Raw genomic sequence first — 57220 nt, forward strand, 5'->3', positions numbered from 1 at the left:
CAGCTGCTTCGCGAGTGCGAACCCGGTGCGGCGGAACCGGAGCGCGGCGTCTTCGGACGGGAACTTCGAGTCGGGCGGGTAGTTCTGGTCCAGGATGCGCTGGTAGTCGTGGTCCCAACGAGCGATGTCCAGCAGCAGAGCGGGCGGAAGATCGAGTACATCCCGGACTTCCTCCGGGAGGTAGTTGGCGGCGACTGCTTCCGCCGCCGGGCCGAAGGAAACCCAGAGCGGACCAGCGCCCCATTCCGCTGCGAGCCGGACATGGACAGGACGGCTGTTCGAAGGAGGCCACTGGGAGCCATCGACACGGGCCAGCGGTTCGGCATGCGCGGAGATCAGGTAACCGCTCGTGGCAGTGCTGATGGCAACCGGGATTTTCCGATCGGCGAACTGAACGATGCGGACCGACCGGTTGTGCCCGACTACGGTTGCGGCGTCGTCTGCGCTGGTGGCTGCCTGCATGACGAGCTTGTTGATCAGATCATCGGCGACTCCGCATCGCTGGAAGTCTGCTCCATGTCGTGTCCTAATCAACCCTGCGCCTGATTCAGTCATCGTCCTGTTTTCTGTCTGCCGGCCCGGCCTGGATAACTTCCCCATAGTAGGTGACCCGCACATCTGGGCCGAGTTCTGTGGCCAACTGCTTTGCTAGCTGCCTACCATGTTCTGTCCAGCGTTCTTCATCCTCCTTGCTGGGAAATTCGGTGGATGCGGGGTCGGCTGGATCCCAGAGTTGCTGGAACTCTTCATCCCATTCGTCGATCTTTTTGAGGAGGGCCTCTGATACTCCGTAATCAATTGACATTCGAGAGTATGGCATATCGGTCGGCGTCGGGTTGTTGGTCCGTGTCACCCAGCACGGGTAAGCTCGCCATTCTGCTGAGATGTTAACGTTCAGCAACCGCGTGGCGTGGTGGTCGGGCATGGCTACCATCCCCGGTAGGCTGGATTGTCTGCTTCTGCGGGTCTCCATGCGTTTTCGAATGGATTCTTACTGCTTTTCATGTTTGCGCCCACGATGAACCCGTTGCTTCCAATGGTTAGGGCTACGAAGTGGCGTTGTCCGCCGTACTCTATTTCAAAAATCGGTCTACCTGGCGGTTTTCCTTGGCTGTATCCGGTGTATTTGCCCTCCGTTGCGACCTCGTGGACGAACTTGCCGATTTCTTCGCGCGGAATTCCTCTATCTGTGAACTCTTTCTCGTGCTCGTATACGTGCTCCAGTCCTGCGCCTCCCTTTCCGCCCTTGCCTTCCTCCAGCCAGACTATGCGGCCGTTGGGATCTTTGCCGATCTCCACCACCTTGTCCGGGCTGATCTTGTGGCCTTGGGCAAGGGCCTCTTCGATCAGCCGTTGGCGGTCCTCGGGGTTGTCCACCGGGCCGATGTCGTCGTCCGGTGGGTCGTTGGGTGGGTCGTTGGGGTTTCTCGGGGTGTTCGGGTCGTTGGGGGTGTTCGGGGGTTTTTCCGGGGGTTGGGGGAGGGGTTTGCCGTGGGTTATGTCGGCGAGGATCTTCCGGAGTTGGCCGAGGAGGTCGGCCAGTTTGCGGAGGAGTGGGACGAGGTCGCCCAGGGCTCGCAGCAGCTTCTGGATGACTCCCATGATCCGGACGGCCCAGCGGGCCACGCGGGCCGAGGCTTGGACCGCTACCGCGGCGATGCCCACTCCGGTGGCCGCTTCGATGGCCCAGGACACCAGCCTGCCCACGCAGTCGGCGATCAGATCGCGGACCACCTCGCGGATGGTGCCCACGAGCATGCCGGCGATCTCGGTTCCTTCCGCGAGCGCTCCGGCGGCTTGCGACTGCGCCCGGATGAGTTCGGCGGTCGCCGTCAGCCGGGCGCGGTAGGCGTCGGCCGCCGCGCCGGTCCAGCCCGCGGTGTCCCGGACGACATCGGCCTGCAGCGCGTCGGCGGTGGTCCGCAGGGATTCGCCGACGTTGCGCCAGGTTTGGGCGTGGGCCGCGATCGCGTCGGCGTTTCCCGCCAGCCAGTCGAGCATGTCGGTGAGCGGCTGGACGAACTCGATCAGCCAGCCGACGAGCCAGGACACTCCCGTGCCGATGGGGTCGAGGACGGCCGAAAGCACTTCCAGCCCGGTGCCGAGCACGGCGTAGCCGATCTCGGCCCACGAGCCCGATTCGATCGCCGTGCTGACGTCGGCGATGGCCTCCACGATGCCGATGCCGGTGTACCAGCTGGAGGAGTCCTGCGGTTGCGCGATCAGCGGGTTGTCGCCCACCGCTTCACCCGCCGAGTTCGTCGGCGAGGCGCTGCAGCGCGGCGGCGATCTCGGCGTCGGTCGCCTCGTGGTCCGCGATGGCGTCGCGCAGGGCAGTCGAGAGCGCGGAAACCGCATCGTGTGCCGCAGATGTGGTGGACAGCACGGTCTCGGCGGTGCTGTCCAGGACCGGCGGCAGGAACTGGCAGATCACGCCGTAGGCATCCGTGTCGAGTTGCACGCCGCGGCCGGCGTCGGCGGCTTGGCCGATCGCCGACGCGTGGTGGTCGAGGCGGTCGGCGTGTGCGCGCAGCTGTTCGGCCGGCATCTGGAAGCCCTCAGCCATCGATTCCCCTCAGAAGATTCCTAGTTCAGGAACGTTTCGTCGCTGAAGTCGCCGTCGTCGTGGGCGCCGTGGGCCTGCGACGGGCCGGACTGCACGGGCGGGCCGGGCGGCGGGGGCGCAGGCGGACTGGCCGCCGGCGGTGTAGGAGCGGGTGGCGCGGCAGGAGCTGGACGAGGAGGCAGGGGAGAAACCGGGGGCGCCGATGGGAATCGCTGCCGGTAGTTCTCGGTCACCGCGTTGGCGATCTTCACGTCGCGGTCGCCGAGCGTCGACCTGGTGGCCTCCGTCACCTGGTCGGCGATGCGGGACTGGGCTCGGCGCAGGACCGCCATGAACTCGGCGCTCAGCTCCGCTCCCGAGGCCCGTTGGTCGCTGAACCGCACGTCCGTCGGGACGCCCTCGGCGTCGACGGTCACGGTTACCGAGCGGCCGCGTTCGGTGACGCGGATGCGGCCGATCTCCTGCTGCATCGCCGCCGTGCGTCGTGCCTTCTCCTGCAGGCCCTGCGCCCAGTTCTGGAGCGCCTTCTCCGCCTGCGCCGGATCCACCCCGAAGTCCGGTGGCTGCAACCTCGTCCCCCTTGGCCCGAAATCCGAGTCAGGGGAGTTCTACTGCACCTCGGGAGCTCGGTGGTGCGGGCGAATCGGAGCTGGGCCGGACGGCTCAGCCCGGGCTCGGCCGAACAGGTGGCCGACCATGGGGATGCTCCCTCAGGTGGTACCGGTAGCCTGTCGCGACGTGCCTTCCGCGGTCGCGACAGCTCCGCCTCGCCCGTCTCACGTCGAGCCGGTGGAGATCGAGAAGCTCGCCGATTTCATCGGCGCGCGTGTACTTCGCGCCCCTGGTCACAGCGCTGCCGCAGCGCCGGTGACCGGGGCGACCCTGCGTGCTCAGCACGTTCGTCCCGGCGATCTGTTCGCCGCGCTGCCGGGCACTCGCGTGCACGGCGCCGACTTCGCCGGGCAAGCGCTGGATTCCGGCGCCGTCGCCGTGCTCACCGACCAGGCCGGGATCGAGCGGGTCACCCTCGCCGAGCACCCCGCCGTCCGCGAGGGCAAGGTCGCGCTGCTCGTGCACGACGATCCGCGCGGCGTGCTCGGCGCGGCCTCGGCGCTGATCTACGGCGACCCGTCGCAGAAGCTGAAGGTGCTCGGCGTGACCGGCACCTCCGGCAAGACCACCACTACCTACCTGCTGGAGTCCGCGCTGCAGGCCGCCGGGTTCGGCACCGGGCTGGTCGGCACCGTCGAGACCCGCATCGCGGGCGACCGGCTGGACAGCGCGTTCACCACCCCCGAGGCGCCGGACCTGCAGGCGCTGCTAGCCGTGATGGTCGAGCACCGGGTGACCTACGTGCCGATGGAGGTCTCCAGCCACGCGCTGGCCATGGGCCGCGTCTCCGGCACCCGGTTCGCCGTCGGTGCCTTCACCAACCTCTCCCAGGACCACCTGGACTTCCACCGCGACCTCGAGGACTACTTCCAGGCCAAGGCGCTGCTGTTCGACGGCCGCGCCGAGCACGAGGTCGTCTGCATCGACACCGACTGGGGCAAGCGGCTGGTCAAGCCGGACACCATCACGGTGTCCACCGCCACGGACGCCTCCTGGTCCGCCACCGATGTGCAGGCGTTCCCCACCGGGGAGCAGACCTTCACCGCGCACGGCCCCGACGGCCTGGAGCTGCACATCCGGCTGCGGCTGCCCGGCCCGTTCAACGTCGCCAACGCACTGCTCGCGATCGGCGTCCTGCACGCCGCCGGCGTGCCCATCTGGGCCATCGAGCGCGGCCTCGCGGAGGTCGACGTGCCCGGCCGCATGGAGCGTGTCGCGCTCGGGCAGGACTTCACCGCTGTGGTGGACTACTCGCACAAGCCCGGCGCGGTCGCCGCGGTGCTCGACGCGGCCCGCGCGCAGGTCGACGGCAAGGTGATCGTCGTGCTCGGCTGCGGAGGCGACCGGGACGTCGCGAAGCGGCCGTTGATGGGCGAGGCGGCCGCCCGCCGGTCCGAGCTGCTGATCGTCACCGACGACAACCCGCGCAGCGAGGACCCGGCGGACATCCGGGCGGCCATGCTGGCCGGTGCGCAGGAGGTGCCCGCCGACCAGCGCGGGGACGTGATCGAGATCGGCGACCGGCGCTTGGCCATCGCCACGGCGGTCGAGCGAGCCGAACCGGGCGACATCGTCGTCGTCGCGGGCAAGGGCCACGAGACAGGGCAGGAGGTGGCGGGCGTCGTGCACCCCTTTTCCGACCGGGAGGAACTCGCCGCAGCCCTGCGTCTATTTTTGGGCCAAGGGCCCCGGGCCCCAGGGGAGACCGATGTTCGTCGGGGGCAGGGCGACGAGGAGGCAAGTTGATCCGGCTCAGCCTCGCTGACATCGCGGAAGCGGTGGACGGCAGGCTTCATCGTGCGGAAGGCCCGGAGATCGTCAGCGCGGGTGTCGAGTTCGACTCCCGCAAGATCGAACCCGGCGGGCTGTTCGTGGCCGTGCCCGGGGAACGGGTCGACGGGCACGACTTCGCCGCGCAGGCGATCGCGGACGGTGCGGCGGGCGTGCTCGCCGCGCGGGAGGTCGACGCCCCGGCGGTGATCGTGCCGCCGGTGGACGACGACAGGCTCGGCGCGCTGGCGCTGGCCGGCGACGTGGACGGTTCCGGTGCCGCGGTGCTGGCCGGGCTGGCGAAGCTGGCCCGCCACGTGGTCGACCGGCTTCCGCAGCTCACCGTGGTGGGCGTGACCGGCTCGTCGGGCAAGACGTCCACCAAGGACCTGATCGCGCAGCTGCTGGAGCCGATGGGCTCGACGGTCGCGCCGCCCGGCTCGTTCAACAACGAGCTCGGCCACCCGTGGACCGTGCTGCGCGCCGACGAGAACACCCGGCACCTGGTGCTGGAGCTGTCCGCGCGCGGCGTCGGGCACATCGCGCACCTCTGCGAGGTGGCGCCGCCGCGCATCGGCGCGGTGCTCAACGTCGGCCACGCGCACCTCGGCGAGTTCGGCTCGCAGGAGGCGGTGGCGCAGGCCAAGGGCGAACTGGTCGAGGCGCTGCCCGCGGACGGCGTGGCGGTGCTCAACGCCGACGATCCGCTGGTCGCGGCGATGGCCGAGCGGACGAAGGCCCGCGTCGTGTTCGTCGGGGAGCACCCCGACGCGCACGTGCGCGCAGTGGACGTCGACGTCGACGAGCTGGCGCGACCGACGTTCACGCTGGTCACCGCGCAGGGCGAGGCCCGGGTGACGCTGCCGCTGTTCGGCGAGCACCACGTGGGCAACGCGCTGACCGCGGCCGCCGTGGCGCTGGAACTCGGCGCGACCGTCGAAGAGGTGGCCGAGCGGCTCGGCTCGGTGCGCCGGGTGTCCGCGCGGCGCATGGAGGTCAGCGAGGCGCCGGGCGGCATCACGGTCGTCAACGACGCCTACAACGCCAACCCGGAGTCGGTCCGGGCGGCGCTGAAGACGCTGGCCGCGATGACCCGCGGGCGTCCGGGCCGGGCGTGGGCGGTGCTGGGACCGATGGGCGAACTCGGCGAGTCGGATGCCGAAGCGCACGACGAGATCGGGCGGCTGGCCGTCCGGCTGAACATCGACCGGCTGGTGGTGGTCGGCGAGCAGGCCCGGGTGATGCACCAGGCGGCATCGCTGGAGGGGTCGTGGGGAGAGGAGTCGGTTCTGGTGCCGGACGTCGATGCGGCCGTCGCGCTGCTGCGCGCCGAGCTGCGTTCCGGTGATGTGGTGCTGACCAAGGCATCGAATTTTGCCGGGCTGTGGCGGGTCGCCGAGGCCCTGCTGGCCGAAGGGGATGCGGGGAGGCAGCAGCCGTGAAGCCGATCCTCGTGGCGGCCGCCGTGTCGCTCGTCGTTTCGATCCTGTTCACGCCCTACCTGATCCGGGTGTTCTCCAGGCAGGGCTTCGGCCAGGAGATCCGGGAAGAGGTGCAGAGCCAGCACGCCGCCAAGCGCGGCACCCCGACCATGGGTGGCGTGGCGATCCTGGTGGCCATGTGGGTCGGCTACCTGGTGAGCCACCTGATGGGCGGCGACCCGATGACCGCGTCCGGGCTGCTGGTGCTGGGCCTGACCACGGCGCTGGGCATCGTCGGGTTCCTGGACGACTTCATCAAGATCCGCAAGCAGCGCAACCTCGGGTTGAACAAGACCGCGAAGCTGGTCGGCCAGCTGATCGCCTCGGTGCTGTTCGCGATCCTGGCGATCCGGTTCGCGAACTCCAACGGCGTCACCCCGGCGTCGGTCGAACTGTCGTTCCTGCGCGACATCACGGTGATCTCGTTCGGCGCGATCGGGTTCGTGATCTTCGCCTACGTCGCGATCAGCGGCTGGTCGAACGCCGTCAACTTCACCGACGGCATGGACGGCCTGGCCGGCGGCACCGCGGCGATGGTGCTGGCCACCTACGTGCTGATCTCGTTCTGGCAGCTGCGCAACGACTGCTTCGCGCCGTCGGGACCGATGCCGGGCTGCTACACGGTGCGGGACCCGCTGGACATCGCGGTGGTCGCCGCGGCGGCGATGGCGGCCTGCGTCGGGTTCCTGTGGTGGAACGCCGCGCCCGCGAAGATCTTCATGGGCGACACCGGTTCGCTGGCGCTGGGTGGCCTGCTGGCCGGGCTGTCCATGGTCACCCGCACCGAGCTGCTGATGATCGTCATCGGCGGCGTGTTCGTGGTCGAGGCGCTGTCGGTGGTGCTGCAGATCGTGGTGTTCCGCAGCACCCGGCGACGGCTGTTCCGGATGGCGCCGTTCCACCACCACTTCGAGCTCGCCGGGTGGGCGGAAACCACGGTGATCATCCGGTTCTGGGTGCTGGCCGGGATCAGCTGCATGTTCGGCGTCGGCCTGTTCTACGCGGACTGGCTAGAGAAGGCCATGATCCTCAAGTGACGACGGGCGTCGGGGCCGTCGCACGGCCGACTGCGAAGACACGTTAGGGAGGCGAACCGGTGGCAGGGCGGTTCGAGGGGCGGAACGTGCTGGTGGCCGGTGCCGGGGTGTCCGGCCGCTCGGCCGCCGAGGCGCTGCTGGCGGCGGGGGCGGCGGTCACCGTCACCGACGCCTCCGCCGACCGGCTGGTCGCGCTGGCGTCGCTGCAGGCGCAGGGCGCGGAGCTGGTCGCCGGGCTGGTCGAGCCGCCCGAGGGCACCGACCTGGTCGTGACCAGCCCCGGCTGGCGGCCGGACGCGCCGCTGCTGGCGGCGGCCGTGGCGGCCGGCGTCGAGGTGATCGGCGAGGTCGAGCTGGCCTGGCGGCTGGACCAGGAGAAGGACGTGCCGGCCAGGTGGCTGGCGGTCACCGGCACCAACGGCAAGACGACGACGGTCAGCATGCTGGAGTCGATCCTGCGGGCGGCCGGCGTCGACGTGGTGGCCTGCGGGAACGTCGGGCTGCCGGTGGTCGACGCGGTCCGCGCCGGGCACGAGGTGCTCGCCGTGGAGCTGTCCAGCTTCCAGCTGCACTGGTCGGACTCCGTCGCGGCGTTCGCCGCCGTCGTCCTCAACCTCGCCGCCGACCACCTGGACTGGCACGGTTCGCTCGACGCCTACGGCGACGCCAAGGCGAAGGTGTACGCAGGCGACTCCGTCGCCGTCGCCAACGCCGACGACGAGTGGTCGACCCGGCTGTCCGCCGCTGCCGCGGAGGATGCCCGGCGGGTCTCCTTCACCCTGGGCGCCCCGGCGGTGGGGCAACTGGGCGTCGAGGGCGGTTCGCTGGTGGACCGGGCCTTCGGCGATGGCGTGGTGCTCGCGGAGCTCGCGGACGTGCATCCGGCGGGCCCGCACAACGTGGCGAACGCGCTGGCCGCGGCGGCGCTGGCGCGGGCCTGCGGCGTCGACCCGGCGGCGGTGGCCGACGGGCTGCGGGCGTTCCAGCCGGGCGCGCACCGGTCGGTGGTCGTCGCGACGGCCGCCGGCGTGTCCTATGTGGACGATTCCAAGGCGACGAACCCGCATGCGGCGGACGCGGCGCTGCGCGCACACCCCCAGGTGGTGTGGATCGCGGGCGGGCTGCTGAAGGGCGCCGAGGTCGACGAACTGGTCGCGGCCAACGCCGACCGGCTGACCGCCGCGGTGCTCATCGGCCGCGATCGGGGCCGGTTCGCCGCCGCACTGGCCCGACACGCGCCGGATGTGCCGGTCCGCGAGGTCGCCGCAGGGGACGATGCGGGCATGCTGGAAGCTGTTCGCGCGGCCGACGAGTTCGCGCGTCCGGGCTCGGTGGTCCTGCTCGCCCCGGCCGCCGCGTCGATGGACATGTTCACCGACTACGCCCACCGGGGCCGGGCTTTCGCCGACGCGGTGCGCGCGGTGCTGGCCGACGCCCCGGCGGCGCACGGCGGGTGATCCGCCGTGACCACGATGACCAAGCCCGCGGCCGCGCGCAGCCCGAAGAAGCGCGCCACCCGGAGCGTGCTGTCCCCGCTGACCGCTTGGCTGACCCGGCCGCTGGCGTCGTTCCACCTGCTGCTGGCCGTCTTCGGCCTGCTGACGATCTTCGGCCTGGTGATGGTGCTCTCGGCCTCCAGCGTCGACTCGTTCGACAAGGACGGCTCGTCCTACAGCGTGTTCAGCAAGCAGGTGTTGTACTGCCTCGCCGGCCTGCTGGTGTTCTACGCCGCGCTGCGGGTGCCGGTGCGGCTGATGCGCCGGTACAGCCTGATCCTGCTGACGATCTGCCTCGGGCTGCTGGTGGCCGTGCTGACGCCGCTGGGCTCCAAGCTGAACGGGGCGCAGAGCTGGTTCGTGATCGCCGGCGTGTCCTTCCAGCCGGTCGAGTTCGCCAAGATCTCCTTCGCGCTGTGGGGCGCGCACGTGCTCGTCACCAAGCGCGGCCTGATGACGCAGTACCGGCACCTGCTGGTGCCGGTGGTGCCGGCGGCGCTGCTGATGTTCGCGCTGGTCATGATGCAGCCCGACCTCGGTTCCACGATCACGCTGTTCATCGTGCTGCTGGCCCTGCTGTGGTTCGCCGGTGCGCCGCTGCGGCTGTTCCTGGTGATGCTGCTGGGCGCGGTGACGGCGGGCGTGGTGCTGGCGATGGTCGCCGACTACCGGATGGCGCGGCTGACCAGCTTCCTCGATCCGCTCGCCGACCCGTCCGGCAACGGCTACCAGGCCTCGCAGGCGCTGTTCGCGCTGGCCGACGGCGGGCTGTTCGGCCGCGGGCTGGGGCAGGGCTGGTCGAAGTGGCAGTACCTGCCCAACGTGCACAACGACTTCATCTTCGCGGTGATCGGTGAGGAGCTCGGGTTCGTCGGCTGCGCGATCGTGCTGGTGCTCTTCGGCACCACCGCGTATGTGGGCATGCGCATCGCGTTCCGCAACACCGACCCGTTCATCCGGCTGGTGTCGGCGACGTTGACGACGTGGCTGGTGGGACAGGCGATCATCAACGTCGGCTACGTGGTGGGCCTGCTGCCCACCACCGGGCTGCCGCTGCCGCTGATCTCCTCGGGCGGATCGTCTGTGGTCACGGCGATGCTGGTGTTCGGCCTGCTGGCGAACTTCGCCCGGCACGAACCCGAGGCCATCGCCGCGCTACGGTCTTTGGGACCGGGTCGGGTAGGCAAGCTGCTGCGGCTGCCCACCCCGGCGCCGTACCGGCCCCCGGCGAAGCGGCGGCAGGCACGACCGACCCCACGAAGCCGGCCCGGCGCGAAGAGCTCCGGGGCGGCGGCAACTCGCCGGGGAAGCGGGGACACGCGCGCGCGTGGTGCGCGCAGCGGACCCGGATCCCGGGCGCAGACACGAGGAGGACACCGTTGAGCGGGGAGCAGACGGTCCGCATCGACCAGGGTGCTGTGGCCGACCCGCGGGGCGCCGCCATGGGCAGGCGGCCGCTGTCGGTGGTGGTCGCCGGCGGCGGCACCGCCGGGCACATCGAGCCCGCGCTGGCGCTGGCCGACGCGGTGCGCCGGCTGCGGCCGGACGCCCGGGTGACCGCGCTGGGCACCGAGCGGGGCCTGGAGAACCGGCTGGTGCCGGCCCGCGGCTACCCGCTGGAGCTCATCCCGCCGGTGCCGATGCCGCGCAAGCCCAACGCCGACCTGCTGAAGCTGCCGCTGAAGGTGCGGGAATCGGTGAAGCAGACCCGCGAGGTGCTGGAGCGCGTCGGCGCGGACGTGGTGATCGGCTTCGGCGGCTACGTGTCGCTGCCCGCCTACCTGGCCGCGCGCGGCCGGGTGCCGATCGTGGTGCACGAGGCGAACGCGCGCGCGGGACTGGCGAACAAGGTCGGCGCGAAGTTCGCGGAACGCGTGCTGTCGGCGACCCCGGACAGCGGCCTGGCCGGGGCGCAGACCATCGGCATCCCGCTGCGCGAGTCGATCACGCAGCTGGACCGGTGGGCGTTGCGGATGCAGGCCCGCCAGCACTTCGGGCTGCACCCGCACGCCCCGACAATCCTGGTGTTCGGCGGCTCGCAGGGCGCCCGCACCCTGAACACCGCGTTCTCCGGCGCGGCGGAAGCGCTGGGGCGCGCCGGGATCGGCGTGCTGCACGCGCACGGCCCGAAGAACACCATCGCGGTGCAGCAGGTTCCGGGCGCGCCCGCGTACACGGCGGTGCCCTACCTGGAGCGGATGGACCTGGCGTACGCGGCGGCGGACCTGGTGGTGTGCCGGTCCGGGGCGATGACCGTCGCCGAGGTCTCGGCCGTCGGGCTGCCCGCAGTGTTCGTGCCGCTGCCGCACGGCAACGGTGAGCAGGCGCTCAACGCGCAGCCGGTGGTCACCGCGGGCGGCGCGCGGCTGGTGGCGGACGCGGACCTGACCACGCAGCGCGTCATCGACGAGGTGCTGCCGCTGGCGCTCGACGCCCAGCGGCTGCAGGAGATGAGCCGGGCGACGCTGAGCAGCGGCCACAGAGAGGCGGATCGGGTGCTCGCGCAGATCGTGCTGGAGGTGGCCGGACAGTGACCGGACCATCCCCCTCGAACTTCAACACCGCGGACCTGTCGGATCTGGATGCGGTGCTGGCCCGGGTGCACCTGGTCGGCATCGGCGGCGCCGGGATGAGCGGCATCGCCCGCATCCTGCTGGCCCGCGGGCAGGAGGTGTCCGGCTCGGACGCCCGCGACTCGCGCACGGTGCTGGCGCTGCGCGCCCAGGGCGCGCACGTCGGCATCGGCCACCGGGCCGAGAACCTGGACCAGTTCGACGCGGACCCGACGGCGGTCGTGGTGTCCACGGCGATCAAGCCGGACAACGCGGAGCTGGTCGAGGCGCAGCGCCGGGGAGTCGCGGTGCTGCGCCGCGCCGAGGCGCTGGCCGCGCTGATGGCCGGGCACCGGGTGGCGTGCGTGGCGGGCACCCACGGCAAGACTTCGACGACGTCGATGCTGACCGTGGCCCTGCAGCACTGCCGCTTCGACCCGTCCTTCGCCATCGGCGGTGACCTCAACGAGTCGGGCGCGAACGCGCACCACGGCGACGGCAGCATCTTCGTCGCCGAGGCGGACGAGAGCGACGGCTCGTTCCTGGTGTTCGCGCCGTCGGTCGCGGTGGTGACCAACGTCGAACCGGACCACCTGGACCACCACGGCACCGCCGAGGCCTACATCTCGGTCTTCGACGAGTTCGTGCGGCGGATCGAGCCGGGCGGCGTGCTGATCGCCTGCGCCGACGACGCGGGCTCGGCCGCGCTGGCCGACAAGGCTGCGGCGCTCGGGGTCCGCGTGCGGCGCTACGGGAAGTCGGCGACCGGCGAGGGCGACGCCCGGCTGGTCGAGTACCGGGCCGAACACGGCTCCGGGGTGGCGACCGTGGAGCTCGGCGGCGAGCGCGTGGACGTGCAGGTGGCGGTGCCGGGCGAGCACATGGCGGGCAACGCGGTCGCCGCGCTGCTGGCCGGGCTGGAGCTCGGCGCGCCGCTCGGCGGCCTGCTCGACGGGCTCGCCGCGTTCGGCGGCGTCCGGCGGCGCTTCGAGTTCAAGGGCCGCGCCGACGGCGTCCGCGTCTACGACGACTACGCACACCACCCCACCGAGGTCGACGCGCAGCTGCGCGCGGCGCGGCCGGTGGTCGGCGACGGCCGGCTGATCGTGGTGTTCCAGCCGCACCTGTTCTCCCGCACGGCGGCGTTCGCCGGCGAGTTCGCGACGGCGCTGGGCCTGGCCGACGAGGTCGTCGTGCTGGACGTCTACGGCGCGCGGGAAGACCCGCAGCCCGGCGTCACCGGCAAGCTGATCGCCGACGAAGTGCCGCTGCCGCAGGGGAATCTGCACTACGAGCCGTCGTTCACGGCGGCGGCGCCGCTGGTCGCGGGCCTGGCCCGGCCGGGCGATCTGGTGCTGACGATGGGGGCCGGCGACGTGACGATGCTCGGCCCGGAGATCCTCCGCGAGATCGACCGCGGCACCGCGGAGGACCAGGGGTGACCCCGACGCGCCGCCGTGCAGCGGAACGTCCCGGGATGCGCAGCACCCGGGGTCGTCCGGTGCGGGGCGGCGCGACGGCGCCGCCGAAGTGGCAGCGCTGGACGCTCCCCGCGGTGCTGGCCGCGGTGACCGCGATAGCGCTCGTGCTGTACTTCACGCCGCTGCTGGGCGTCCGGTCGGTGCAGGTCGTCGGCAACGCGACGCTGGGCCAGGACCAGGTGGTGCAGGCGGCGGGCATCGAGCTGGGCACGCCGATGCTGCAGGTCGACGTCGACCAGATCCACGAGCGGCTGCAGGTGGTGCCGAAGATCGCCGCGGTCCAGGTGTCGCTGAGCTGGCCGTCGACGGTGCAGGTCCAGGTGACGGAGCGGGTGCCGGTGGCGTTCCTGGTGGCCCGCAACGGGATTCAGCTCGTCGACGCCGGCGGTGTGCCGTTCGAGGCGGTCCCGGACCGCCCGGCCGGCCTGCCGGAGCTCCGGGTGCGCGAGGCGTCCCAGAACGACGCGGCAACCCGCGCGGCGATGACGGTGCTGATGGCCCTCTCGCAGCCGGTGCGCGCGGACGTGACGGCGGTGATCGCGGAGAACCCGAACGACATCCGACTGACGCTCAAGGGCGACCGCGAGGTCCACTGGGGAACGCTGGAGGAAACCCCGAGGAAGGCGGCGATCCTCCCGCCGCTGCTGACCCGCCCGGGCAACGTCTACGACGTGACGACCCCAGCGCTGCCGACGGTGGCCTGACGCGCCGCTGAGGCGGCGATCCTCCTGCCACTGCTGCCCGCCCGGGCAACGTCTGCGTCGTGACGACCCGACGGTGGCCTGAGCGGAGTTCAGGTTTCGTTGGCTGCGTGGTCGATGAAGCGGGTCAGCAGGGTGTGCAGGTGGTGCTGGTCGGATTCGGACAGGGGCGCCAGCAGTTCGCTCATCGTCTGCGCCGCTATCCGGGTGACTTCGGCGAGGCGGGCGCGGCCTTCGCCGGTGAGGTGGACGGCGTACCGGCGGCGGTCGTGTTCGTCCTTGCGGCGGTTGACCAGGTCCTGCCGCTCCAGCTCGTCGAGCACGTAAACCATCGAGGACTTGTCCATCTGCAGGTGGCCCACCAGTGCGCTCTGCGGGGTCGGGCCCGCCTCGGCGAGGTGGCCGAGCACGGCGAAGTGGCGCAGGTCGAGCCGGTGCGCGCGCAGGGCGCGGTTGGTCGCGGCGCGGGCGTAGCGGTGGGCCAGGTACAGGTCGCCGCCGATCAGCAGCTCGAGATGTTCGCCGGGCTTGTCCACGCGCACATTATGCCCGATGACAGATCATCTGAATTCAGATAATCTCTGTTCGGTGGACATCATCGTTGTAGGAGCGGGCCTCGCGGGGCCCCTGCTCGCCCAGGGTCTGGTCCGAGCCGGCTTGCGCGTCGCGGTCTACGAGCGGGAAGCCGCCGTCGACCAGCGCAGCCAGGGCTACCGCATCCACGTCGGGCAGGAGGGCGATCTCGCCTTGCGCGCCTGCCTGCCGCCCGAGCTCTACGAGCGGGCGGTGGCGACTTCGGGCGTGCTCGGGTCGGGGGTGTCGTTCCTCGATCCGCAGCTGCAGGTCGTCCACCACCTGGCGGTTCCGCCGGACTCCGACGACTCCGCGGGGCAGCACCTGGTGGTCGACCGGGTCACCCTCCGCCGGATCCTCCTGACCGGCCTTGACGTGCGCCACGGCTCGCCGTTCGAGCGCTACGAGCTGCTCGACGACGGGCGGGTGCGGGTGTTCTTCGCCGGCGGCGAGGTCGCCGACGCGGACCTGCTGGTGGCCGCGGACGGAACGCACTCGCGGATCCGGGCCCAGCTGCTGCCCGATGCCGAAGTCGTCGAGACCGGCCAGTTCCTGATCTACGGGAAGACGCCGTTGACCCCGCGGGTGCGGGAGCTGGCGCCTGCCGCCGCGCTGGACGGGTTCTCCATCGTGAACGGTCCGGACGGCCGGTACATGCCGTTGGCCGCCTTCGAGTCCCGCACCGGTACCGGCGTCGAGGACTACCTGATGTGGGTCGTCGGTGTCCCCGCCTCGCTCCGGTCGGTCGCGGAGTCCGCCGCGGGCGGGCGCGGGCTGCAGGATGCGGCGGCCGAGCTGATCGCGGACTGGCCCGCCGCGCTCGGCGAGCTCGTCCGGCTCGGCGATCCGCAGAGCGTGCACTCGACGACGGTCCGGACCGCGGAACCCGTGCCGCCCTGGCGGACCGTCCCGGTCACGGTGATGGGCGATGCCATCCACACCATGGTCCCGACCGGGAACAGCGCGGCCGTCGCGATGCGCGACGCGGCCCTGCTCTGCCGCCGCATCGTCGAGCGGCGCGGATCCCTGCTCGACGCGGTCCGCGAGTACGAGGCTGAGATGCTCGACTACGGATTCGCCGCCGTGGCGCAGTCGCTGCGCGGTGCCTGATCGCGCAGGGTGTGCGGGACGCTGCTCAAGATCGTCTTCGTCACGCTAACGTGTGGTCGTGTTCAGGGTTAGTGGCGACGCACCGGAGTCGGTCTTCTCGGGACAGGCTCAGCGGACCAGGCGGCTGCACGCGGTTCGCGCGGCGCCGACCCGTCCCGCGCCGCCGGTGGACATCGCCGAGGCCGAGGAGTTCCTGCGGCTCTTCCACGCCGAGAACCGGGATTCCGGATCGCTGCAGCAGCGGCTGGACCGGATGCGGTACGAGGTCGAGACCGTCGGCAGCTACCGGCACACCCCGCAGGAGCTGACCTTCGGCGCGCAGGTGGCGTGGCGCAACAACGCCCGCTGCATCGGCCGGCTGTACTGGCGGAGCCTGAAGGTGCGGGACCTGCGCGACGTGCACGACGTGTCCGCCGTCGCGGCGCACTGCGTGCAACACCTGCGGATGGCCACCAACAACGGCAAGATCCGCCCGGTGATCAGCGTGTTCCCGCCGGAGATCCCGCAGCGCCCGGCGCCGCGGATCTGGAACGAGCAGCTGATCCGCTACGCCGGCTACCGGCGCCAGGACGGCTCGGTGCTGGGCGATCCCCGGTACGCGCGCTTCACCGAGGCGTTGATCGGCTTCGGCTGGCGCCCGCCGGCCCAGCGTTCCGCCTTCGACGTGCTGCCGCTGGTGGTGGAGACCGCCGAGGAGGGGCCGCACATGTTCGCCCTGCCCGCGGAGCTGGTCAAGGAGGTTCCGCTGAGCCACCCAGAGCTGCCCTGGTTCGCCGAGCTGGGGCTGCGCTGGCACGCCGTCCCGGTGATCAGCAACATGCGGCTGCGCATCGGCGGGGTGTCGTACCCGGCGGCGCCGTTCAACGGCTGGTACATGGGGACCGAGATCGGCGCCCGGAACTTCGGCGACACCGACCGCTACGACCTCGTCCCGGTGGTGGCCGAGAAGCTCGGGCTGGACACCTCGCGCGAGGACACGCTGTGGCGGGATCGCGCGCTGGTGGAGCTCAACCGCGCGGTGCTGCACTCCTACCAGCAGGCCGGGGTGACCATCACCGACCACCACACCGAGTCGAAGCGCTTCCTGACGCACCTGGCGAAGGAGGAGGCGGCGGGCCGCAAGTGCCCGGTGGACTGGTCCTGGATCGTGCCGCCGATGTCGGGCTCGCAGACCCCGGTCTTCCACCGCTACTACGACGAAGACCAGCAGCGCCCGGACTTCCTGCTCGACGACGACGCGACCCGCCGGGCCCTCGAAGGCGGCCCGCCCCGTTTCGTCCCGCGACCGCGGTAGGGCCTGCGGATCAGTCGGCGGGCCAGGGCGCCGCCCAGGATTCGGGTTCCAGGTCGAGGGCGTTGCACAGGTAGCCGATCGTCCGGTACCAGCCGGTCAGGACGATCAGCTCCACCAGCTGCGGGGCGCTGTACCGGTCGCGCAGCCGCGCCCACATCGCGTCGTCCAGGCTCGCGGTCGCGTCGAGTTGGTCGACGGCTGCGAGCAGCGCGAGATCCGCTTCGCTCCAGGCTTCGGCGCTCGGTCGCGGCTCGGTGGTGTCCGCGAGCTGCTCGGCGCTCAGCCCCACCTGCGGGCCGTAGTGCGCGGCGTGCACTCCCCATTCGTAGCGGGCGCCGTTCCGCGCGGTGATCCGGTCGATGACGATCTCCCGGTCGCGCTCCGGGAGCCGCCCGTGGGCGAGCAGCCCGCTTCCCAGGACCCGCATCCGGGAGGCGAGCTCCGGGTTGACCTGGAGCACCCGGAACAGCAGCAGGGGATCGTGCGGGAAGTCCGGCGGGTGCCATTTGGCCAGTTCCGCAGGGTTTTCGGCGGGTGCGGGGATGCGGCTCACGGCGGCCTCCGGTGGTAGCCTCGTGCTTCGGAAAACGAAGCGTAGGTGGTTCGATTGTCGAAGCGCAAGGATTCGGGAGCGGACCCGCTGCCCGGCCGGCCGGTGCGAGGTTCGGAGTCGGGGCGCCCGGTCATGGCGGCGCTGGACCTGCTCGGCCGGCGGTGGACGCTGCGGATCCTGTGGGAACTCCACCAGCGGCCGGACGGCTTCCGCGGCCTGCAAGCCCGGTGCGACGGGATGTCCAGCAGCGTCCTCGCCACCAGGCTGAACGAGCTCACCTCGGCCAGGCTGGTCGAAGGCGGCTACCGCCTCACCGGGCTCGGCGAAGAACTGGTCGAAGCGATGGGGCCGATGGTCGAGTGGTCCCGGAGATGGGCCGACGAACTGACCTGACCGCGACCGCTCCGCGCCGCCCCAGGGGCGCGTCCGGTCGCTCCGCGCGCCGTTTTCGCAGAAAACGGCGTTCGCCACGCCTCCGAGCGCCACTTTCTCGCGAGAACGTCACCCCGTCGTGCTGGGGTTCCCGCAATTTCAATGGAAATCAGAGGTTCGATTTCCATTGAAATTGCGGTCCACCCGGGCCTTGGTCGCTCGGGTGGTGGGGAAGTCGACCTGGGGGCCCGCCACGAATGGCGCATTGACTCACCCGGTGGGTGATCAATAGCGTCAGCAATCGTTTTCCTGGACACCGATGCTTACCGGGGGTGATCGGCGTGGCGCGTCCGGAGGGGAACGTGAGCCGCCGCGGATTCCTGCGTGGCGTCGGCGCCGCCGCTCTCGCCGCTCCCGCGCTGGTCGGCTGCGCCCCGGCGCGGAATCCCCGCGAGATCACCTTCTGGAACTTCCTGGGGCCCGGCGGCGAACCGAAGGCGCGCAGCGACTGGGTCGTGCGGCTGGCCGCCGAGTGGAACGCCACCCACGACGTCAAGGTCCGGCTGCGCTACGTGCCGACCAAGGACTACACCTCCGGGCCGACGCTGCAGACCTCGTTCAGCGCGGGCGCCGGGCCGGACGTCTTCATGCTCAGCCCCGGCGATTTCCTGCGCTACTACAACGGCGGCGTGCTCGCCGACCTCACCCCGCACCTGGATCCCGCGGTGCGGGCCGACTTCCTGCCGCAGGTCCTGCAGACCCGGCTGGTCGACGACCGGGTCTACGGCCTGCCGATGGAGATCGAGCCGCTCGCGCTCTACTACGGCGAGGAGGCCTTCGAGCAGGCCGGGCTTTCCGAGGGCGACCTGCCGCGCACCTGGGACGACCTGATCGCGGTGGCGGAGCGGCTGACCACGCCCGACCGCTTCGGGATGCTGTTCGAGACGAATCCCGGCTACTACCAGAACTTCACCTGGTACCAGACGATGTGGATGGCCGGCGGCGAGGTGTTCGCGCCCGACCAGAGCCGTTCCGCCTTCGACGGCCCGGGCGTGCACGCCGCCCTGCGGTTCTGGCAGGACACCGTGCGGGCCGGGGTCGCGCCGCGCCGGGTGCGGGGCGCGGGCGCCAACGACACGATCTCCAACATCGCCGACGGGTACTGCGCGATGCAGCAGCTCGGGATCTGGGGCATCGCCGAAATCGCCGAGCAGGCACCGGATTTCCGCTACGGCGTCGCGCCCATGCCCGCCCCGCCCGGCGGCACCTACACCACGTCGCTGGGCAGCTGGGCGCTGGTCGCCAACGCCAAGGGCGCCAACCCGGAGGCCGCCGCCGAGTTCGTGGTGTGGGCGCTGGGTTCCACCGATCCGGCGTGCATCGAGCGGATGCGGCTGTGGAACACAGTCGCCAAGACGAACCTGCCGCCCCGCTACTCGGTGCAGCGCGCCGCCGAGGAGCACGGCGCGTTCGAGCACGGCCCGATGAAGGTGTTCGCCGAGCAGGTGATGGCCGAGGCCCGTCCCGAGCCGAGGTATCCGCCGGAGGTCTACCGGGCGGTCTCCGACGCCTTGCAGGCCTGCCACCTCGACGGCGCCGATCCGGTCGAGGCCGCCGGCGCCGCCGCCGAGCAGATCGACACGTTCCTGTCCACCTACGACGGAGCGCCGATCCATTGAGCACCCGACGAAGCGGAGACCGCAGATCCGACGCCGCCGCGGCGTTCGCCTTCCTCGCCCCGGACGGGATCGGGCTGCTGCTGTTCGTCGCGATCCCCACGGCGCTGGCGCTGGTGGTGGGCCTGTTCGACGTCGACGGCTTCGGCAACGTCGCCTGGGCCGGGCTGGACAACTTCCGGCTGATGGCCGGTGACGGCCTGCTGTGGCGCAGCTTCGGCATCACCGCCACCTACGCGGTGCTGTTCGTGCCGCTGGCGTTCGCCGCCGCGCTCGGGCTCGCGCTGCTGGTCAAGGACCACTTCCCGGGCGTCGGGATGGTGCGCGCCGCGCTGTTCCTGCCGAACGCGGTGAGCCTCGTGGTCATCGGCCTGCTGTGGCAGTTCCTGCTCGCCGACAAGACCGGCGCGGTCAGCAGGCTGACCGGCCTGGACGGCGTTTCCTGGCTCGGCGACCCGGACCTGGCGCTGATCACCCTGGTGCTGATCAGCGTGTGGTTCCTGATGGGCTACCAGATGCTCATCTTCCTCGGTGGCCTGCAGGACATCCCGCGCGAGCTGTACGACGCGGCCGTCATCGACGGCAGCGGCCCGTGGCAGCGGTTCCGCCACGTGACCTGGCCGATGCTGCGCCCGACGAGCTTCTTCGTGCTGGTCACCTCGACGATCAACGCGGTCACCGGCATGCAGGTGTTCGACCTGGTCTTCGTCACCACCTCCGGCGGCCCGGCCAACGCCACCACGACCGTCGTCTACTACGCCTACCAGCAGGCCTTCCAGTTCGGCCGGTTCGGCTACGCGGCGGCGATCTGCGCGCTGCTCGTGCTCGCCCTCGGCGCGGTCACCGGCGCCATGTTCGCCCTGACGAGGGGAGGGCGTTTCGATGCGTAGGACATCCGGCAGGGCGGTGCTCGCCTACCTGGTCGCGCTGGTGACCGTCGCGCCGCTGCTCTGGTTGCTGCTCAGCGCCTTCCGCTCGGAATCGCAGCTGTACGACCTCGGCTGGCCCCGCGAGCTGACACTGTCCAATGTGGTCTACGTGCTGACCGAGGTGCCGTTCCTGCGCTACCTCGCGAACAGCGCGATCGTGGCCGTCTCGGTCACCGTGATCGCGCTGTTCCTGCACTCGATGGCGGCCTACGCACTGGCCCGGTTGTCCTTCCGGGGCAGGGGATTCGCGTTCGCCTCGGTGGTGGCGACGCTGCTGATCTCGCTGCCGGTGATCCTGGTGCCGCTGTTCATCGTGGTCCGCGGGCTGGGCATGGTCGACACCTACGCGGGCCTGATCGTGCCGGGCCTGTTCAACGCGTTCGGCATCTTCCTGCTCCGCCAGTTCTACCTCGGGGTGCCGCGGGAGCTGGAGGAGGCGGCGCACCTCGACGGCTGCGGCCACTGGCGGATCTACTGGCACGTCGTCCTGCCGCTGAGCCGCCCGATGCTGGCGGCGCTGGCGGTGCTGTTCTTCCTGGCCAACTGGAACTCGTTCCTGTGGCCGCTGGCGGTGGCGCAGGACGAGTCGTTGCGGGTGGTCCAGGTCGGGATCGCGTCCCTGCAAGGCCAGTACGCCTCGAAGCAGCACTACGTGCTGGCGGCGGCGATGCTCGCGGCACTGCCGACGATCCTGGTCTTCCTCCTCGGCCAGCGGTGGCTGGTCGCCTCCCTCAAGACCTCCGGCCTCCGCTGACCGATCAGCCAATCTGGAGTCGCGCGGGTCGCACCCGGCGGGCTGTCGGTGCGGTGGCGTAGTTTGCCCGGAGTGCGGGCGTCGCGGTTGGTTTCGTTGCTGTGCTTGTTGCAGGTGCGGGAGGTCATGACCGGGCCGGAGCTCGCCCGCGAGCTGGAGGTCTCCGAGCGGACGGTGGCCCGCGACGTGCTCGCGCTCGCGGCGGCCGGGGTGCCGGTGTACGCGGAGCGCGGTCGGGCCGGCGGATACCGGCTGCTCGGCGGCTACCGGGCGAAGCTCAACGGGCTCCACCAGGCCGAAGCGGAGGCGCTGTTCCTCGCCGGCGTGCCGGGCCCGGCGAGCGACATGGGCCTGGGCGAAGCCGTCGCCGCCGCGAGGCTGAAGGCGTCGGCCGCGCTGGCGCCGCCGTTCCGCGATGCGCCGCAACGGGTGGGGCAGCGGTTCCACCTCGACGCGCCCCGCTGGTTCCGCGAGGCCGAAACCCCGGCGGTGCTGCCGGAACTGAGCCGGGCGGTGTGGCGCGACCGCAAGGTCGTCGCCCGCTACCGGCGCGGCGACGAGGAGGTGCGGCGCGAGCTGGACCCGTACGGGCTCGTGCTCAAGGCGGGTGTCTGGTACCTGGCGGCCCGCAGCGGCCGGCGGTTCCTGACGTACCGGGTCGACCGCTTCCGCGAGGTGGAGGTCGTCGACGACGAGTTCGCCCGCGACGAGACCTTCGACCTCCCGGCCTTCTGGGAGGAGAAGTCCGACGAGTTCTCCCGCTCCCTGCTGACCGAACGCGTCGAGATCCGGATCAGCCCGGCGGGCCTGCGGAAACTGCACGCGACGACCGACGGCGCCGCGGCCCGCGAAGCGGAAGCGGCCGCGGGCGAACCCGACGCGCGGGGCTGGGTGACCACCACGTTCCCGGTGGAATCCCTGGAAGTGGCCTACGACCAGATCCTCGCGCTGGGCCCGGAAGCGGAGGTCCTGACCCCACCGGACCTCCGCGCCCGCCTGGCCGAAGCGGCCACCCGCTTCGCCACCCTCTACGACCTCGGCTGACGCCCGGCGGTCAGCGGTAGTCGGCCGGGCTGCCGGGGTTGCCGGGCCATTCGACTTCGAGGACGTAGCGCCAGGCGTCCGGCTGGGAGCCGTCCGCGTCCGTGAAGCCGTAGACCTTCGCGAGATGCCCGCTGGACAGCGACTCCTTGTTCCAGCGGGCCACCTCCGGGTCCGTCGCCAGCGCGACCACCGCGCGGCCGACGAACTGCGGCGATTCGGAGATGCCGAAACCCTCCGGCGCCGTCGTGGACTCCCGCCAGTTCTCCTCGGTCACGCCGAAGAGTTCGAGCATCATCTCCGACCGCAGCCAGCCCGGCGTCAGCGAAACCGCCGTGCCGCCGTGCTTCTCCAGCTCCTCGCCCTGCGCCCGGGCGAGGCGGTGCGCGGCGACCTTGACGATGTCGAAGAACGCGCCGCCCTCGCTGCGGTAGTACTGGTCGTGGACCTCCGCGGTGCCGTCGGTGAGCTCCACGACCAGCCCGCCCGGGCGCTTGCTCAGCAGCGCCAGCGCGAAGTGGCTGGTGATCATGTGCGCCTCGATGCCGACCCGCAGCCGCTGCAGGCCCTTCGCCAGGTCCTGCTCCCAGATCGGCTTGTGCCAGTCCATCAGGTTCTCGCCGCCGAGGTCGTTGATCAGGATGTCCAGCCTGCCCTGCTCCGCCTCGATCCGCCGGACCAGCTCGCGGACCTGGTCCGGGTCGGTGTGGTCGACCTGGACCGCGATGCCGGTGCCGCCGGCCCGGGTCACCAGCTCGGCAGTGTCCTCAATGGTCTCCGGCCGGTCGTAGTCCGAGCGCTGCGCCCGGGTGCTGCGCCCGGTCCCGTAGACCGTCGCGCCGGCCGCCCCCAGCTCCACGGCGATGCCGCGGCCCGCACCGCGGGTCGCCCCGGCCACCAGCGCGACCTTGCCGTGCAGTTGTCCACTCATGTCTGCGATTCCTCCTCTTCCCGAACGGTTCGGAAGCGAACCTGCCAGCGAATCCGGACACCTGCGGTCAGGATTCCCCGGCGGGTTCCGGACCACTCGTCGCAGCTCCGCCATGCGAAAGGAGTTCATGCACCGGCTCTTCTGCCTGCCTCGACCGGGTGAGCGGTACTCGGGGTACGGTATTGGTGGTGATCACGTCCGCGACGTGATCGCCACCAAGGGGAGGAACAAGACTGGGCTCGCTGCGGCGGACGGACCCGCCGGGCGGCGGTGAAAGCGGTCGGGACGGAAGCGACGAGGTGCGCGGCACAACACACCTGCTGAAACTCCCGGCGTGGCTGCTGGACGCGGGGGCGGTTGCTTGCCTACCGTCCGGACCGGGCACGGGAACGGCCGAAGCTCGCATCACGCACCGACAGCGACCGGGGGAACCCGCGTCGGCGACGACCGGTACCGCGGCCGCCCCGGCGGTCGACGCAGAGAGCACAGAGCCACGATCAGGAAGGCGGATCCGATGACGCCCCCGCACAACTATCTCGCGGTGATCAAGGTCGTCGGCATCGGCGGCGGCGGCGTCAACGCCGTGAACCGCATGATCGAGGTCGGGCTCAAAGGTGTCGAGTTCATCGCGGTGAACACCGACGCGCAGGCCCTGCTGATGTCGGATGCCGACGTGAAGCTCGACATCGGCCGCGAGCTGACCCGCGGCCTCGGAGCCGGTGCGGCTCCGGAGGTCGGCCACAAGGCCGCCGAAGATCACAAGGAAGAGATCGAAGAGGTCCTCAAGGGCGCCGACATGGTGTTCGTGACCGCCGGCGAGGGCGGCGGCACCGGCACCGGCGGCGCGCCCGTCGTGGCGTCGATCGCGCGCAAGCTCGGCGCGCTGACCATCGGCGTGGTCACCCGGCCGTTCTCCTTCGAGGGCAAGCGCCGCGCGGCCCAGGCCGAACAGGGCATCAAGGAGCTGCGCGACTGCTGCGACACGCTCATCGTCATCCCGAACGACCGGCTGCTGCAGCTCGGCGACATCGGGGTGAGCCTGATGGACGCCTTCCGGTCCGCGGACGAGGTGCTGCTCTCCGGTGTCCAGGGCATCACCGACCTGATCACCACCCCGGGTCTGATCAACCTCGACTTCGCCGACGTCAAGAGCGTCATGTCCGGCGCGGGCAGCGCGCTGATGGGCATCGGCTCAGCGCGCGGCGAGGGACGGGCGGTGCAGGCCGCGCAGAAGGCGATCAACTCGCCGCTGCTGGAGGCGTCCATGGAGGGCGCGCACGGAGTGCTGCTGGCGATAGCGGGCGGTTCCGACCTCGGGCTGTTCGAGATCAACGAGTCGGCGTCGCTGGTGCAGGAATCCGCGCACCCCGAGGCCAACATCATCTTCGGCACGGTCATCGACGACTCGCTCGGCGACGAGGTGCGGGTGACCGTGATCGCGGCCGGGTTCGACTCCGGCACGCCCACCCACAAGAAGCTCGAACCGACGAAGGTCGGCGCGCGCACCGAGGAGCCCGAGCCCGCTCCGGTCCCGGAGAAGCCCACACCGCAGCCGGTGGCGAGCGAGCCCGCACCGCCGCAGCAGCCCGCGCCGCAGCCGCCGCAGCAGTCGACCCCGGCTCCGCAGCCCGCGCCGCCGGTGCAGCCCACTCCGCAGCCCGCTCCGCAGGCGGAACAGCCAGCGGCCCAGCCGGTTCCGGCGCAGCCGGAGCCCGCGCCGGAACCGCCGCAGCGGCCGAACCTCGGCCAGCGGTCCGGGCTGTTCGGCAGCGACGGCTCCTCGACCGGGCAGCAGAACGTCTCGGTGCCCACCCGCGCCACCGGCGGTTATCCGACGCACAGCGGTACCTCCGCCACGGGCCGCCCCGGTGCGCTGCCCAACCGCGGCATCCCGGTCAACGACGACACCGACGACGACGTCGACATACCGCCCTTCATGCGTCGCTGAAGCGCGGTGCCCGCACCGCGCGGCGCATGAGCGAGAATCGACACCGGAAACACCGCGTTTCCGGTGTCGACTTGTGTTCGGGAGGCTGAGCAGCAGTGCGGATTCGGCGCGTGATCACCACGCGGGAGGGCGGGAGTTCCCGGCCGCCCTTCGACACCTTCAACCTGGGCGGCCGGGTCGGTGACGACCCCGCGGCCCTGGCGGCGAACCAGCGCAAGCTGGCCGACGGCATCGGCCTGCCCGAAGAGCGTCTGGTGTGGATGGAGCAGATCCACGGGCGCACCGCGACCATCGTCGACGGGCCGCAGCCGGCGCCGGTGGAGGCGACCGATGCGCTGGTGACCGCCGAGCCGAAGCTGGCGCTGATCGCCCTCACCGCGGACTGCGTGCCGGTGCTGCTCGGCGACCCGGAGACCGGCGTGGTCTCGGCGGTGCACGCCGGCCGGGTCGGCGCGCGCGTGGGAGTGCTCGTCGCGGCGCTGAAGGCGATGCAGGAAGCGGGCGCGCGACTGGACCGGATCGAGGCGCTGCTCGGCCCGGCGGCCTGCGGCGAGTGCTACGAGGTGCCTGCCGAGATGCAGGCCGACGTCGAGAAGCACCTGCCGGGGAGCGCGTGCAAGACCCGCAAGGGCACCGCCGGGCTCGACCTGCGAGCGGGGCTCTGGGAGCAGCTGGCCGCGGCCGGGATCGCCAAGATCGGCGTCGATCCGCGCTGCACCATGGAATCCCCGGAGCTCTACAGCCATCGCCGCGACAACGGCCGCACCGGCCGGTTCGCCGCGGTGATCTGGGCCGAGCCGGAGGAGACCGAGTGAGCGAGGAGCTGCGGCGGGCCGAGCTGGCGGAGTCGCTTCGGGAGGTCCGCGACCGGGTCGACCGCGCCTGCCGGGCGGCGGGGCGCGAGCCCGACGAGGTCGAGTTGCTCGCGGTGACGAAGACCTTCCCGGCATCGGACGTGGCGCTGCTGGCCGATCTCGGGCTGACCGAGTTCGCCGAGAACCGGGAGCAGGAGGCGCGCGGCAAGGTCGCCGAGTTCGCCGAGCTGCGGCCGGCGGCGGAGGCGCACTGGCACATGGTCGGGCAGCTGCAGCGGAACAAGGCCCGGGCCGTGGTCCGCTGGGCCGACGTGGTCGAGTCGGTGGACAGCGAGCGGCTCGTCGAGGCGCTGGGCCGGGCCGCCGCGAACGCCCTGGACGCGGGGGAGCGCGAGCGTCCGCTGGACGTCCTCGTGCAGGTGGGCCTGGACGAGGCGACCGGGCGCGGCGGCTGCCGTCCGGATGACGTGCCGGCGCTGGCCGATATGATCACGCGTACGAGTGGTCTTAGGCTGCGTGGCGTGATGGCCGTCGCCCCGTTGGGTGGCGAACCCGATGTGGCTTTTGCCACACTTTCCAAGATCTCCGAGCGCTTGCGCCGTGATCACCCCGAAGCTGGCGAAGTGTCGGCGGGGATGTCCGGCGACCTGGAAAGTGCCGTTGCCCACGGCTCGACCCGGGTGCGTGTCGGAACCGCGCTGCTCGGTGGGCGGCGGTTAACCTCGCCATAGCCGTGAACAGGGGGGTCGAAGGCCGGCCGCCTCGTGCTCGGTGCTAAGGAGTCGCAGAGGAAGGGCATGCCGATGAGCGCTTTGCACAAGTTGAAGGCCTACTTCGGCATGGTCCCGGCCGACGAGGTGGACGACTACGACGACGAGCCCGGCTATCGCGATCGGTACTCCGACGCCGATCGCGATGCCTATGACGGCCCGTCGGATCGGGTCGGCGCGCGTCGCCGGGTCGGCACCCGCGGCGGCTACCAGGCAGAGGCCGAGGCGGAAGCGGACAGCTTCGTCGAGGAGTACCGCGAGCCTGCGGCGCGTCCCCGGCGGCAGTGGACACCGGACGCGCCGATTCGCAGCGTGACACCGGCCGACCCGCCGCGGGAGTCCGTCTCCCGGCTGCGGGCGGTCACCGACACGGGCACCCAGTTCAACTTGAGCAAGATCACAACGCTGCACCCGCGCAGCTACAGCGAGGCCCGCACGATCGGCGAGCAGTACCGGGACGGCACGCCGGTGATCATGAACCTGACCGAGATGGAGGAGGCCGACGCCAAGCGCCTGGTCGACTTCGCCGCAGGTCTGGCGTTCGCGCTGCGGGGCTCGATCGAGAAGGTCACGAACCGCGTGTTCTTGCTCTCACCGCCGAACGTGGACGTCGCGGCGGAGGACAAGCGGCGGCTGGCCGAGGGTGCCTTTTTCAACTACGGGTGAGTGGTGGCACAGTTGAAGCGTGAACCCGGTGCAGATCGTCCTGTTTTACGTTCTGTTCTTCTTCTGGCTGCTGCTCACGGCCCGTATCGTGATCGAACTCGTTCGAGTGTTCGCTCGCGATTGGCGGCCCGTCGGAGGGGTTGCAATCGCGTTGGAGAGCATCTACACAGTGACCGACCCACCCGTAAAGTTGGTGCGTCGGGTGATTCCGACGGTCCGGATCGGCGGCGTCGGACTGGACCTATCGATTATGGTGCTGCTGCTGGTCGTGTTCATACTGATGCGACTGGTGCAGCCCGGGTGACGGGGAACCCGGGCTACCCGCAGCCGAGGAGTGCGTGAGGTGATCTTGTGGGCCTGACCCCCGCCGACGTGCATAACGTCGCGTTTAGCAAACCTCCGATCGGTAAGCGGGGCTACAACGAGGACGAGGTGGACGCATTCCTCGACCTGGTTGAAGCCGAGCTTGCCCGGCTGGTGGAGGAGAACAACGACCTGCGCAGCCAGGTGGAGCAGCTGGAGTCCCAGCTGCAGACCGCGCAGGTCGACTTGGACGACGCGCGCAGCCAGGCCGCGTCGGTTCCCTCGACCCCGGCCGCCCCACCGGAGGAACCGCGCCGGCTTACCCCGGTCCCGGCGCCGACCGCCGCCGAGCAGACGTCCCCGGGCGGTGACCACCACGTGCAGGCCGCCAAGGTGCTGGGCCTCGCACAGGAGATGGCCGACCGGCTGACCGGTGAGGCCAAGGCCGAGGCCGACGGCATGTTGTCCGAGGCGCGGACGAAGTCCGAGCAGCTGCTGTCCGAAGCGCGCTCGAAGTCCGACAGCATGGTCAACGAGTCCCGGACCCGTGCCGAGACGATGCTCAACGACGCCCGCACGCGGGCCGAGACGCTGGAGCGGCAAGCCCGCGACAAGGCGGCGAGCCTGGAGCGCGACGCGCAGCGCAAGCACGCCGAGGTGATGGGCAACATCACGTCGGAGAAGAACGCCCTCGAGAAGAAGATCGAGACCCTGCGCACGTTCGAGCGCGAGTACCGCACTCGACTGCAGACCTACCTGGAGTCGCAGCTTCGCGAACTGCAGGACCGGGGCTCGGCCGCGCCCGCCGACAGCAGCGGCAGCCGGTCGTCCGGTCAGCAGGCCAGCTACAGCTTCGGGGCGCGCGCAGCCGAAGCAGGCTGAGCGAGTTCGTCCGCATCGGCGGCGACGGGCTGAACCGCCCGTCGCCGCTGACGTGCATCGGGGGCGTTCGGCGAGGGGCGTGAGGTCGCGTGCTGTTGGTCGTGCTGCTGCTGGTCCTGGTGGCCGGTGGTGTTCTGGCCGGGGCGGTCGCCGCGGGCGAACCGGATCTGGCGTGGCTGTCGGTGCTGATCAGCGTCGTCGGCGTGGCGCTGCTGGTCGCCGATCGGCGGCGGCGCCGGGCCGGGCCGCGCGAGCGGCCGGCGGCGGAGCCCGCGCCGGTAGACGGCAAGGAGCCGGGCGAGGAGCGCAGCAACGCCGCGGAAGCGGCGGATCCGGGCGCCGAGGTGCTGGTGCTCGATGAACGGCCGCGCTACCACGTGCGCACCTGCGAGTGGATCGGTGATCGGAAGACGATCGCGTTGCCGCTGCGCGAGGCCAGGGAGCTCGGCTTCACGCCGTGCGCCCGCTGCGCGCCGAACGCGACGCTGGCCGCCGAGGTCCGCCGCGCGTAGCAGTTTCAATTGAACCTCCGCCCTCCCCGGGGCTCGGGGACGGTTCCGGGTGAAACCGCGCACCGGTGAAAACCGCTGGCGGGCGCCCGGTACCCTGGACTGACCAGGCAATGATCCGGCCATCACCGGGGAGCCTCCGGAAGAACGGGTGCCCGGCCTGGGCGCCTCAGTAGAACCGGACGGGTCCAGCCCGTCACAGCTGGCAACGAGTGGTCGTCGGCGTCGTTCGGCGGCAAGCGGGGTGGTACCGCGGATCTCGTGCGGGCATGCGCGCGAGGTGTCGTCCCCGCGTGGGCACCGGAGTTTCGGTGACCGTGCGGCGGAAACGACACACCGCGAGGAGCACAACCGCGATGGCTTATCCCAAGGTTCAGTTCGGCGACGCCGGTGAGCGCGGCGTGGCAGCCCAGCCCGTGTTCCCCGAGATCGAGCGCCAGGTGCTGGATTTCTGGGCCGACGACAAGACCTTCCGGGCCTCGGTGCAGGCCCGCGAGGCCGGCGCCAACGGCGCCAACGAGTTCGTCTTCTACGACGGGCCGCCGTTCGCCAACGGGCTGCCGCACTACGGGCACCTGCTGACCGGCTACGTCAAGGACGTGGTGCCGCGCTACCAGACCATGCGCGGCCGCCGGGTGGAGCGCCGGTTCGGCTGGGACTGCCACGGGCTGCCCGCCGAGGTGGAGGCGGAGAAGCAGCTCGGCATCACGTCGAAGTCCGAGATCGAGCAGATGGGCGTCGCCGCGTTCAACGACGCGTGCCGGGCCTCGGTGCTGCGCTACACCGCCGAGTGGGAGGACTACGTCACCCGGCAGGCCCGGTGGGTGGACTTCGACAACGACTACAAGACGCTCGACCTGGACTACATGGAAAGCGTCATGTGGGCCTTCAAGACCCTGTGGGACAAGGGTCTGGTCTACGAGGGCTTCCGGGTGCTCTGGTACTGCTGGCGGTGCGAGACGCCGCTGTCCAACACCGAGACCAAGATGGACGACGTCTACCGCCAGCGACAGGACCCGGCGGTGACCGTGGGCCTGCGGCTCAACGCGCCGGGCAAGGCCTTCGACGGCGCGCTGGCCCTGGTGTGGACGACGACCCCGTGGACCATGCCGTCGAACTTCGCAGCGGCCGTGCACCCGGACGTGGACTACGTGCTGGTCGCGCCGCCCAACGCCACCGAGCGCTACGTGCTGGCCGAGGCGCGGCTCGGCGCGTACGCGCGGGAGCTCGGCGAGGACGTGGCCGAGCACGTGGTGGAGCGGGTCAAGGGGGCCGACCTGCTCGGTGTCCGCTACACACCGCCGTTCGACTTCTTCGTCGGCAACCGCAATGCCCACCAGGTGCTGCCCGGGGAGTTCGTCACCACCGAGGACGGCACCGGAATCGTGCACATCGCGCCGTTCGGTGAGGACGACAAGGCCGTCACCGATGCGGCGGATGTCGAGCTGGCGGTCCCGGTCGACGCCCACGGCAAGTTCACCGCCGAGGCTCCGCCTTACGAGGGCCAGCACATCTTCGACGCCAACAAGCAGATCATCCGCGATCTCAAGGACGCCGGGCTCCTGCTGCGGCACGAGACCTACGACCACCCGTACCCGCACTGCTGGCGCTGCGACAACCCGCTCATCCAGCGTCCGGTGTCCTCCTGGTTCGTGGCGGTCAGCCAGTTCAAGGACCGGATGGTCGAGCTGAACCGGCAGATCAACTGGGTGCCGGGGCACATCCGGGACGGCCAGTTCGGCAAGTGGCTGGAGAACGCCCGCGACTGGAACATCTCCCGCAACCGGTACTGGGGTTCGCCGATCCCGGTGTGGGTCTCCGACGACCCGGCCTACCCGCGCACCGACGTCTACGGCTCGCTGGACGAGCTGGAGCGCGACTTCGGGGTGCGGCCGGCGAACCTGCACCGCCCGGAGATCGACGACCTGACCCGGCCGAACCCGGACGACCCGACCGGGAAGTCGACGATGCGCCGGGTGCCGGAGGTGCTGGACTGCTGGTTCGAATCCGGCTCGATGCCGTTCGCCCAGGTGCACTACCCGTTCGAGAACTCGGAGTGGTTCGAGCACCACTACCCGGGCGACTTCATCGTCGAGTACAACGGCCAGACCCGCGGCTGGTTCTACCTGCTGCACGTGCTGGCGACGGCGCTGTTCGACCGGCCGGCGTTCACCAACGTGCTGGCGCACGGCATCGTGCTGGGCGACGACGGCCTGAAGATGTCGAAGTCCAAGCGCAACTACCCGGACGTCAACGAGGTCTTCGACCGCGACGGCTCCGACGCGATGCGCTGGTTCCTGATGGCCAGCCCGATCCTGCGCGGCGGCGACCTGGTGGTCACCGAGCGCGGCATCCGGGACGCGGTGCGCCAGGCGGTGCTGCCGCTGTGGAACTCCTGGTACTTCCTGGCGCTGTACGCAAACGCCGAGGGCGTCTCCGGCGAGTCCAAGGTGGACAGCGAGCACGTGCTGGACCGGTACGTCCTGGCCAAGACGCACGAGCTGGTCGGCGACGTGCAGTCCGCGATGGACTCGTTCGACCTCGCGGGTGCCTGCTCGGAGGTGCGGGACTTCCTGGAGGTGCTGACCAACTGGTACGTGCGCCGGTCCCGCGACCGCTTCTGGGCGGGTGACCGGGACGCGATCAACACGCTGCACACCGTGCTGGAGGTGACCTGCCGGGTGGTGGCGCCGATGCTGCCGCTGACCGCGGAGGCGGTCTGGCGCGGGCTGACCGGCGGTCGCTCGGTGCACCTGGCGGACTGGCCGCTGGTCGACGAGCTGCCCGCGGACGCCGCGCTGGTGACCGCGATGGACGAGGTGCGCCAGGTGTGCTCGTCGGTGTCGAGGCTGCGCAAGTCCAACAACCTCCGGGTGCGGTTGCCGCTGGCCAAGCTCGTGGTCGCCACCCCGGACGCGGAGGCGCTGCGGCCCTTCGCGGACCTGATCCGCGACGAGGTCAACGTCAAGGACCTGGAGCTGAGCACCGACGTCGCCGCGCACGGTCACTTCGAGATCGCGGTGAACGCGCGGGCCGCCGGTCCGCGGCTGGGCCGCGACGTGCAGAAGGTGATCAAGGCGGTGAAGTCGGGCGAGTGGCAGCGTACCGGCGGCACCGTGGTCGCGGCGGGCATCGAGCTGCAGGAGAACGAGTTCGACGAGCGGCTGGTCTCCACCGACCCCGGCGCGGCCTCGGCGCTGCCCGGCGGCAAGGGCCTGGTGGTGCTGGACACCGAGGTGACCCCGGGGCTGGCGGCCGAGGGCCTGGCCCGCGACGTGGTCCGCGTCGTCCAGCAGGCCCGCAAGGAGGCGGACTTCCAGGTCTCCGACCGGATCGCGGTGGCGATCTCGGCCCCGGCCGAGGTCCTGTCGGCCGTCGCCGAGCACCGCGAGTTCATCGCCGCCGAAACGCTGGCGAACGCGGTCGAGTCCGGCGACGTGGCGGACGGTTTCACCGGTACCGTCGGTGACGGCACCGAGATCAAGATCGGTGTCACCAAGGCCTGATCCCGCGAGGTCGAGGGCGCTTTCCACCGGATTTCCCGGCGGGAAGCGCCCTTCGCGCTTCCCGGGGTCGGTGTGACCAAGGCCGCTCCCACGATCCGGGATCACTGTTGTCCGGCGCCGCGGCGGTTTCCTAAGGTCCGTAGTCGAAGGTCATGAGCGCCAGCGTCAAGCCCCGGCTTGCTGGCCGGCAACCCTCCAACCGCGGTGGGGTGCCCCGGGTGAGGACCTGGCCGGTCGTGCAGGGCGATCCGGCAAGCGCGGACCCCTCCTGGGCGGGTCCGATGAGGCCCCCGAGGAGGCCGTCATGTCTTCTGCCGTCATCGACATCCCGAAGCAGTCCGATGTGGACTACCGGATCCCCGCTGTCGTCGGCCGCTCGCTGCAGGTCCCGCTGGTCACCGGCGAGCACATCGGATACGCGAACCTCGATCACGGGGCGAGCGCGCCTTGTCTGGAGCCGGTGCAGTCGGCAGTGGACGAGCTGCTGCCCTGGTACGCGAGCGTGCACCGCGGCGCCGGGTTCGCCTCCCAGGTGTGCACCCGGGTATACGAGGGCGCCCGGGACAAGCTCCGGACCTTCGTCGGCGCCCGGCGAACCGACTCGGTGATCTTCACCCGCAACACCACCGATGCCCTGAACCTGCTGGGGCGGGCGCTGCCGCGCGGCACCTCCGTCGTCGTCTTCGACACCGAGCACCACGCCGCGCTGCTGCCCTGGTCGGGTCCGCGGGTGCGCCGCCTGCCCGCGCCGGAGACCCCGGCGGACGCGGTCGCCGCGCTCGACGCCGCGCTGGCCGAATGCCCGGAGGGGCCGCGGCTGGCGGTGATCACGGGCGCCTCCAACGTCACCGGCGAGGTGTGGCCGGTCGCCGAGCTCGCGAAGGCAGCGCGGCGGCGCGGGGCGCGCACCGTGCTGGACGCCGCGCAGCTCGCGCCGCACCGGCCGGTGCGGATCGGCGAGCTCGATGTCGACTACGTCGCGATCTCCGGGCACAAGCTCTACGCCCCGTTCGGCGCGGGCGCGCTGATCGGCCGCGCGGACTGGCTCAACGCCGCCGAGCCGTACCTGGCGGGCGGCGGCGCGACCCGGCTGGTGCAGGAGCGGTCGGTCAGCTGGACGACCGGGCCGGAGCGGCACGAGGCCGGTTCGCCGAACACCGTCGGCGTGCACGCGCTGGCCAAGGCCTGCGAGACCCTCGCGGCCAACTGGCCGGACGTCGTCGAGCACGAGGAGACGCTGCTGCGCCGGCTGCGGGCCGGGCTGCGCGGCGTGCCAGGGCTGCGCGAGCTGCGGTTGTTCGACGCCGATCACGACCGGGTCGGCGTGGTGAGCTTCACCATCGACGGTCAGGACCCCGGCCTGCTGGCCGCGGCGCTTTCCGCGGAGCACGGCATCGGCGTCCGCGACGGCTTGTTCTGCGCGCACGTGGCCACGCGGCGGCTGCTCTCGCGGGCGGGCTCGGACGCCGACCGCGCGGTGCGCGTCAGCGTCGGGCTGGGCACGACGGCGGAGCACATCGACCGCCTGGTGAACGCGCTGCGGCGGCTGGTGGCAGTGGGTCCGGTCTGGCGCTACGAGCAGGTCGACGGCCGCTGGGTGCCGGTCAACGACCCGCGCCCGCTGCCGGACTTCCTCGGCTGACCGGGACCCGGCTCTGCCTGCCCGTGAGCGTTTTGGGGCGTTCTGGCACCCCAATGCGCTCACGGTACTTGACCAGTGGAAACGGGGCCTCGTGGGCGAAGCGGGACGCAGGGGTGCCGGCCTCGGGGTGACGGTGTGTTCAAGGGCGCATCGCGGGGAGTGGTCCTGCCGGACCGCGTGCGGGCGGGTTCAGGGACAATGGCTGGCGTGAGCACCGAGCAGTCCTCCCCGAGGGAGTCCTCAGCAGAGCAGGCGGGCACCGAGCCGACCCCCGCGGAACAGGCACCCGAGACGCAGGCCGAGGCGGTGGAGCCGCCCAAGCGCGCCTCCGGGAAGCTGCTCGGGTTGCTGGGCGGGGTCGCCGTGGTGGCCCTGGCCATCGACATCCTCACCAAGGTCGCCGTGGTCGCCAACCTGGAGGGCGAGCAGCCGGTCGAGTTGTTCGGCGGCCTGCTCTACCTCGACGTGCTGCGCAACCCCGGTGCCGCGTTCTCGCTGGCCACCGGCATGACCTGGCTGCTCGCGCTGCTCGCCATCGCGGTCGTCGGCGTGATCATCTGGCTGGCGCCGAAGCTGCGCTCGCCGGGCTGGGCGGTGGGGCTCGGCCTGGTGCTCGGCGGTGCCTGCGGCAACCTGGTCGACCGGATCTTCCGAGCCCCCGGACCGCTGCAGGGGCACGTGGTGGACTTCCTGTCGGTGTTCGCGCCGGGCGGCGCGGTGTGGCCGGTGTTCAACGTCGCCGACTCCTGCATCGTCTGCGGCGGCATCCTGGTCGTGCTGATGTCGCTGCTGGGCCGCGACTACGACGGCACGGTGCACCGCAAGAAGAAGGCAGCGCAGTCGTGAGCGATCTTCGGACGCTGCCGGTTCCCGACGGGCTGGACGGCATGAGGGTCGACGCGGGCCTGTCGAAGCTGCTCGGCCTGTCCCGCAGCGCCGTCGCCTCGCTGGCCGAGTCCGGTGACGTGCTGGTCGACGGCAACCCGGCGGGCAAGTCGGACCGGCTGGTCGCCGGGGCCTGGCTGGAGGTGACGCTGCCGCCGGCGCAGCAGCCGCTGCAGGTCGTCGCGGTGCCGGTGGACGGGCTCAGGATCCTGCACCAGGACGACGACATCGTCGTGGTCGACAAGCCGATCGGCGTCGCCGTGCACCCGAGCCCGGGCTGGGAGGGGCCGACCGTGGTCGGCGGGCTCGCCGCCGCGGGCGTGCGCATCGCGACCTCCGGAGCCTCGGAGCGGCAGGGCGTCGTGCACCGCCTGGACGCGGGCACCACGGGTGTGATGGTCGTTGCCAAGAGCGAGCACGCGTACTCGGTGCTCAAGCGCGCGTTCAAGGAACGCACCGTGGACAAGCGGTACCACGCGGTGGTGCAGGGGCATCCGGACCCGAGCCGCGGCACCATCGACGCGCCGATCGACCGGCACCCGCGCCACGACTACAAGTTCGCGGTCGTCACCGGCGGCAAGCCCAGCGTCACCCACTACGAGACGGTGGAGGCGTTCCGCGCGGCGTCGCTGGTGGACGTGAAGCTGGAAACCGGGCGCACGCACCAGATCCGGGTGCACTTCGCGGCGATCAAGCACCCCTGCGTCGGCGACCTGACCTACGGCGCGGACCCGGTGCTGGCCCGACGACTCGCCATTACCCGGCAGTGGCTGCACGCGCGCAGCCTCTCCTTCGAGCACCCGTCCGGCGGCTGGGTCACGTTCGAAAGCGACTACCCCGCCGACCTGCAGCACGCGCTGGACGAGCTCCGCGGTCAGGACGGCTGAGCCGGGTACGGTGGCGGACAAGCCTGTGAACGAGCAAGGGGGCTTGATGGCACAGTCGAGGTCGTTCGACGGGTCGGATGCACCGACGCCACCCAGCGGCATGCCGGTGTTCGACGCCGGAGCCGACGCGGACACGCCGCCGGCCGGTTTCACCAGCCTCGGCGACGTGATCAGCGCGGAGGACGTGGGGAAGGCGGCGCCGTCGGTGCTCGGCGCGCCGGAACCGAACCAGGCGGGGGGCGAAGCGGGGGACTGGCCGACGCTGGAGTACCGCAGCCGCACCAAGCCGGAACGCCCCAAGCGCAACAACCCGCTGAACATCTTCCGCCGCGGCAAGGAGTCATGAGCCCTTCGGGCAGCCGTGGCAGGAAGAGACTCACGGCCCCTGGGTTGGCTCACGCCCTACAGCGGCTGTTTCGACTTGGGTGACGCGTCGGCTTTTGTTCTTGAAGCGGCGTAGCCGCTTAGCCCACCTACGCAGCCGGCACCGTCGCGGGTTCTCAGACGTCGTCTGGCGAGGACAGCCTCGGCGCGTCGTATTGGACATACGTGTGTCGGGGATCCCGGAGTCCAGGCGGCGGCCGTAACTCCCGCAGGGGGGCCGCCACCTGCACCGCCAGGCAAAAGGAGTTCGGAGAAAAGCTCTACAGCGCCTTGAGCTCTTCGACCACTTCTCGCACCGAGGCCTTGGCGTCGCCGAAGAGCATCGTCGTCTTCGGGTCCGTGTAGAGCGGGTTGTCCACGCCCGCGAAGCCCGCGCGCATAGAGCGCTTCAGGACGACGATCGCCTTCGCCTGGTCGACGTTGAGGATCGGCATGCCGTAGATCGGCGAGTTCGGGTCGGTGCGAGCCGCCGGGTTGGTGACGTCGTTGGCGCCGATCACCAGCGCGACGTCCGCGCGGGCGAACTCGTCGTTGATCTCGTCCATCTCCTTGAGCTGCTCGTAGGGCACGTCGGCCTCGGCGAGCAGCACGTTCATGTGGCCGGGCATCCGGCCCGCCACCGGGTGGATCGCGTAGTCGACGGCAACCCCCTTGTCCGCCAGCAACTTCGCCATGTCCTGCACCGCGTGCTGGGCCTGCGCGACCGCCATGCCGTAGCCGGGCACCACGATCACCTGCCCGGCGTAGGCCAGCTGGATCGCCACGTCGGCCGCGCTGACCGAGCGGACCGTGCCGTCGGTGGCCGCCGGGGCCGCGGCCGCGCCGCCGCCGAAACCGCCGGCCACGATCGACGGGATCGACCGGTTCATGGCCTTGGCCATCTGGTCGGTGAGGATCGAGCCGGACGCGCCGACCAGCATGCCCGCCACGATCATCGCGGTGTTGCCCAGCGCCAGCCCGGCCGCGGCCGCCGACAGCCCGGTGAACGCGTTGAGCAGCGATACCACCACCGGCATGTCGGCCCCGCCGATCGGCAGCACCACCGCGATCCCGGCCAGCCCGGCCAGCACCAGCACCGCCACGATCAGCAGTTCCGCGGTGCCGCCGAGGCCGATCGCCACGGCGCAGCCGATCGCCCCGGCCAGCAGCAGCACGTTCAGCGGCATCTGCAGCCGGCCGACGGTGATCGGACGCCCCGGCACGATCTCCTGCAGCTTGCCGAAGGCGACCAGCGATCCCCAGAACGAGATCGAGCCGACGATCGCCGCGAACAGCGTCGAGATCGGCACGAACGCCGGTTCGCCCTGGAACCCGGTGGTCTCCCGGAACTCCACCCACGCGGTGAGCGCCACCGCGCCGCCGCCGACGCCGTTGAACAGCGCGACCATCTGCGGCATCGCGGTCATCTTCACCCGCCGCGCGGCGGGCACGCCGATGACCGTGCCGAGCGCCAGGCCCAGCACGATCAGCCACCAGTTGCCCAGGCCCGGGGTGAGCAGCGTGGCGACGACGGCGACCACCATGCCCGCCGCCGCGATCGCGTTGCCGCGGACCGCGGTGCGCGGGCCGGTCAGCCCCATCAGGCCGTAGATGAACAGCGCGAACGCCAAGATGTAGAGCACCGAGCGCAGGGTGATCACTTGTCGGCACCCTTCCGCGTCGGCTCCGGCTTCCGCTTGAACATGCCCAGCATCCGGTCGGTGACCAGGAATCCGCCGACGACGTTGATGGTGCCGAAAACGATGGCCACCAGCGCCAGCAGTTGCGAGCCGAGGTCCTCCACCCCGGATCCGAGCACGAGCACGCCGCCGAGCAGCACGATGCCGTGGATGGCGTTGGTGCCGGACATCAGCGGTGTGTGCAGCGTGTTCGGCACCTTCGAGATCACCGCGAAGCCGACGAACCCCGCCAGCACCAGGACCGCGAGATCGGCCAGGAACATCGCCCCTCCTCCCGTTCGCCCATGGAATCGTTGATGCTCATGCCGGGTCCGGACAGGTGATGCAGGCGGCGGCGAGGACCTCGTCGGTGAGGTCGGGGGCGAGGCGGCCGTCGACGAGCATCAGCTCCAGGAGAGCTTGCACGTTGCGGGCGTAGAGCTCGCTGGCGTGCTCCGGCATGCTCGCCGGGAGGTTCAGCGGCGCCGCGATGGTGATCTCGTGGCCGACCACGGTTCGCCCCGGCTCGCTGAGCTCGCAGTTGCCGCCCGTCGCGCCCGCCAGGTCGACGATCACGCTGCCCGGCCGCATCCGGCGCACCGCCTCCGCCGGGACCAGCTTCGGGGCCGGCCGGCCCGGCACCAGGGCGGTGGTGATCACCACGTCGAAACCGGCGATGGCCGAGTTGAGCCGGTGGGTCTGCTCGGCGCGCTCGTCGTCGGTCAGCTCCCGGGCGTAGCCGCCCTCGCCGACCGCCGAAACGCCCAGGTCCAGCCACTTGGCGCCCACCGAGCGCACCTGGTCGGCGACCTCCGGTCGCACGTCGTAGCCGGTGGTGCGGGCGCCGAGCCGCTTCGCGGTCGCCAGCGCCTGCAGACCGGCCACCCCGACGCCGAGCACCAGCACCGACGCGGGCTTCACGGTGCCCGCCGCGGTGGTCAGCATCGGGAAGAACCGGGTGCATTCGCTCGCCGCCAGCAGGACCGCCCGGTAGCCCGCGACGTTGGCCTGCGAGGACAGCGCGTCCATCGACTGGGCCCGGGAGATGCGCGGCACCGACTCCAGCGCGAAGCCCCGCACCCCGGCGGCCCGCAGCCGGTCGGCGATGTCCGGATCGGTCAGCGGCGCCAGGAACCCGATCAGCGCCGACCCGGGCGACAGCCGGGCGATCTCCGCCTCGGTCGGCGCGTTCACCTTGACCACGACGTCGGCGGACCACGGGTCGCCGATGGTCGCGCCCGCCTTGGCGAACGCCTCGTCCGGGATCAGCGCGGCCTGCCCGGCACCGGCCTCGACCACGACGCCGAGGCCTTGCGCGCACAACCGCTCCACCACGCCCGGGACGAGCGCGACCCGGCGTTCACCGGGCACCGTCTCGCGCGGCACACCGACGCTGGTGCGACCGCTGTCCGGAGAGGTCATGACTCCAGCTCGTCACACCGCGGCGCAAACCGCAAGACCACCCGCCCGTTCGGCCCCGGGAGATCACCAGGACAGACGTACTGGAGGTGGGGAGTTCTGGCATTTCACCGGAGTTGCGGCCCCGCCGACCGGGAATGCGGCAAGGCGCTCAGAGGTCGGTGATGTCCCACATCAGGGTGCGCTGTTCGTCGCCGGGGCGGGGCGTCCAGCGGACCTTGGTGAGCTCCGTGTTCTCCGGCAGCACGTACACCGTGTGGCCGCCCGCGGTTTCGCCCGGCTGCACGCCGATGCGGTGCGGTGGGCGGGAGGACAGCGATACCGGCGCCTTCGACACCGCCCCGCCGTCCTCGGTGATCAGCTCCAGGTACAGGTCGGGCAGCGAGGCGAACGGCGTCGCCCCGCGGTTGGTCAGCTCGGTGTGCACGACGACCGCGCGCTCGCCGTCCTGCAGCTCGTAGCCCGCCGCGGTGAACAGGAAGTCGGCCGGGTCCACGACCTCCACGAGCAGGATCGTGATCCGCTCGCCCTCCAGACCCTCGACGTCGAGCTTGCTGCCGACCTTGCCGGTGCGCACCGGCTGCTGCTGCGGCGCGGCCTGGGCGCCCGGCCACTGCTGGTCGCCGCGGGCCCAGGCGGCCGATCCCGGCGGCCCCCACACGTTCATCGGGTTCGGCGGCGCGGGCTGCTGCTGGAAGGAGGTCGCCGGCGGACCGGCCGGGACGAACGGCTGCGGGCCGCTCGCGCCGCCGTACGGCGCCGGGTAGCCGCCGGTGGGCATCGGGTAGCCGCCGCTGGGCTGCGGATACGAGCCGCTGGGCTGCGGGTAGGAGCCGGACGGCTGCACCTGGTGGCCGCCGCTGGCCTGCCCCTGCACCTGGTACGGCCCGCTGGCCATGTTCTGCTGCGCGGCCCAGTGCTGGGCGGCCGCGACCGCGTTGCGGATGGCCTGGGGGTCGCACTCGACGCCGACGATCAGCGGCAGGCCGGTGGTGGAGAGGGCAGCAAGGCGTGCGGCGACGTCGCGCACGTCCATGCCGAGCCGACCGGCGATCTCGGGAACCGCCGCACGGCCCATCTCGGCGACGACGCTCAGCAGACGCACGTCCACGGGATCAGGGCCAGCCACGTCGTGCCACGCTACCCGCTCGCCCCGACCCAAGCGTAAACGGCATGTGCTTTTGATCCGGACTTCGCGACCGGGCGGCCGGGCAGCGGGGCGGCGCACACCCCGCCCGCGTGGAAACACCGCGCAACGCCGGGGGAATCTCCGGCCGAGTCGGGGCCGGGAGTTAGGCTGGCACCTCTCCCCGAAGCCCGCCGAAGGAGGACTTTCCCGTGCCTGTCGACCCCTTCGTTCACCTCCATGTGCACACCGAGTACTCGATGCTCGACGGTGCGGCGAAGGTGGGGGCGTTGTTCGCCGAAGCCGAGCGGTTGGGCATGCCCGCGGTGGGGATGACCGACCACGGCAACATGTTCGGCGCGGACGAGTTCTACCAGCAGGCGCGCAAGACCGGCATCAAGCCGATCATCGGGATCGAGGCCTACCTCGCACCCGGCAGCCGGTTCCACAAGAAGCCGGTGTTCTGGGGCGAGGCCAAGCAGCGCGGGACCGACGAGTTCGGTGAGGGCGGTGACGTCTCGGGTGCGGGTGCCTACACGCACATGACGATGGTGGCGCGCAACTCGACCGGCCTGCGCAACCTGTTCACGCTGTCCAGCCGCGCGAGCTTCGAGGGCATGTACCGCAAGCCGCGGATGGACAAGGAGCTGATCTCGGAGTTCTCCGAGGGCATCATCGCCACGACGGGTTGCCCGTCCGGCGAGGTGCAGACGCGGCTGCGGCTGCGGCAGTTCGACGAGGCGCTGCGGGCGGCGGCGGAGTACCAGGAGATCTTCGGCAAGGACCACTTCTTCCTGGAGCTGATGGACCACGGGCTGCCGATCGAGCGGTCGGTGCGCCAGGGACTGCTGGAGATCTCCAAGAAGCTGGGCATCCCGCCGCTGGCGACCAACGACAGCCACTACGTCACGGTCGACCAGGCCGAGTCGCACGGCGCGTTGCTGTGCGTGCAGTCGGGCAAGACGCTCAGTGATGAGTCGCGGTTCAAGTTCGACGGTGATGGTTATTACCTGAAATCCGCGGCCGAGATGCGGGAGTACTGGGACAAGGAGGTCCCGGGCGCGGCGGACAGCACGCTGCTGATCGCGGAGATGGTCGAGTCCTACGAGGACGTCTGGTCCTTCCAGGACCGGATGCCGCGCGTCACCGACGGCACCGGCCGGAGCGAGCGCGAGCTCCTGGAGGCCGAGGTCGAGCAGTACCTGCCGACGCGGTACCCGGACGGGCCGACGCAGGAGTGCCTGGACCGGATCAAGGTCGAGCTGGACGTGCTCGACACCAAGGGCTACTGCGCGTACTTCCTGGTGGTCGGCGACCTGACCCGGTGGGCGAAGTCGCAGGGCATCCACGTGGGGCCGGGCCGTGGTTCGGCCGCGGGTTCGCTGCTGGCCTACATCCTGCACATCACGAACCTGGACCCGCTGGAGCACGGGCTGATCTTCGAGCGGTTCCTGAACCCGGAGCGCGACTCCCCGCCGGACATCGACCTCGACTTCGACGACCGCCGCCGCGACGAGGTGCTGCAGTACGCGATCAACAAGTACGGCCGCGACAAGGTGGCGCAGGTCATCACCTTCGGCAAGATCAAGACGAAGGCGGCGATCAAGGACTCCGCGCGGGTGCACCACGGCCAGCCCGGGTTCGCCATCGCGGACAAGATCTCCAAGGCGCTGCCGCCGCCGATCGCGGCCAAGGACATCCCGCTGTCGGGCATCGTCGACCCGCAGCACGAGCGCTACGCCGAGGCCGCCGAGGTCCGCAGCCTGATCGAGACCGATCCGGCGGTGTCGCAGATCTTCGACACCGCGCGCGGCCTGGAGGGCCTGATCCGCAACGCCGGCGTGCACGCCTGCGCGGTGATCCTCTCCTCGCAGCCGCTGCTGGGCACGGTGCCGCTGTGGGCGCGCGACGACGGCTCGATCATCACCGGCTGGGACTACCCGTCGTGCGAGGCCATCGGCCTGCTGAAGATGGACTTCCTGGGCCTGTCGAACCTCACGATCCTCGGTGACTCGCTGCGGATGGTGAAGGAGAACCACGACCGCGACATCGACCTGTCCAACCTGGGGCTGGACGACAAGACCACCTACGAGATGCTCGCCCGCGGGGAAAGCCTGGGAGTGTTCCAGTTCGAAGGTGGCGGCATGCGGGAGCTGCTCAAACGCCTGCAGCCGACCGAGTTCGGCGACCTGGTGGCGGCCAACGCGCTGTACCGGCCGGGCCCGATGGACGTCAACGCGCACCTCGACTACGCGGACCGCAAGAACGGCCGCAAGGAGATCGAGCCGATCCACCCCGATCTCGAAGAGGATCTGCGCGACATCCTCGACGAGACCTACGGCCTGATCGTCTACCAAGAGCAGATCATGGCGATCGCGCAGAAGGTGGCGGGCTACAGCCTCGGCCGAGCGGACATCCTGCGCCGCGCGATGGGCAAGAAGAAGAAGTCGGTCCTGGACCAGGAATTCGAGGGTTTCCAGGCCGGCATGCAGGCGAACGGCTACCGCGACGAGGCCATCACCAAGCTCTGGGAGACGGTGCTCCCGTTCGCCGGCTACGCGTTCAACAAGTCGCACGCGGCCGGTTACGCCCTGGTGGCGTACTGGACGGCGTACCTGAAGGCCAACTACCCGGCCGAGTACATGGCCGGGCTGCTGACCTCCAACGGCGACAACAAGGACAAGATGGCGATCTACCTCGCCGAATGCCGCCGGATGGGCGTCAAGGTCCTGTCGCCGGACGTCAACGACTCGAAGGACACCTTCGCCGCGGTCGGCTCCGACATCCGATTCGGGATGAGCGCGATCCGCAACGTCGGGTCCAACGTGGTCGCCTCGATCGTCAAGTCCCGCGAGGAGAAGGGCCGCTACACGTCGTTCACCGACTTCCTGGACAAGTCGGAGATCCTGGCCTGCAACAAGCGGGTCATCGAGTCGCTGATCAAGGCGGGCGCGTTCGACTCGCTGGGGCACAGCCGGATGTCGCTGGTGCAGCACCACGAGGCCGCGGTGGACGCGGTGATCGGGCTCAAGCGGCAGCAGGCGATGGGCCAGTTCGACCTGTTCGGCGCGGACTCCTCGGAGGACAGCGCGGACGCCTCGCCGCTGGCGCACCTGGTGTTCACCGCGGAGGAGTGGCCGCGCAAGCAGCTGCTGTCCTACGAGCGGGAGATGCTGGGCCTGTACGTCTCGGCGCACCCGCTGGACGGGGCGGAGCGGCTGCTCGCGCCCTACCAGGACACCGGCATCGCCGACCTGGTCGGCGGCGAGCGGGAGTTCGGCGGCGGCAAGGAGCAGCTGAAGATCGCCGGCATGATCTCGGGCATCCAGCGCCGCATCAACAAGAACGGGCACCCGTGGGCGATCGTCACGCTGGAGGACCTGGACGCCAGCGTGGAGGTGCTGTTCTTCCCGAAGTCCTACGAGATGTACTCCGACTGCCTGGTGGAGGACACCGCGCTGGCGGTCAAGGGCCGCATCAACGAGCGGGAGGGCACGATCAGCGTGTTCGCCTCGGATGCGGTGCCGGTGGACATCTCGGCGGCGGAGACCGACCCGGGCACCGACCCGGCGTTCGTGATCAAGGTGCCGGTGGGCCGGGTCGACCAATCGCTGGTGGCGGAGCTGAAGCGGACGCTGCAGGCGCACTCGGGGACCACGCCGGTGCAGCTGAAGCTGCAGAGCCCGCGCGGCACGACCCGCCTTGCGTTGTCCAGCGACTACTTCGTGTCCACCGAGAACGGTCTGCAGGGCGAGCTGAAGGGCCTGCTCGGCGCGGGCTGCTTCGAGGCGTACTGATGCGGAGAACTTGATTCCAGGCTCGTTTTGCGTGGCGGAACCTCAGGGGCCTTCTCGCCGTGGGATCCCCGACTCATGAATGCCAAGTCGGGGCTGTCCTCGCGAGAAGACCCCTGAGAACCCGCGGCGGTGCGGGTTTCGCAGGTGGGCCGAGCGGCTTCGCCGCTTCAAAGACAACGACCCGCCCTACCGCACCCCAAACAGCCTCTCTAACAGCGCAAAGTGCTCACGAGCCTGGTGCTCAGCTGTCGTGGAGGCGGCCGATCAGGCCCGCGAGCATGGCGATCTGGCCGGGCGACTCGCCCGGGATCACGTGCTCGTCGCGGGAGTGCGGCCCGGCGCCGACCGCGCCGAGCCCGTCGAGGACCGGCTTTCCCAGCGCCGACACGAAGTTCGCGTCGCTCACCCCGCCCACGGCGGTGCCCTCCAGGTCCCGGCCGATGTCCTGCGCGGCGGCGCGGGCGGCGTCGAACAGCCGCTCCGACGGCGGGTTCGGGTTCATCGGCGGCCGGTTCCAGTCGCCGGTGATGTCGAACTTGATCCGGTCGTCGGTGACCGCCAGCGCGGCGAAACCCGCGTCGATCCGGGCCGTCTCGGCCGGGTCCTGGATGCGGATGTCGATCTCGCAAGTCGCCCGGCCGGCCACCACGTTGCGGCCGGTGCCGCCGGTGATCAGGCCGATGTTGATGGTGGTGCCGCGCTCCGGCGCCGCCAGGGCGGTGATCTGCGGGACGAGCTCGGTGATGGCGTGGATGGCGCTCGCGCCGGCCGTCGGATCGAGCCCGGCGTGCGCTTCGACGCCGGAGACCGTCAGGTCGAACATGCCCAGGCCCTTGCGGCGGACCTTGGCCATGCCCTCCCGGCTGGGCTCCAGCACCAGGGTCGCGGTGGCCTCGGCGCAGGCCCGCTCGATGTGCGGGCGGGACGCGATGCTGCCGATCTCCTCGTCGCCGGTGAGCAGGAACCGCACCGCCGGGTGCGGGATCTCCAGCTCGCGCAGCAGGCGCAGCGCCCACACGCCGTGGACGATGCCGAGCTTCATGTCCAGGCAGCCCGGCGCGGTGATCCGGTCGCCCTCGACGGTGAACGGCCAGTCCGCCAGGGTCCCGATCGGCCACACCGTGTCGTAGTGGCACAGCAGCAGGACGGTTCCGGCCGCGGTGCCGGGGAAGGTGATGTCGAGGACGTCACCGCGGTCGCCGCAGTCGTGCCGGGTCCGCGCGGTCGGCTCGCCCAGCCGCTCGGCGAGCCAGTCCGCGATGTCGGCGAGCCCGGCGTCCAGCGCGGCCTTGTCGTTGCTGGGGGTCTCGTGCTCGACCAGCCGACGAAGATCGGCGATCACCTCGGGAAGGTCGCGCTCCGCCGCACCGGTCAATGCCGTCGCACTGCTCACTCGTCGTCACCTCTCTGCTCGTGCTTGCGTGTTCATCGCACCGGGGCACCCGGGCCCAGGGGCACGCCGAGCGCCCACCACGCGATGAAGAACAGGGTCCAGCTGACCAGCACCGCGAAGGAGATCGGGATGGTCAGCGACATGAGCGTGCCGATCCCGGCCTCCTTGCGGTACCGCTGCAGGAGGCCGAGCGCCATCGCGAAGTACGGGCTCATCGGGCTGATCAGGTTCGTCGCCGAATCCGCGATCCGGTACACCGCCTGCGTCGTCTCCGGCGACACGCTGAGCAGCATGAACATCGGCACCAGGATCGGGCCGACCAGCGCCCACTGCGCCGAGCCGCTGGTGATCACCAGGTTGATGCAGGTGACGAGCGCGATCAGGCCGAGGAACAGCACGAGCGGGTGCACGTTGGCCGCCTGCAGCAGCGCCGCGCCGTGGATGGCGATGATCTCGCCGATGTGCGTCCACTTGAAGTAGGCCAGGAACTGGGAGGCGGCGAAGAACAGCACCACCACGGGCGCCAGGTCGACCACGCCCTTGGCCATCGCGCCGGGGATCTCGGCGGCGCGGGCGATCGATCCGGTGCTGCGGCCGTAGACCGCGCCGGTGAGCAGGAAGGCGAAGCCCAGGACGTAGGCGACCCCGGTGATGATCGGCGAGCCGAGGACGTCGCCGTCCTCGCCGCGGAACGGTGAGCCGCTGGGCACCAGCACCGCCACCAGCACCGCGACGAGGGCCAGCAGGGTCAGCCCGGCGTTGCGCAGGCCCCGGCGCTCGGCGGCGGTCAGCCGCATCTCGCCGAGCTGCTGGTCCGGGGCGCCGTCGGTGGCCATCCCGGCGGTGCGCTTGGTGAGCACGAGCTCCGTGATCAGGGTGATCACGAACGCGAGGAAGATCGCCGAGCCGATCGAGAAGTAGTAGTTGGCCAGCGGCGTGACGGTGTAGTTCGGGTCGATGAGGTGGGCGGCGGTGGTGGTCAGCCCGGCCAGGATCGCGTCGGTGGGCGTCAGCAGCAGCGAGGCGTTGTAGCCGGCCGAGATCGAACCGAACGCCACCACCAGGCCGAGGACCGGGCTCCGGCCGACGGCCTTGAACACCATCGCGCCCAGCGGGATCAGCACCACGTAGGCGGCGTCGGAGGCCACGCTGCCGCTGATCCCGACCAGCGCCACGACGAAGGTCAGGTACTTGGCCGGGACGCGGGTGACGCTGCCGCGCAGCATCGCGCTGAGCAGGCCGCTGTGCTCGGCGACGGAAACGCCCAGCATCACCACGATGATCAGCGCCAGCGGCGGGAAGGCCGCGAAGTTGTCGACCGCGTCGCCGATGATCGCCTGCACGCCTTCGGCCGACAGCAGGCTCTTCACCTGGATCGTCTTGCCGTCCACGGGGGACACCGCGGAGACGCCGATGGCGCTGAGCACCGCGCTGAGCGCGATGACGAGGCCCGCCATCATGGTGAACAGCCAGAACGGGTGCGGCAGCTTGTTCCCCAGGCGTTCCACGCCCTGCAGGAAGCGCAGCAGCAAGGACATCGAGCGCGTGCTCCGCGCGTCCCCGGTGGTGGTCACCTTGCAGCTCCTAACCCGGTGCGGCCGATCACGTCGTTGCTCCGATAGGGCGACATTCAAATCGGACATGACGTGAACTGTCAATAGTCGCGATCGAGATGGTGCATCTATTCATCCAACGGGAACATGTGGGCTTAGTATCGACGGTGTGGGCGGAGATGCCGTGCTGGACGAGCTCGATCTGAACCTGGTCGCCGCGTTGCAGGAGGCGCCGCGGGCGCCCATCAACGCGCTGGCCGAGGCGCTGGGCAGTTCCGCCAGCACCGTCGGGCGGCGGTTGCAGCGCCTGCACGGCGACCGATTGTTGCGCGTGATCGGGCAGCTCGACTGGCGGCTGTTCTCCGACACCCATCCCCGGCACGTCTGGATCACCACCGAGGCCGGGCAGCTGCAGAACGTCGCCCACCGCGTCGCCGAACTGCCCGAAGCGCAGTACGTCGCCATGACGACGGGGCGCGCGGACGTGTACTGCACGGTCCACCCGGCGCGCCGGGACGCGGTGAAGGACCTGCTGACGCGGCGCATCCCGGGCCTGGCCGGGGTGGTCGCCACGCAGTCGGACCTGGTGCTGCGGCCCTTCGGCCGGGCCGACGCGTGGCGGGTGCGCCAGCTCGACGACGACCAGCGCGCCGTGCTCGCCCCGCACCGCATCGAGCAGCCCGAAGAGCCTGCGGCCCAAGGGTTTTCCGAGCACGAGCGCCGGGCGGCCCGGTTGCTGCACGCCGACGCGCGGCTGACGTCCAGCGAGCTGGCGCGCGACCTGGGCGTCAGCCAGTCCACCGCGCACCGGCTGATCGCCGGTTTGCTGGAGCGGCAGGTCGTCCGGCCGCGCGTCGAGGTGGAGCCCGCCCTGCTGGGCTTCCACCTGGAGGTGGCGCTCTCGCTGACCACCGAACCGGGCTCCACCGACGAGGTCGGGCGGGCCCTGGGCGGCCATCCCTCCGCCCGCTACGTGTCGATGGTCGCGGGCAGCGCGACGGTGATCCACCAGGGCGTCTTCCGGGACGAGGAGCACCTGGCGGACTTCCTCTCCGGCGACCTGGCGCAACTGCGGGGAATCCGCTCCGTCGAGGTCTCGGTCGTCCTGGACGTCCTGCGCCGCTACTGGATCGGCCGGGACCGCAACCGCCTCGGCGAGGCCCGCCTGCCCACCGACGGCTGACCTCCCGGGCGGCGCGGGCCGTCGGTCGGGGGTGCCGGTCGCGTCGTGGACCGTGAGCGTTTCGGGGTGCTATGGCGCCCCAAAACGCTCACGGGCCGTCGGTCACACGGTTTCGAAGGTCGCCATCATGCCCATGTCCTCGTGCTCCGCGTTGTGGCAGTGGAAGACGTAGCGGCCCCGGTAGCCGTCGAAGCGGGCGATGACCTCCACCGCCTCGCCCGGGCCCAGGTCGACGGTGTCCTTCCAGCCGCCGTCCAGCGGGCCGGGCGCGCGGCCGCCGCGGGAGAGGACCTGGAAGTTCACCAGGTGCAGGTGGATCGGGTGGTGCAGGTCGGTGACGAAGCGCCAGATCTCCACGTCGCCGAGCCGCGGCTGGGCCGCCACGTAGCCGGTGTCGAACGGGCGGCCGCCGATCAGCCAGCCGTGCCGGTCGCCGTGCCGCCCGCTGCGGAAGGAGAAATCCCTCGTCACCACGGCCTGTTCGCGGCGCAGCGGCTCCACTTCGGACAGTCGCGCCGGGATGGCGGTGTCGTCGCGTTCCCGCCGTGTCACGCGGAACCGCATCACCTGCGCCGTCGAGCCGGCGCCCAGCCGGTTGACGAGGGTGACCTCGGTGCCGACCGGGTAGCGCCCGAAGTCGACGATCGCGTCGACGCGTTCGGCGGACGCGAGCGTGATGCTGCCGTGCTCGCGCGGGGATTCGAGCAGGCCGCCGTCGGATCCGATCTGCACGAACGCCGGGCCGTCCGGGGGCGGCGGGTCCAGCGCGAGCTCGTAGCGGCGGGCGTTGGAGGCGTTGAGCAGGCGCAGCCGGTGCCGCGTCGCCGACACCTCGTGGACCGGCCACGGCACGCCGTTGACCAGGATGACGTCGCCGAGCACGCCGGCCAGGTAGGGGTCGGTCACGCCGGGCACCCGGGTCAGCGACGGGTCGAGCGACGGGTAGTCGAAGGAGCCGTCCGCGGCGAACGCCCGGTCGGTGATCAGCAGCGGGATCTCGCGCTCGCCGCGCGGCAGCGGGAGGGCGTCCTCCTCGTCGTCGCGCACGATGTGCAACCCGGCCAGCCCGCGGTACACCGCCGGGCCGGTGAAGTCCATCCGGTGGTCGTGGTACCAGAGCAGCGCCGCGCGCTGGTCGAGCGGGAAGGTGTAGTCGCGCGTGCCTTCGGTGATCACGGCCGCCGGGTCGTGCATCGAGTGGTGGCCGCCGGACCAGCCCCGGGCGGGCAGGACCAGGTCGGTGGGGTAGCCGTCGGACTCCGGTGGGGTGTGCCCGCCGTGCAGGTGCACGACGGTCGGCACCGGAAGGTCGTTGCGGTGCCGGACGATCGCGGGGCGGCCGCGCCGGGATTCGATGGTCGGGCCAGGGAAGATGCCTTCGTAGCCCCAGATCGGCGTGCGCACGCCGGGCAGGATCTCCACCGCCGACTCCCGGGCGGTGATCTCGTAGTGATCGGCTTTCCCGTCCCGCGCAACAGGTTCGAGCACCGGCGGCAGGCGCAGCGGCAGCTGGAACGGGGCGGGCGGGCGGATGGCGCTGCGCAGGATCGCGCCGGTCGAGGTGCGCTGCGCCAGCAGCTGCGGGCCGCCCAGGCCGGCGGCCAGCACCAGCCCGGCACCGCCGGTGAGGCCGAGGAACCGGCGGCGTCCCAGCCGGCCGCTCATCGGGTCACCTCCGGGAGGCCCAGGGTGCTCGGCCGCAGGAGCGCGATCAGCGAGATGAAGGTCAGGACGATCAGCGCGACGCCCAGCGGGAAGTGCAGGTCGAGCGCGCCGTTCAGGCCGGCGAAGTACTGGGCCGTTTCGCCGAGGACGATCAGCAGGGTCACCGCGCTCGGCCAGCGCGCACCGCGCAGCGCCCAGAGCACGATCGCGGCGACGAGCTGCACCAGGGCGAGGTAGAAGACGACGTCGGCGCCGACGGCGTGGTTGTGCAGCATGTCGTAGTCGCCGCTGAGGAAAACGCCCGCGAACACCGGTTGCCCGAAGATGGCCACCGCGTGGGCCGCCGCGACGAGGCGGAGCGCGAACAACGCCGGACGGGTCCGGTCTCGGGCAGGTGCGGCCGGTTCGGCCGAAGTGGACGGTCCCATCGCAGTTCTTCCTGAATGGTCGGGATTCTCGGAGCGATTGCGACGTTAATCGCGTTCTTCGATGCCTTCCAAGGCCAATTTCGCTATGTACTCATGTCTCATGAGGCATGATGATCTGATGGATCTGCTGCCGCTGCGCTACTTCCAGGCCGTCGCGCGCCACGAACACATCAGCCGGGCCGCGGCGGAGCTGCGGGTCTCCCAGCCGTCGCTGAGCCGCACCATCGCGCGGCTGGAGACCGAGCTCGGCGTCCCGCTGTTCGACCGGCAGGGGCGCCACATCCGGCTGAACCGCTTCGGCTCGGCGTTCCTGCGGAGGGTCGACCGGGCGCTGGGGGAGCTCGACGACGGCCGGCAGGAGCTCGCCGACGCGGCCGGGCTGGCGCACGGCAGCATCGTGGTCGCCTCCGAAACGATGTACACGGTCGTCTCCGCGCTGGTCGGCTTCCGCGCCGAGCATCCGGGCATCGACGTGCGGCTCTACCAGGCGCCGGCGGAAGTGATGCTGCAACGGCTCCGCCACGGCGAAGTGGACCTCTGCCTGTCGTCGCAGCCGGTGGACGACCCGGCGCTGGAGGTGGCCGAGGTGCTGCGCGAGGAGGTGCTGCTCGCGGTCCCGGCCGGACACCGCTTGGCGTCCCGGGAGAGCGTCGGCATCGAGGAACTCGCGGGAGAGCCGTTCATCACCACCGACCACGGCTACTGGCCGCGAGTGCTGGCGGAGCGGTTGTTCGCCGCCGCGGGGCAGCCGCTGTCGATCGCCTGCGAGGGCAACGAGCCGGGCGGGACGGCGTTCCTGATCAGCATGGGGCTCGGCGTCGGATTCGTCCCGGAGATGGCCGGCCACCACGACGTGGCGCCGCTGGCACTCCTGCGCGTCGATTCGCCCGACTGCCACCGCACCCTGTCGTTCGTGTGGCGCCGGGACGCCTACCTCTCCGCGGCCGCGCGGCGGTTCCGCGAGCACGTCACCGACGCCATCCGCAGCGACGCGGCGAGGTGACGAATCGGTCGAAGAACGCTTTCCGTCGCAAGCGTTGCGCCGTTCGGCGTCGGTGGCGCGCGGCCGAATGCGCATAGCTGAGCGGGTTCTCAGATCGGTGTGACAGCTGGACGTGAAAGGAGTTCACTGGATTTCAGGGTCAACGATTGCCTAATGCGAAGGAATCCCGATGTCCACCACCGAGGCGTACACCGAACTTCCCGTCTTCGGCCAAGAATTCGTGCAGCACCTGCACGCCCGGTTCGACGAGCTGCGGGCCGCCACCCCGGTGCAGCGGATGGTCACGCGGGACGGCCTGGAGGTCTGGGTGATCACCCGCTACGACGACGCGCGCGCCGCGTTGGCGGGCCCCCGGCTCAGCAAGGACTCCAGCCAGATCAAGCAGGTGATCAGCGAGAAGCTGCCGCCGGGCGCGAACCGCCGGGAGTTCGCCAGCGAGCTGGCCGGGCACATGCTGAACACGGACCCGCCGGACCACACCCGCCTGCGCAAGCTCGTGGTCAAGGCGTTCACCGCGCGCCGGGTGGAGGGCATGCGCCCGCGCGTCGAGGAGATCAGCGCGACGCTGCTGGACGCGATGGCCGACAAGTCCGAAGTGGACCTGCTGGACGCCCTCGCGTTCCCGCTGCCGATCCAGGTGATCTCCGAGCTGCTCGGCGTCGACGAGTCCCGCCGGGACGACTTCCGGACCTGGACCAACACCCTCGTCGACGCCTCGGACCGCGAGTTGGCCAAGCAGGCCGCCGAGGCGATGGCCCAGTACCTGATCGAGCTCATCGAGATCAAGCGCCGCGAACCGGCCGACGACCTGCTCACCGGGCTCATCGAGGCCACCGAGGACGAGGACCGGCTCAGCGAGCAGGAACTGATCTCGATGGTGTTCCTGCTGCTGGTCGCCGGGCACGAGACGACGGTGAACCTGATCGGCAACGGGGTGCTGGCGCTGCTGCGCAACCCGGACCAGTGGGCGGCGCTGGTGGCGGATCCGGGGCTGGTGCCCGCCGCGGTCGAGGAGATGCTGCGCTTCGACGGCCCGGTGATCCACGGGACGTTCCGGTTCACCGCCGAGGCGATCGATGTCGGCGGCGTGGAGATCCCGGCGGGCGAGATCGTCTGGGTGGGGCTGACGTCGGCGAACAACGACCCGGACCGCTTCGCCGAGCCGGAGCGCTTCGACATCAAGCGCGACGCGCACGGCCACCTGGCCTTCGGCCACGGCATCCACTTCTGCCTGGGCGCGCAGCTGGCCCGCCTGGAGGCGCAGATCGCGATCCGGCACCTCGTCGAGCGCTTCCCGAACCTCCGGCCGGCCGGCTCGGTGGAGGACGCCCAGTGGCGCTTCAGCAGCCTGATCCACGGCCTCCGCAGCCTCCCGGTCCACCCCGGAACGCACTGACCCGGGGGTGGTCCGCAGTTTCAATTGAAACTGCGGACCACCGGCTCAAATCGGACGTCCAGTTTCAATTGAAACTGCGACCACGCGCGGTGGAGGAGCCGGTCGGAGGTTGAGGGTCCGCAATTTCAATGGAAATCGGACCTTCGATTTCCATTGAAATTGCGGCCGGACGCAGCCGAGGTGTCGGCTACCGAGGTGGCGGCTCCGGTTGAGGCGAGCTCTCCGGTGGGGCCGACCGCTTTCCGGCGGGACGATCTCCTCCTGGAGGAGGAGGTTCCGGGTCGGGTGGCGCGGTTACCTTGGTCCGATGCGGATCTCGTGGCCGGGCCGACCGCTGGTGGCCGACGGCGTGGTGGCGGTGCTCGTCCTCGCATTGGCCGGCGGCACGTCGCTGGCCGCCGTGCGGGGCGCCGATCCGCTGCTGGCGGCGGCGCTGCTCGCGGTTTCGGTCTGGCTCTCCGCGAGCCTGGGCTTCCGCCGGGTGCGGCCGACCGGGGCGTTCGTCGCGGGCTCGATCGCGATGCTGGTGTTGGTCGCACTGCCGGACATCCCCGGTGACGTCTCGCCCGTGCTGCTGCCGTTCTCGCTGATCTACCCGGTGCTGCTGTACTCGGTCGTCGCGTACGCCGAGCGGTCCGCGCTGCCGGTGCTGTGCGGCTTGCTCGGCGCCGCGATCGTCGTGGCGCGGGTGCTCTTCGACTACCCGGAGCCCGCGATCGACTGGCCCACCGTCGTCGGTCTGGGGGCTGGGGCGGTGGGCTCGGTGCTCGCGGCCTGGGCGCTTGGCCGGTACCGGCGGATCAGGGTCGCTTACGTGCGCTCGCTGGAGGACCGCGCGGCGCAGGCGGAGCAGCTGCGCGAGCAGCAGGTGCGTGACGCCATCGCCGCCGAGCGCCGGCTGATCGCCCGGGAGATCCACGACGTGGTCGCGCATTCGCTGGCCGTCGTGCTCGCCCAGGCCGACACCGCGCGGCTGGTCTTCGACCGCGATCCGGCGAAGGCGCGGGCGATGATCGGCACGGCGGTGGAGGTCGGCCGGGAGGCGATGGGGGAGATGCGCAGCATGCTCGGCGTTTTGCGTGCCGGCGACGAGAGCATCGAGACCGGCGGCGATCTCGCCGAGCTGGTCGAGAAGTTCCGCGGCACGGGCGCCGACGTCGAGCTGGTCGGCACCGGCACCCCGCGCGAGATCAGCACCGCGCAGCGCCACGCCGTCTACCGGATCGTCCAGGAATCGGTCACCAACGCCCTCAAGCACGTCGGCTCCGGGGTCTCCTGCCGGGTCGCCCTGGACTGGGGCGCGGACCGGCTCGTGGTGGCGGTGTCGGACGACGGGCCGGGCACCGCGGCCGATCTCACCGCGCGCGGCGGCTATGGCATCGTCGGCATGGCCGAGCGGATGCGGCAGATCGGAGGCGATTTCGTGGTGCGCAGCGAGCCTGGTGCCGGGACCGAGGTCCGGGCCGAGTTCGGGTATTCCGCGCGATGACGATCCGCGTCGTCGTCGCCGACGACCAGCAGCTCATCCGGTCCGCGCTGACCACCGTGATCGGCCTGCACGACGACCTGGAGTGCGTGGCCGAGGCGTCGACGGGCCGGGAGGCCGTCGAGGCGTGCCGGGCCCACCGGGTGGACGTGATGCTGATGGACATCCGGATGCCCGGCCTGGACGGCATCGCCGCGACCGGGCTGATCACCGGTGAGGTGCCCGGCACCCGCGTGCTGGTCCTGACCACGTTCGACCTCGACGAGAACCTGTTCGCCGCGCTGCGGGCCGGCGCCAGCGGATTCCTCACCAAGGACACGCCGGGCGAGGACGTCGTCGAAGCGGTCCGGACGGTCCACAAGGGACATTCGATCGTCTCGCCCCGCGCGACCGGCAGCCTGCTGGAACTCGCCCGCCGCGCGGCGCCCCGGCACCGGCCGGAGTGGGAGGCGCTGACCGCCCGGGAACGCGACGTGCTCGTCTCGCTGGCGCGCGGCTCGTCCAACGCCGAGATCGGCGCCGAGCTGCACCTGGCGGAGACGACGGTGAAGACCCACGTCGGCGCGATCCTGCGCAAGCTCGCGGTCCGCGACCGCCTGCACGCGGTGATCTGGGCCTACGAGAACGGCGTGGTGTGACCGAGCCTCCTTCTTGAGGAGGAGGAAACGGGTCCGCCGCGGAGGAAGTCCGCGAGGGGCGCTCGCGGCGAACATCGGGGCATGACAAGCGAAAGACACCGCTTCCCGGTCTACCTGGCCGGAATCACCGGACTGGCCCTGATCGCGATCTCGCTGCTGTGCTGGGCGACCGGAATCCCCAACCCGCTCGCCGTGGCGGATGACAGCTTCGGGCGATCGCTGCTGTTCCTGCCGCAACCCGCCGCGCACCTGGTGCTGGCCGCGGTCGGTGCGCTCACCCTCGTCGCGGCGGTGCGGAGGCGCGGCCGGATCGCCGGGGTGGCCGCGGTCGGCGCGCTGGCCCTGCTGCTGGACGCGGGCGTGCTGGCCGCCATCGGATACCTGCCGTTCATGGCGTTCTCGGCCCTGACCGGGCACGCCGACAGGCTCGGCATCTACCTCTCGCCGTCGCTGCTGGTGCAGGTCGGCATCGCCGCTGCCGCCGCGAGCCTGCTGTGGGTGCTGGTGAGCCGGGCGACGGAGAACGCCGCAGCTCAGGACCCGGATCGGGCAGCCGCGCGGACCCGGCGGTGGACCAAGATCGCCATGGAGGCGCCGCTGGTCTACGCCGCCACGCGGGTCCTGATGGCACTGCAGGTGCCGGGCTTCGACCTGCCGATGGAGCGCGACGCGGTGCTGGCCGGGCTCGGCCTGGCCCTGGCGGCGACCGGCGGCGCGGCGCTCACCTGGGGGCTGATCCGGCCCTGGGGCGAGCGGTTCCCGCGCTGGATCCCCGGTGCCGCCGGGCGGCCGGTCCCGGTCGACCTGGCCGTCGTGCCCGCGCTGACCGTGTCCGTGCTCGTGCTCGCGGCGTCCAAGGTGATCCTGACGATGCTGTTCGCCGAAACCGGGTTCGGCCTCGAACACGCTCTGGTCTGGCTGCCGATGTTCCTCTGGCCGCTGTGGTCGATCGCCCTGGTGCTGGCGGCGGTGAACTACAAGATCCGCCGCAGCACCGGTCAGCGCAGCGCGATGATGGTGTAGGGACCGACCTCGCGCTTGGCGAAGGCGGGCGAGTCGAACACCGCCGGGTCGAAGTAGACGTCGTAGTCCCGGACGTTCGGCAGCTGCGGGAAGGCGTCGTCCTTCAGCTGCAGCACCAGCTTGCCCGCCTCGTCATCCGGGAGCTCCACTGTGGAGTACGGGCTCGCCGGGTTGGTCAGGACGAAGACGTTGGGCGTCTTGAACCGGCTGTCGCGCAGCATGCCGAGGAACTCGTCGGCGGTCTTCGCGGTCGTCCACCGGCGGATCTCGGCGGCGCGCTCCTGGTAGTCCGCCAGCGGGTTGGCGTAGTGCGGCGTCTCCTGCTGGAAACCCCAGTAGGGCTTGAAGGACATCAGCTTGTAGTCGGTCGTGAGCAGCACGTTGTGCTCCGGCGCGCGGCCGGTCAGCTCGGCGATCGCGGCGACCTCGGCGGCGGTCCACGAGCCGAGCTCCTGCGGATCGCGCTGCCCCATCGCGTTGTCGCCGGTGGGGTAGTAGTCCGCGTAGGCGCGTTCGACGGACGGCTGCAGCGCCAGCCCGATCGCGCCCTGGTTGATGGTGATCGCGCCGAGCAGCCCGAGCGCGGTGGCGACCATGCTGATCCGCAGCGCGTACCGGGCGTCCAGCTTGTGCCGCAGGTAGCCGATGAGTTCCAGCAGGCCGAAGACGCCCGCGACGGCCAGCGTCACGTCCAGGATCACGTTGAGCCGGAACGCCAGCAGCGTGGTCTTGGCGATCAGCGCCACCGTCGACAGCACGAACCAGCCGTAGACGGCGAGGACGGTGGTCAGCATCGCGGCGGCGACCTCGCTGCGGCGGCACCGCAGCAGCAGCCACACCAGCCCGGCCAGGCACAGCACCCCGAACGCGGTGCCCTCCATCATCGGCACCGGCAGGAACGCGCCGTCCTCGGGCAGGTAGTGCTGCGCCGCGCTGCGCGGGTTGGCCAGCAGGAAGTTCGTGGACAGCAGGTACGGCAACCAGACCAGCAGCGCGATGACGAGGCTGACGATGCCGATCGGCAGCAGCCGCAGGAACAGCTGTCGCACCGTCGGCCACAGCCGCTGCCCCTGGTGCACCCGGAACGCGCCGATGAGCACCGCCATCAGCACGACCATCAGCACCGCGAACGCGAAGTGCAGGGTGTAGGTGATCGCCGCGAAACCGACGTAGCCGCCGATGCAGACGAGCGCCCACCGCGGAGCGCGCTCCTGGCGGCGCAGCGCATGCCAGGCCAGCACCGCGACCGGCGCCAGCCACGCCGCCGACGGCCACGCGTAGGGCTCCTCGATGCCGTGCAGCATGCCGGCGAGCGCCGTCACCACC

Annotated in this window: 51 protein-coding genes and 1 riboswitch (2 of these 52 only partly in view); of the genes, 34 read left to right on the forward strand and 17 right to left on the reverse strand. The window is 71.0% G+C overall.

Annotated elements, in window-relative coordinates:
- The 5 genes in view from ACWEV3_RS21075 to ACWEV3_RS21095 are tightly spaced (at most 20 nt apart) and all read right to left on the reverse strand, a layout consistent with a single transcriptional unit that may run on beyond the window.
- Positions 1 to 555: the start of a hypothetical protein gene (locus ACWEV3_RS21075; RefSeq protein WP_452615520.1), read on the reverse strand. 573 nt of this gene lie to the left of the window's left edge; only the first 555 of its 1128 coding nucleotides appear in the window; it begins with the start codon at positions 553 to 555; its stop codon lies beyond the left edge, outside the window.
- Entirely contained in the window at positions 548 to 925 is a 378-nt protein-coding gene (locus ACWEV3_RS21080) for a hypothetical protein (protein WP_452615521.1), read from the reverse strand. The genes ACWEV3_RS21075 and ACWEV3_RS21080 overlap by 8 nt, the downstream gene beginning before the upstream one ends.
- Before the next feature lie 2 nt (positions 926 to 927).
- Positions 928 to 2241 carry a WXG100 family type VII secretion target gene (locus tag ACWEV3_RS21085; protein ID WP_452615522.1) on the reverse strand — a complete coding sequence of 438 codons (1314 nt, stop codon included), beginning with the start codon at positions 2239 to 2241 and terminating at the stop codon, positions 928 to 930.
- A 4-nt stretch (positions 2242 to 2245) separates the two neighbouring features.
- The gene (locus ACWEV3_RS21090; RefSeq protein WP_452615523.1) at positions 2246 to 2566 is read right to left on the reverse strand and encodes a type VII secretion target; all 321 of its coding nucleotides are present in this window, start codon (positions 2564 to 2566) and stop codon (positions 2246 to 2248) included.
- Between the two features lie 20 nt (positions 2567 to 2586).
- Positions 2587 to 3135 carry a YbaB/EbfC family nucleoid-associated protein gene (locus ACWEV3_RS21095; RefSeq protein WP_452615524.1) on the reverse strand — a complete coding sequence of 183 codons (549 nt, stop codon included), beginning with the start codon at positions 3133 to 3135 and terminating at the stop codon, positions 2587 to 2589.
- Between the two features lie 133 nt (positions 3136 to 3268).
- On the opposite strand from ACWEV3_RS21095, the gene ACWEV3_RS21100 reads away from it, so the two are divergent.
- The 8 genes from ACWEV3_RS21100 to ACWEV3_RS21135 all read left to right on the forward strand — a co-directional run bounded on the left by ACWEV3_RS21100 (position 3269) and on the right by ACWEV3_RS21135 (position 13699).
- On the forward strand, positions 3269 to 4924 hold the full coding sequence (locus ACWEV3_RS21100) for a UDP-N-acetylmuramoyl-L-alanyl-D-glutamate--2,6-diaminopimelate ligase (RefSeq protein ID WP_452615590.1): 1656 nt from the start codon (positions 3269 to 3271) through the stop codon (positions 4922 to 4924).
- Positions 4921 to 6390 carry a UDP-N-acetylmuramoyl-tripeptide--D-alanyl-D-alanine ligase gene (locus ACWEV3_RS21105; RefSeq protein WP_452615525.1) on the forward strand — a complete coding sequence of 490 codons (1470 nt, stop codon included), beginning with the start codon at positions 4921 to 4923 and terminating at the stop codon, positions 6388 to 6390. The genes ACWEV3_RS21100 and ACWEV3_RS21105 overlap by 4 nt, the downstream gene beginning before the upstream one ends.
- Positions 6387 to 7466, forward strand: a complete 1080-nt coding sequence (mraY, locus tag ACWEV3_RS21110) for a phospho-N-acetylmuramoyl-pentapeptide-transferase (protein ID WP_093261593.1) — start codon at positions 6387 to 6389, stop codon at positions 7464 to 7466. Before ACWEV3_RS21105 ends, mraY begins: the two co-directional genes overlap by 4 nt.
- 59 nt (positions 7467 to 7525) lie before the next feature.
- Positions 7526 to 8923, forward strand: a complete 1398-nt coding sequence (murD, locus tag ACWEV3_RS21115) for a UDP-N-acetylmuramoyl-L-alanine--D-glutamate ligase (RefSeq protein WP_452615526.1) — start codon at positions 7526 to 7528, stop codon at positions 8921 to 8923.
- A 15-nt stretch (positions 8924 to 8938) separates the two neighbouring features.
- Positions 8939 to 10345, forward strand: coding sequence for a putative lipid II flippase FtsW (gene ftsW, locus ACWEV3_RS21120; RefSeq protein ID WP_452615591.1), 1407 nt, complete (start codon positions 8939 to 8941; stop codon positions 10343 to 10345).
- 59 nt (positions 10346 to 10404) lie between these two features.
- A complete protein-coding gene (gene murG / locus ACWEV3_RS21125) occupies positions 10405 to 11496 on the forward strand; it encodes an undecaprenyldiphospho-muramoylpentapeptide beta-N-acetylglucosaminyltransferase (protein WP_452615592.1) in 1092 nt (363 codons plus the stop codon).
- A 95-nt stretch (positions 11497 to 11591) separates the two neighbouring features.
- A complete protein-coding gene (murC, locus tag ACWEV3_RS21130) occupies positions 11592 to 12956 on the forward strand; it encodes a UDP-N-acetylmuramate--L-alanine ligase (RefSeq protein ID WP_452615593.1) in 1365 nt (454 codons plus the stop codon).
- 35 nt (positions 12957 to 12991) lie between these two features.
- Positions 12992 to 13699, forward strand: coding sequence for a cell division protein FtsQ/DivIB (locus tag ACWEV3_RS21135; RefSeq protein ID WP_452615527.1), 708 nt, complete (start codon positions 12992 to 12994; stop codon positions 13697 to 13699).
- An 89-nt stretch (positions 13700 to 13788) separates the two neighbouring features.
- Here ACWEV3_RS21135 and ACWEV3_RS21140 read toward each other — a convergent pair whose 3' ends face one another.
- On the reverse strand, positions 13789 to 14232 hold the full coding sequence (locus tag ACWEV3_RS21140) for a MarR family winged helix-turn-helix transcriptional regulator (RefSeq protein ID WP_452615528.1): 444 nt from the start codon (positions 14230 to 14232) through the stop codon (positions 13789 to 13791).
- A gap of 52 nt (positions 14233 to 14284) precedes the next feature.
- Between ACWEV3_RS21140 and ACWEV3_RS21145 the strand changes: the two genes are divergently transcribed.
- Positions 14285 to 15379: an FAD-dependent oxidoreductase gene (locus ACWEV3_RS21145; RefSeq protein WP_452615529.1), complete on the forward strand. Its 1095-nt coding sequence runs from the start codon at positions 14285 to 14287 to the stop codon at positions 15377 to 15379.
- A 124-nt stretch (positions 15380 to 15503) separates the two neighbouring features.
- Positions 15504 to 16673, forward strand: coding sequence for a nitric oxide synthase oxygenase (locus tag ACWEV3_RS21150; protein WP_452615594.1), 1170 nt, complete (start codon positions 15504 to 15506; stop codon positions 16671 to 16673).
- 10 nt (positions 16674 to 16683) lie between these two features.
- Here the strand turns inward: ACWEV3_RS21150 and ACWEV3_RS21155 are convergent, their stop codons facing one another.
- The gene (locus ACWEV3_RS21155) at positions 16684 to 17226 is read right to left on the reverse strand and encodes a carboxymuconolactone decarboxylase family protein (protein WP_452615530.1); all 543 of its coding nucleotides are present in this window, start codon (positions 17224 to 17226) and stop codon (positions 16684 to 16686) included.
- 54 nt (positions 17227 to 17280) lie between these two features.
- Here ACWEV3_RS21155 and ACWEV3_RS21160 point away from each other — a divergent pair, with 54 nt between their 5' ends.
- From ACWEV3_RS21160 to ACWEV3_RS21180, 5 genes are all read left to right on the forward strand, one after another.
- A complete protein-coding gene (locus ACWEV3_RS21160; protein ID WP_358576590.1) occupies positions 17281 to 17619 on the forward strand; it encodes a winged helix-turn-helix transcriptional regulator in 339 nt (112 codons plus the stop codon).
- Positions 17620 to 17939: 320 nt separating this feature from the next.
- Positions 17940 to 19277, forward strand: a complete 1338-nt coding sequence (locus ACWEV3_RS21165; protein WP_452615531.1) for an ABC transporter substrate-binding protein — start codon at positions 17940 to 17942, stop codon at positions 19275 to 19277.
- Positions 19274 to 20164 (forward strand): carbohydrate ABC transporter permease, encoded by an 891-nt coding sequence (locus tag ACWEV3_RS21170; RefSeq protein ID WP_358576588.1) that lies wholly within the window; start codon positions 19274 to 19276, stop codon positions 20162 to 20164. The genes ACWEV3_RS21165 and ACWEV3_RS21170 overlap by 4 nt, the downstream gene beginning before the upstream one ends.
- Positions 20157 to 20957, forward strand: a complete 801-nt coding sequence (locus ACWEV3_RS21175; RefSeq protein WP_452615532.1) for a carbohydrate ABC transporter permease — start codon at positions 20157 to 20159, stop codon at positions 20955 to 20957. The genes ACWEV3_RS21170 and ACWEV3_RS21175 overlap by 8 nt, the downstream gene beginning before the upstream one ends.
- Positions 20958 to 21029: 72 nt before the next feature.
- Complete coding sequence (locus tag ACWEV3_RS21180; RefSeq protein ID WP_452615533.1) at positions 21030 to 22001, forward strand: helix-turn-helix transcriptional regulator; 972 nt, start codon at positions 21030 to 21032, stop codon at positions 21999 to 22001.
- A gap of 10 nt (positions 22002 to 22011) precedes the next feature.
- Here the strand turns inward: ACWEV3_RS21180 and ACWEV3_RS21185 are convergent, their stop codons facing one another.
- Complete coding sequence (locus ACWEV3_RS21185) at positions 22012 to 22929, reverse strand: SDR family oxidoreductase (protein WP_452615534.1); 918 nt, start codon at positions 22927 to 22929, stop codon at positions 22012 to 22014.
- A gap of 514 nt (positions 22930 to 23443) precedes the next feature.
- Here ACWEV3_RS21185 and ftsZ point away from each other — a divergent pair.
- From ftsZ to ACWEV3_RS21245, 12 genes are all read left to right on the forward strand, one after another.
- A complete protein-coding gene (ftsZ, locus tag ACWEV3_RS21190) occupies positions 23444 to 24877 on the forward strand; it encodes a cell division protein FtsZ (RefSeq protein ID WP_452615535.1) in 1434 nt (477 codons plus the stop codon).
- 110 nt (positions 24878 to 24987) lie between these two features.
- Positions 24988 to 25692 carry a peptidoglycan editing factor PgeF gene (gene pgeF, locus ACWEV3_RS21195; RefSeq protein ID WP_452615536.1) on the forward strand — a complete coding sequence of 235 codons (705 nt, stop codon included), beginning with the start codon at positions 24988 to 24990 and terminating at the stop codon, positions 25690 to 25692.
- The gene (locus ACWEV3_RS21200) at positions 25689 to 26423 is read left to right on the forward strand and encodes a YggS family pyridoxal phosphate-dependent enzyme (RefSeq protein ID WP_452615537.1); all 735 of its coding nucleotides are present in this window, start codon (positions 25689 to 25691) and stop codon (positions 26421 to 26423) included. Before pgeF ends, ACWEV3_RS21200 begins: the two co-directional genes overlap by 4 nt.
- Before the next feature lie 72 nt (positions 26424 to 26495).
- Entirely contained in the window at positions 26496 to 27128 is a 633-nt protein-coding gene (locus tag ACWEV3_RS21205) for a cell division protein SepF (RefSeq protein WP_452615538.1), read from the forward strand.
- A 19-nt stretch (positions 27129 to 27147) separates the two neighbouring features.
- Positions 27148 to 27432 carry a YggT family protein gene (locus ACWEV3_RS21210; protein ID WP_093160639.1) on the forward strand — a complete coding sequence of 95 codons (285 nt, stop codon included), beginning with the start codon at positions 27148 to 27150 and terminating at the stop codon, positions 27430 to 27432.
- A 47-nt stretch (positions 27433 to 27479) separates the two neighbouring features.
- On the forward strand, positions 27480 to 28313 hold the full coding sequence (gene wag31, locus ACWEV3_RS21215) for a DivIVA-like cell division protein Wag31 (RefSeq protein WP_358576575.1): 834 nt from the start codon (positions 27480 to 27482) through the stop codon (positions 28311 to 28313).
- Positions 28314 to 28402: 89 nt separating this feature from the next.
- On the forward strand, positions 28403 to 28825 hold the full coding sequence (locus ACWEV3_RS21220) for a hypothetical protein (RefSeq protein WP_452615539.1): 423 nt from the start codon (positions 28403 to 28405) through the stop codon (positions 28823 to 28825).
- A 353-nt stretch (positions 28826 to 29178) separates the two neighbouring features.
- Complete coding sequence (gene ileS / locus ACWEV3_RS21225; protein ID WP_452615540.1) at positions 29179 to 32328, forward strand: isoleucine--tRNA ligase; 3150 nt, start codon at positions 29179 to 29181, stop codon at positions 32326 to 32328.
- Positions 32329 to 32476: 148 nt separating this feature from the next.
- A riboswitch (SAM riboswitch) is annotated at positions 32477 to 32592 on the forward strand.
- A 40-nt stretch (positions 32593 to 32632) separates the two neighbouring features.
- Positions 32633 to 33970 (forward strand): aminotransferase class V-fold PLP-dependent enzyme, encoded by a 1338-nt coding sequence (locus ACWEV3_RS21230; protein WP_452615541.1) that lies wholly within the window; start codon positions 32633 to 32635, stop codon positions 33968 to 33970.
- Positions 33971 to 34168: 198 nt separating this feature from the next.
- Entirely contained in the window at positions 34169 to 34816 is a 648-nt protein-coding gene (gene lspA / locus ACWEV3_RS21235; RefSeq protein ID WP_452615542.1) for a signal peptidase II, read from the forward strand.
- 41 nt (positions 34817 to 34857) lie between these two features.
- Entirely contained in the window at positions 34858 to 35742 is an 885-nt protein-coding gene (locus tag ACWEV3_RS21240) for an RluA family pseudouridine synthase (RefSeq protein ID WP_452615595.1), read from the forward strand.
- A 46-nt stretch (positions 35743 to 35788) separates the two neighbouring features.
- A complete protein-coding gene (locus ACWEV3_RS21245) occupies positions 35789 to 36088 on the forward strand; it encodes a hypothetical protein (RefSeq protein ID WP_452615543.1) in 300 nt (99 codons plus the stop codon).
- Positions 36089 to 36386: 298 nt separating this feature from the next.
- Here ACWEV3_RS21245 and ACWEV3_RS21250 read toward each other — a convergent pair whose 3' ends face one another.
- The 4 genes from ACWEV3_RS21250 to ACWEV3_RS21265 form a co-directional block, all read right to left on the reverse strand.
- Positions 36387 to 37766: an NAD(P)(+) transhydrogenase (Re/Si-specific) subunit beta gene (locus tag ACWEV3_RS21250; protein ID WP_452615544.1), complete on the reverse strand. Its 1380-nt coding sequence runs from the start codon at positions 37764 to 37766 to the stop codon at positions 36387 to 36389.
- A complete protein-coding gene (locus ACWEV3_RS21255; protein ID WP_452615545.1) occupies positions 37763 to 38068 on the reverse strand; it encodes an NAD(P) transhydrogenase subunit alpha in 306 nt (101 codons plus the stop codon). Before ACWEV3_RS21255 ends, ACWEV3_RS21250 begins: the two co-directional genes overlap by 4 nt.
- A gap of 37 nt (positions 38069 to 38105) precedes the next feature.
- Positions 38106 to 39206 carry a Re/Si-specific NAD(P)(+) transhydrogenase subunit alpha gene (locus ACWEV3_RS21260; RefSeq protein ID WP_452615546.1) on the reverse strand — a complete coding sequence of 367 codons (1101 nt, stop codon included), beginning with the start codon at positions 39204 to 39206 and terminating at the stop codon, positions 38106 to 38108.
- 148 nt (positions 39207 to 39354) lie between these two features.
- The gene (locus ACWEV3_RS21265) at positions 39355 to 40332 is read right to left on the reverse strand and encodes an AsnC family protein (protein ID WP_452615547.1); all 978 of its coding nucleotides are present in this window, start codon (positions 40330 to 40332) and stop codon (positions 39355 to 39357) included.
- A gap of 209 nt (positions 40333 to 40541) precedes the next feature.
- On the opposite strand from ACWEV3_RS21265, the gene dnaE reads away from it, so the two are divergent.
- Positions 40542 to 44126, forward strand: coding sequence for a DNA polymerase III subunit alpha (dnaE, locus tag ACWEV3_RS21270; protein WP_452615548.1), 3585 nt, complete (start codon positions 40542 to 40544; stop codon positions 44124 to 44126).
- Positions 44127 to 44367: 241 nt separating this feature from the next.
- Here the strand turns inward: dnaE and ACWEV3_RS21275 are convergent, their stop codons facing one another.
- On the reverse strand, positions 44368 to 45519 hold the full coding sequence (locus ACWEV3_RS21275) for a M20 family metallopeptidase (protein ID WP_452615549.1): 1152 nt from the start codon (positions 45517 to 45519) through the stop codon (positions 44368 to 44370).
- 32 nt (positions 45520 to 45551) lie between these two features.
- A complete protein-coding gene (locus tag ACWEV3_RS21280) occupies positions 45552 to 47057 on the reverse strand; it encodes an AbgT family transporter (protein ID WP_452615596.1) in 1506 nt (501 codons plus the stop codon).
- Positions 47058 to 47241: 184 nt separating this feature from the next.
- Here ACWEV3_RS21280 and ACWEV3_RS21285 point away from each other — a divergent pair, with 184 nt between their 5' ends.
- Positions 47242 to 48255 carry an Lrp/AsnC family transcriptional regulator gene (locus tag ACWEV3_RS21285; RefSeq protein WP_452615550.1) on the forward strand — a complete coding sequence of 338 codons (1014 nt, stop codon included), beginning with the start codon at positions 47242 to 47244 and terminating at the stop codon, positions 48253 to 48255.
- A 102-nt stretch (positions 48256 to 48357) separates the two neighbouring features.
- Here the strand turns inward: ACWEV3_RS21285 and ACWEV3_RS21290 are convergent, their stop codons facing one another.
- Both ACWEV3_RS21290 and ACWEV3_RS21295 read right to left on the reverse strand, forming a co-directional pair.
- Positions 48358 to 49920 (reverse strand): multicopper oxidase family protein, encoded by a 1563-nt coding sequence (locus tag ACWEV3_RS21290; protein ID WP_452615551.1) that lies wholly within the window; start codon positions 49918 to 49920, stop codon positions 48358 to 48360.
- Positions 49917 to 50348 carry a hypothetical protein gene (locus ACWEV3_RS21295; protein WP_452615552.1) on the reverse strand — a complete coding sequence of 144 codons (432 nt, stop codon included), beginning with the start codon at positions 50346 to 50348 and terminating at the stop codon, positions 49917 to 49919. The genes ACWEV3_RS21290 and ACWEV3_RS21295 overlap by 4 nt, the downstream gene beginning before the upstream one ends.
- A gap of 118 nt (positions 50349 to 50466) precedes the next feature.
- On the opposite strand from ACWEV3_RS21295, the gene ACWEV3_RS21300 reads away from it, so the two are divergent.
- The 5 genes from ACWEV3_RS21300 (at position 50467) to ACWEV3_RS21320 (ending at position 55894) form a co-directional block, all read left to right on the forward strand.
- Complete coding sequence (locus tag ACWEV3_RS21300) at positions 50467 to 51351, forward strand: LysR family transcriptional regulator (RefSeq protein WP_452615553.1); 885 nt, start codon at positions 50467 to 50469, stop codon at positions 51349 to 51351.
- A 169-nt stretch (positions 51352 to 51520) separates the two neighbouring features.
- A complete protein-coding gene (locus ACWEV3_RS21305) occupies positions 51521 to 52747 on the forward strand; it encodes a cytochrome P450 family protein (RefSeq protein ID WP_452615554.1) in 1227 nt (408 codons plus the stop codon).
- A 307-nt stretch (positions 52748 to 53054) separates the two neighbouring features.
- Complete coding sequence (locus ACWEV3_RS21310) at positions 53055 to 54236, forward strand: sensor histidine kinase (protein WP_452615555.1); 1182 nt, start codon at positions 53055 to 53057, stop codon at positions 54234 to 54236.
- Positions 54233 to 54871 carry a response regulator transcription factor gene (locus tag ACWEV3_RS21315; protein WP_452615556.1) on the forward strand — a complete coding sequence of 213 codons (639 nt, stop codon included), beginning with the start codon at positions 54233 to 54235 and terminating at the stop codon, positions 54869 to 54871. Before ACWEV3_RS21310 ends, ACWEV3_RS21315 begins: the two co-directional genes overlap by 4 nt.
- An 81-nt stretch (positions 54872 to 54952) precedes the next feature.
- On the forward strand, positions 54953 to 55894 hold the full coding sequence (locus tag ACWEV3_RS21320) for a hypothetical protein (protein WP_452615557.1): 942 nt from the start codon (positions 54953 to 54955) through the stop codon (positions 55892 to 55894).
- Here ACWEV3_RS21320 and ACWEV3_RS21325 read toward each other — a convergent pair.
- A protein-coding gene (locus tag ACWEV3_RS21325; RefSeq protein WP_452615558.1) for an arabinofuranosyltransferase crosses the window boundary here: on the reverse strand, positions 55870 to 57220 show its 3' portion. The gene runs 641 nt beyond the window's last position; 1351 of the gene's 1992 nt are visible here — the last part of the coding sequence; its start codon lies beyond the right edge, outside the window; it ends in the stop codon at positions 55870 to 55872. The two genes, ACWEV3_RS21320 and ACWEV3_RS21325, sit on opposite strands and share 25 nt — an antisense overlap.

The sequence above is a fragment of the Saccharopolyspora sp. NPDC003752 genome (assembly GCF_053605825.1).

Bases quoted from the DNA above. Each gene is read 5' to 3' on its own strand.
- ACWEV3_RS21080 (WP_452615521.1), bottom strand. From the start codon at position 925: ATGCCCGACCACCACGCCACGCGGTTGCTGAACGTTAACATCTCAGCA.
- ACWEV3_RS21090 (WP_452615523.1), bottom strand. From the start codon at position 2,566: ATGGCTGAGGGCTTCCAGATGCCGGCCGAACAGCTGCGCGCACACGCC.
- ACWEV3_RS21100 (WP_452615590.1), top strand. From the start codon at position 3,269: ATGCTCCCTCAGGTGGTACCGGTAGCCTGTCGCGACGTGCCTTCCGCG.
- ftsW (WP_452615591.1), top strand. From the start codon at position 8,939: ATGACCAAGCCCGCGGCCGCGCGCAGCCCGAAGAAGCGCGCCACCCGG.
- murG (WP_452615592.1), top strand. From the start codon at position 10,405: ATGGGCAGGCGGCCGCTGTCGGTGGTGGTCGCCGGCGGCGGCACCGCC.
- murC (WP_452615593.1), top strand. From the start codon at position 11,592: ATGAGCGGCATCGCCCGCATCCTGCTGGCCCGCGGGCAGGAGGTGTCC.
- ACWEV3_RS21135 (WP_452615527.1), top strand. From the start codon at position 12,992: ATGCGCAGCACCCGGGGTCGTCCGGTGCGGGGCGGCGCGACGGCGCCG.
- ACWEV3_RS21175 (WP_452615532.1), top strand. From the start codon at position 20,157: ATGCGTAGGACATCCGGCAGGGCGGTGCTCGCCTACCTGGTCGCGCTG.
- ACWEV3_RS21185 (WP_452615534.1), bottom strand. From the start codon at position 22,929: ATGAGTGGACAACTGCACGGCAAGGTCGCGCTGGTGGCCGGGGCGACC.
- ftsZ (WP_452615535.1), top strand. From the start codon at position 23,444: ATGACGCCCCCGCACAACTATCTCGCGGTGATCAAGGTCGTCGGCATC.
- ACWEV3_RS21205 (WP_452615538.1), top strand. From the start codon at position 26,496: ATGAGCGCTTTGCACAAGTTGAAGGCCTACTTCGGCATGGTCCCGGCC.
- ileS (WP_452615540.1), top strand. From the start codon at position 29,179: ATGGCTTATCCCAAGGTTCAGTTCGGCGACGCCGGTGAGCGCGGCGTG.
- ACWEV3_RS21230 (WP_452615541.1), top strand. From the start codon at position 32,633: ATGTCTTCTGCCGTCATCGACATCCCGAAGCAGTCCGATGTGGACTAC.
- lspA (WP_452615542.1), top strand. From the start codon at position 34,169: ATGGCTGGCGTGAGCACCGAGCAGTCCTCCCCGAGGGAGTCCTCAGCA.
- ACWEV3_RS21240 (WP_452615595.1), top strand. From the start codon at position 34,858: ATGAGGGTCGACGCGGGCCTGTCGAAGCTGCTCGGCCTGTCCCGCAGC.
- ACWEV3_RS21245 (WP_452615543.1), top strand. From the start codon at position 35,789: ATGGCACAGTCGAGGTCGTTCGACGGGTCGGATGCACCGACGCCACCC.
- ACWEV3_RS21255 (WP_452615545.1), bottom strand. From the start codon at position 38,068: ATGTTCCTGGCCGATCTCGCGGTCCTGGTGCTGGCGGGGTTCGTCGGC.
- ACWEV3_RS21260 (WP_452615546.1), bottom strand. From the start codon at position 39,206: ATGACCTCTCCGGACAGCGGTCGCACCAGCGTCGGTGTGCCGCGCGAG.
- ACWEV3_RS21280 (WP_452615596.1), bottom strand. From the start codon at position 47,057: ATGTCCTTGCTGCTGCGCTTCCTGCAGGGCGTGGAACGCCTGGGGAAC.
- ACWEV3_RS21290 (WP_452615551.1), bottom strand. From the start codon at position 49,920: ATGAGCGGCCGGCTGGGACGCCGCCGGTTCCTCGGCCTCACCGGCGGT.
- ACWEV3_RS21295 (WP_452615552.1), bottom strand. From the start codon at position 50,348: ATGGGACCGTCCACTTCGGCCGAACCGGCCGCACCTGCCCGAGACCGG.
- ACWEV3_RS21300 (WP_452615553.1), top strand. From the start codon at position 50,467: ATGGATCTGCTGCCGCTGCGCTACTTCCAGGCCGTCGCGCGCCACGAA.
- ACWEV3_RS21305 (WP_452615554.1), top strand. From the start codon at position 51,521: ATGTCCACCACCGAGGCGTACACCGAACTTCCCGTCTTCGGCCAAGAA.
- ACWEV3_RS21310 (WP_452615555.1), top strand. From the start codon at position 53,055: ATGCGGATCTCGTGGCCGGGCCGACCGCTGGTGGCCGACGGCGTGGTG.
- ACWEV3_RS21315 (WP_452615556.1), top strand. From the start codon at position 54,233: ATGACGATCCGCGTCGTCGTCGCCGACGACCAGCAGCTCATCCGGTCC.
- ACWEV3_RS21320 (WP_452615557.1), top strand. From the start codon at position 54,953: ATGACAAGCGAAAGACACCGCTTCCCGGTCTACCTGGCCGGAATCACC.